Annotated in this window: 58 protein-coding genes (1 of these 58 running past the window's edge); 19 read left to right on the forward strand and 39 right to left on the reverse strand. The window is 31.8% G+C overall.

What is annotated here, in order from left to right; genetic code table 11:
* Window positions 1-440: 440 nt before the first annotated feature.
* Window positions 441-1445, forward strand: coding sequence for a porin (locus DPIF8902391_RS09280; RefSeq protein WP_172505640.1), 1005 nt, complete (start codon window positions 441-443; stop codon window positions 1443-1445).
* 85 nt (window positions 1446-1530) lie between these two features.
* Here DPIF8902391_RS09280 and ettA read toward each other — a convergent pair whose 3' ends face one another.
* The 6 genes from ettA to DPIF8902391_RS09310 form a co-directional block, all read right to left on the reverse strand.
* On the reverse strand, window positions 1531-3222 hold the full coding sequence (ettA, locus tag DPIF8902391_RS09285) for an energy-dependent translational throttle protein EttA (protein WP_058885374.1): 1692 nt from the start codon (window positions 3220-3222) through the stop codon (window positions 1531-1533).
* 21 nt (window positions 3223-3243) lie between these two features.
* Window positions 3244-3420 (reverse strand): CAL67264 family membrane protein, encoded by a 177-nt coding sequence (locus DPIF8902391_RS09290; RefSeq protein WP_232113419.1) that lies wholly within the window; start codon window positions 3418-3420, stop codon window positions 3244-3246.
* Window positions 3421-3765: 345 nt separating this feature from the next.
* Window positions 3766-4752, reverse strand: coding sequence for a UDP-3-O-(3-hydroxymyristoyl)glucosamine N-acyltransferase (gene lpxD, locus DPIF8902391_RS09295; RefSeq protein ID WP_172505641.1), 987 nt, complete (start codon window positions 4750-4752; stop codon window positions 3766-3768).
* A 111-nt stretch (window positions 4753-4863) separates the two neighbouring features.
* Window positions 4864-6888 carry an NADPH-dependent 2,4-dienoyl-CoA reductase gene (locus DPIF8902391_RS09300; protein ID WP_172505642.1) on the reverse strand — a complete coding sequence of 675 codons (2025 nt, stop codon included), beginning with the start codon at window positions 6886-6888 and terminating at the stop codon, window positions 4864-4866.
* 230 nt (window positions 6889-7118) lie between these two features.
* A complete protein-coding gene (locus tag DPIF8902391_RS09305; protein ID WP_172505643.1) occupies window positions 7119-7556 on the reverse strand; it encodes a MarR family winged helix-turn-helix transcriptional regulator in 438 nt (145 codons plus the stop codon).
* Between the two features lie 82 nt (window positions 7557-7638).
* Window positions 7639-8046: an OsmC family protein gene (locus DPIF8902391_RS09310; RefSeq protein ID WP_058885379.1), complete on the reverse strand. Its 408-nt coding sequence runs from the start codon at window positions 8044-8046 to the stop codon at window positions 7639-7641.
* A gap of 165 nt (window positions 8047-8211) precedes the next feature.
* Here DPIF8902391_RS09310 and DPIF8902391_RS09315 point away from each other — a divergent pair, with 165 nt between their 5' ends.
* The 4 genes from DPIF8902391_RS09315 (at window position 8212) to DPIF8902391_RS09330 (ending at window position 13484) form a co-directional block, all read left to right on the forward strand.
* Window positions 8212-8727 carry a GNAT family N-acetyltransferase gene (locus DPIF8902391_RS09315; protein ID WP_172505644.1) on the forward strand — a complete coding sequence of 172 codons (516 nt, stop codon included), beginning with the start codon at window positions 8212-8214 and terminating at the stop codon, window positions 8725-8727.
* A 105-nt stretch (window positions 8728-8832) separates the two neighbouring features.
* Window positions 8833-10461 (forward strand): acyl-CoA carboxylase subunit beta, encoded by a 1629-nt coding sequence (locus DPIF8902391_RS09320; protein ID WP_172505645.1) that lies wholly within the window; start codon window positions 8833-8835, stop codon window positions 10459-10461.
* A gap of 237 nt (window positions 10462-10698) precedes the next feature.
* Window positions 10699-12690, forward strand: a complete 1992-nt coding sequence (locus DPIF8902391_RS09325) for a DUF3352 domain-containing protein (RefSeq protein ID WP_172505646.1) — start codon at window positions 10699-10701, stop codon at window positions 12688-12690.
* A gap of 77 nt (window positions 12691-12767) precedes the next feature.
* Window positions 12768-13484 (forward strand): YebC/PmpR family DNA-binding transcriptional regulator, encoded by a 717-nt coding sequence (locus DPIF8902391_RS09330; RefSeq protein ID WP_058885383.1) that lies wholly within the window; start codon window positions 12768-12770, stop codon window positions 13482-13484.
* A 141-nt stretch (window positions 13485-13625) separates the two neighbouring features.
* Here DPIF8902391_RS09330 and DPIF8902391_RS09335 read toward each other — a convergent pair whose 3' ends face one another.
* The 20 genes from DPIF8902391_RS09335 to rpsL form a co-directional block, all read right to left on the reverse strand.
* On the reverse strand, window positions 13626-14141 hold the full coding sequence (locus DPIF8902391_RS09335) for a hypothetical protein (RefSeq protein WP_172505647.1): 516 nt from the start codon (window positions 14139-14141) through the stop codon (window positions 13626-13628).
* A gap of 4 nt (window positions 14142-14145) precedes the next feature.
* A complete protein-coding gene (locus DPIF8902391_RS09340; protein ID WP_172505648.1) occupies window positions 14146-14364 on the reverse strand; it encodes a hypothetical protein in 219 nt (72 codons plus the stop codon).
* Between the two features lie 107 nt (window positions 14365-14471).
* A complete protein-coding gene (rpsN, locus tag DPIF8902391_RS09345) occupies window positions 14472-14741 on the reverse strand; it encodes a 30S ribosomal protein S14 (protein WP_172505649.1) in 270 nt (89 codons plus the stop codon).
* Between the two features lie 3 nt (window positions 14742-14744).
* On the reverse strand, window positions 14745-15296 hold the full coding sequence (gene rplE / locus DPIF8902391_RS09350) for a 50S ribosomal protein L5 (RefSeq protein ID WP_058885425.1): 552 nt from the start codon (window positions 15294-15296) through the stop codon (window positions 14745-14747).
* A 2-nt stretch (window positions 15297-15298) separates the two neighbouring features.
* Window positions 15299-15607, reverse strand: coding sequence for a 50S ribosomal protein L24 (rplX, locus tag DPIF8902391_RS09355; protein WP_058885426.1), 309 nt, complete (start codon window positions 15605-15607; stop codon window positions 15299-15301).
* A 12-nt stretch (window positions 15608-15619) separates the two neighbouring features.
* A complete protein-coding gene (gene rplN, locus DPIF8902391_RS09360; protein ID WP_058885427.1) occupies window positions 15620-15988 on the reverse strand; it encodes a 50S ribosomal protein L14 in 369 nt (122 codons plus the stop codon).
* 1 nt (window position 15989) lies between these two features.
* Entirely contained in the window at window positions 15990-16247 is a 258-nt protein-coding gene (gene rpsQ / locus DPIF8902391_RS09365; protein ID WP_058885428.1) for a 30S ribosomal protein S17, read from the reverse strand.
* Window positions 16248-16265: 18 nt separating this feature from the next.
* On the reverse strand, window positions 16266-16457 hold the full coding sequence (rpmC, locus tag DPIF8902391_RS09370; protein WP_058885429.1) for a 50S ribosomal protein L29: 192 nt from the start codon (window positions 16455-16457) through the stop codon (window positions 16266-16268).
* An 11-nt stretch (window positions 16458-16468) separates the two neighbouring features.
* On the reverse strand, window positions 16469-16900 hold the full coding sequence (rplP, locus tag DPIF8902391_RS09375; protein ID WP_058885430.1) for a 50S ribosomal protein L16: 432 nt from the start codon (window positions 16898-16900) through the stop codon (window positions 16469-16471).
* Between the two features lie 22 nt (window positions 16901-16922).
* Entirely contained in the window at window positions 16923-17648 is a 726-nt protein-coding gene (gene rpsC / locus DPIF8902391_RS09380) for a 30S ribosomal protein S3 (protein WP_058885431.1), read from the reverse strand.
* An 11-nt stretch (window positions 17649-17659) separates the two neighbouring features.
* Complete coding sequence (rplV, locus tag DPIF8902391_RS09385) at window positions 17660-18064, reverse strand: 50S ribosomal protein L22 (RefSeq protein ID WP_058885432.1); 405 nt, start codon at window positions 18062-18064, stop codon at window positions 17660-17662.
* Between the two features lie 9 nt (window positions 18065-18073).
* Window positions 18074-18352 carry a 30S ribosomal protein S19 gene (gene rpsS / locus DPIF8902391_RS09390; RefSeq protein WP_058885433.1) on the reverse strand — a complete coding sequence of 93 codons (279 nt, stop codon included), beginning with the start codon at window positions 18350-18352 and terminating at the stop codon, window positions 18074-18076.
* 3 nt (window positions 18353-18355) lie between these two features.
* Window positions 18356-19180 carry a 50S ribosomal protein L2 gene (gene rplB, locus DPIF8902391_RS09395; protein ID WP_058885434.1) on the reverse strand — a complete coding sequence of 275 codons (825 nt, stop codon included), beginning with the start codon at window positions 19178-19180 and terminating at the stop codon, window positions 18356-18358.
* Window positions 19181-19191: 11 nt separating this feature from the next.
* Window positions 19192-19482, reverse strand: a complete 291-nt coding sequence (rplW, locus tag DPIF8902391_RS09400; protein ID WP_058885435.1) for a 50S ribosomal protein L23 — start codon at window positions 19480-19482, stop codon at window positions 19192-19194.
* A 7-nt stretch (window positions 19483-19489) separates the two neighbouring features.
* Window positions 19490-20119 carry a 50S ribosomal protein L4 gene (gene rplD, locus DPIF8902391_RS09405; RefSeq protein ID WP_058885436.1) on the reverse strand — a complete coding sequence of 210 codons (630 nt, stop codon included), beginning with the start codon at window positions 20117-20119 and terminating at the stop codon, window positions 19490-19492.
* Window positions 20119-20736 carry a 50S ribosomal protein L3 gene (gene rplC, locus DPIF8902391_RS09410; protein ID WP_058885437.1) on the reverse strand — a complete coding sequence of 206 codons (618 nt, stop codon included), beginning with the start codon at window positions 20734-20736 and terminating at the stop codon, window positions 20119-20121. Before rplC ends, rplD begins: the two co-directional genes overlap by 1 nt.
* Window positions 20737-21022: 286 nt before the next feature.
* Window positions 21023-21328 carry a 30S ribosomal protein S10 gene (rpsJ, locus tag DPIF8902391_RS09415; RefSeq protein ID WP_058885438.1) on the reverse strand — a complete coding sequence of 102 codons (306 nt, stop codon included), beginning with the start codon at window positions 21326-21328 and terminating at the stop codon, window positions 21023-21025.
* A 12-nt stretch (window positions 21329-21340) separates the two neighbouring features.
* The gene (gene fusA, locus DPIF8902391_RS09420) at window positions 21341-23458 is read right to left on the reverse strand and encodes an elongation factor G (protein ID WP_058885439.1); all 2118 of its coding nucleotides are present in this window, start codon (window positions 23456-23458) and stop codon (window positions 21341-21343) included.
* A 3-nt stretch (window positions 23459-23461) separates the two neighbouring features.
* Entirely contained in the window at window positions 23462-23938 is a 477-nt protein-coding gene (rpsG, locus tag DPIF8902391_RS09425; protein WP_058885440.1) for a 30S ribosomal protein S7, read from the reverse strand.
* A gap of 31 nt (window positions 23939-23969) precedes the next feature.
* A complete protein-coding gene (gene rpsL, locus DPIF8902391_RS09430; RefSeq protein ID WP_028887479.1) occupies window positions 23970-24344 on the reverse strand; it encodes a 30S ribosomal protein S12 in 375 nt (124 codons plus the stop codon).
* 396 nt (window positions 24345-24740) lie between these two features.
* Here rpsL and DPIF8902391_RS09435 point away from each other — a divergent pair, with 396 nt between their 5' ends.
* From DPIF8902391_RS09435 to rlmB, 3 genes are all read left to right on the forward strand, one after another.
* A complete protein-coding gene (locus tag DPIF8902391_RS09435) occupies window positions 24741-27941 on the forward strand; it encodes a SusC/RagA family TonB-linked outer membrane protein (protein WP_172505650.1) in 3201 nt (1066 codons plus the stop codon).
* 14 nt (window positions 27942-27955) lie between these two features.
* Window positions 27956-29416 carry a SusD/RagB family nutrient-binding outer membrane lipoprotein gene (locus tag DPIF8902391_RS09440; RefSeq protein ID WP_172505651.1) on the forward strand — a complete coding sequence of 487 codons (1461 nt, stop codon included), beginning with the start codon at window positions 27956-27958 and terminating at the stop codon, window positions 29414-29416.
* Between the two features lie 80 nt (window positions 29417-29496).
* A complete protein-coding gene (gene rlmB / locus DPIF8902391_RS09445) occupies window positions 29497-30234 on the forward strand; it encodes a 23S rRNA (guanosine(2251)-2'-O)-methyltransferase RlmB (RefSeq protein WP_058885443.1) in 738 nt (245 codons plus the stop codon).
* A 408-nt stretch (window positions 30235-30642) separates the two neighbouring features.
* On the opposite strand, the gene DPIF8902391_RS09450 is transcribed toward rlmB, so the two are convergent.
* Window positions 30643-31425 (reverse strand): rhomboid family intramembrane serine protease, encoded by a 783-nt coding sequence (locus tag DPIF8902391_RS09450; RefSeq protein ID WP_172505652.1) that lies wholly within the window; start codon window positions 31423-31425, stop codon window positions 30643-30645.
* A gap of 76 nt (window positions 31426-31501) precedes the next feature.
* Here DPIF8902391_RS09450 and DPIF8902391_RS09455 point away from each other — a divergent pair, with 76 nt between their 5' ends.
* On the forward strand, window positions 31502-32773 hold the full coding sequence (locus DPIF8902391_RS09455; RefSeq protein ID WP_172505653.1) for a replication-associated recombination protein A: 1272 nt from the start codon (window positions 31502-31504) through the stop codon (window positions 32771-32773).
* Between the two features lie 58 nt (window positions 32774-32831).
* Here the strand turns inward: DPIF8902391_RS09455 and DPIF8902391_RS09460 are convergent, their stop codons facing one another.
* The 3 genes from DPIF8902391_RS09460 to radC are packed head-to-tail and all read right to left on the reverse strand — an operon-like array spanning window position 32832 to window position 35618.
* Entirely contained in the window at window positions 32832-33545 is a 714-nt protein-coding gene (locus tag DPIF8902391_RS09460) for a hypothetical protein (protein ID WP_172505654.1), read from the reverse strand.
* A 36-nt stretch (window positions 33546-33581) separates the two neighbouring features.
* A complete protein-coding gene (locus DPIF8902391_RS09465) occupies window positions 33582-34886 on the reverse strand; it encodes a polysaccharide deacetylase family protein (RefSeq protein WP_172505655.1) in 1305 nt (434 codons plus the stop codon).
* 45 nt (window positions 34887-34931) lie between these two features.
* A complete protein-coding gene (gene radC / locus DPIF8902391_RS09470) occupies window positions 34932-35618 on the reverse strand; it encodes a RadC family protein (RefSeq protein WP_058885447.1) in 687 nt (228 codons plus the stop codon).
* A gap of 102 nt (window positions 35619-35720) precedes the next feature.
* Here radC and trkA point away from each other — a divergent pair, with 102 nt between their 5' ends.
* From trkA to DPIF8902391_RS09515, 9 genes are all read left to right on the forward strand, one after another.
* Window positions 35721-37067: a Trk system potassium transporter TrkA gene (trkA, locus tag DPIF8902391_RS09475; protein WP_058885448.1), complete on the forward strand. Its 1347-nt coding sequence runs from the start codon at window positions 35721-35723 to the stop codon at window positions 37065-37067.
* Window positions 37067-38566 carry a TrkH family potassium uptake protein gene (locus DPIF8902391_RS09480; protein WP_058885449.1) on the forward strand — a complete coding sequence of 500 codons (1500 nt, stop codon included), beginning with the start codon at window positions 37067-37069 and terminating at the stop codon, window positions 38564-38566. The genes trkA and DPIF8902391_RS09480 overlap by 1 nt, the downstream gene beginning before the upstream one ends.
* A 124-nt stretch (window positions 38567-38690) precedes the next feature.
* Entirely contained in the window at window positions 38691-40850 is a 2160-nt protein-coding gene (locus DPIF8902391_RS09485; protein ID WP_172505656.1) for a T9SS type A sorting domain-containing protein, read from the forward strand.
* A gap of 5 nt (window positions 40851-40855) precedes the next feature.
* Window positions 40856-41014 (forward strand): hypothetical protein, encoded by a 159-nt coding sequence (locus DPIF8902391_RS09490; protein ID WP_172505657.1) that lies wholly within the window; start codon window positions 40856-40858, stop codon window positions 41012-41014.
* 137 nt (window positions 41015-41151) lie between these two features.
* Complete coding sequence (locus DPIF8902391_RS09495; RefSeq protein WP_172505658.1) at window positions 41152-41835, forward strand: TetR/AcrR family transcriptional regulator; 684 nt, start codon at window positions 41152-41154, stop codon at window positions 41833-41835.
* The gene (locus tag DPIF8902391_RS09500; RefSeq protein WP_058885452.1) at window positions 41822-43486 is read left to right on the forward strand and encodes a peptidase domain-containing ABC transporter; all 1665 of its coding nucleotides are present in this window, start codon (window positions 41822-41824) and stop codon (window positions 43484-43486) included. The genes DPIF8902391_RS09495 and DPIF8902391_RS09500 overlap by 14 nt, the downstream gene beginning before the upstream one ends.
* Window positions 43487-43499: 13 nt before the next feature.
* Window positions 43500-44855, forward strand: coding sequence for an HlyD family secretion protein (locus DPIF8902391_RS09505; protein ID WP_172505659.1), 1356 nt, complete (start codon window positions 43500-43502; stop codon window positions 44853-44855).
* A gap of 56 nt (window positions 44856-44911) precedes the next feature.
* Entirely contained in the window at window positions 44912-46261 is a 1350-nt protein-coding gene (locus DPIF8902391_RS09510; protein ID WP_232122794.1) for a TolC family protein, read from the forward strand.
* Window positions 46262-46276: 15 nt separating this feature from the next.
* Window positions 46277-46933 carry an ion channel gene (locus DPIF8902391_RS09515; RefSeq protein ID WP_058885455.1) on the forward strand — a complete coding sequence of 219 codons (657 nt, stop codon included), beginning with the start codon at window positions 46277-46279 and terminating at the stop codon, window positions 46931-46933.
* 37 nt (window positions 46934-46970) lie between these two features.
* Here the strand turns inward: DPIF8902391_RS09515 and DPIF8902391_RS09520 are convergent, their stop codons facing one another.
* The 9 genes from DPIF8902391_RS09520 to DPIF8902391_RS09560 all read right to left on the reverse strand — a co-directional run bounded on the left by DPIF8902391_RS09520 (window position 46971) and on the right by DPIF8902391_RS09560 (window position 56188).
* The gene (locus DPIF8902391_RS09520) at window positions 46971-48056 is read right to left on the reverse strand and encodes an amidohydrolase family protein (protein WP_058885456.1); all 1086 of its coding nucleotides are present in this window, start codon (window positions 48054-48056) and stop codon (window positions 46971-46973) included.
* Window positions 48057-48182: 126 nt separating this feature from the next.
* Window positions 48183-48713 (reverse strand): 3-hydroxyanthranilate 3,4-dioxygenase, encoded by a 531-nt coding sequence (locus tag DPIF8902391_RS09525; RefSeq protein ID WP_172505661.1) that lies wholly within the window; start codon window positions 48711-48713, stop codon window positions 48183-48185.
* Window positions 48714-48864: 151 nt separating this feature from the next.
* The gene (locus tag DPIF8902391_RS09530; protein WP_172505662.1) at window positions 48865-49083 is read right to left on the reverse strand and encodes a DUF6500 family protein; all 219 of its coding nucleotides are present in this window, start codon (window positions 49081-49083) and stop codon (window positions 48865-48867) included.
* 57 nt (window positions 49084-49140) lie between these two features.
* Window positions 49141-49710, reverse strand: a complete 570-nt coding sequence (locus tag DPIF8902391_RS09535; RefSeq protein WP_058885460.1) for a transposase — start codon at window positions 49708-49710, stop codon at window positions 49141-49143.
* An 88-nt stretch (window positions 49711-49798) separates the two neighbouring features.
* Entirely contained in the window at window positions 49799-51202 is a 1404-nt protein-coding gene (locus tag DPIF8902391_RS09540) for an FAD-dependent oxidoreductase (protein ID WP_172505663.1), read from the reverse strand.
* A 91-nt stretch (window positions 51203-51293) separates the two neighbouring features.
* Window positions 51294-52574 carry a kynureninase gene (kynU, locus tag DPIF8902391_RS09545; RefSeq protein ID WP_172505664.1) on the reverse strand — a complete coding sequence of 427 codons (1281 nt, stop codon included), beginning with the start codon at window positions 52572-52574 and terminating at the stop codon, window positions 51294-51296.
* 90 nt (window positions 52575-52664) lie between these two features.
* On the reverse strand, window positions 52665-53288 hold the full coding sequence (locus tag DPIF8902391_RS09550; RefSeq protein ID WP_144430059.1) for a PAS domain-containing protein: 624 nt from the start codon (window positions 53286-53288) through the stop codon (window positions 52665-52667).
* A 101-nt stretch (window positions 53289-53389) separates the two neighbouring features.
* Window positions 53390-55279 carry a phosphoglycerate dehydrogenase gene (gene serA / locus DPIF8902391_RS09555; RefSeq protein ID WP_172505665.1) on the reverse strand — a complete coding sequence of 630 codons (1890 nt, stop codon included), beginning with the start codon at window positions 55277-55279 and terminating at the stop codon, window positions 53390-53392.
* A 96-nt stretch (window positions 55280-55375) separates the two neighbouring features.
* Window positions 55376-56188, reverse strand: coding sequence for a UbiA prenyltransferase family protein (locus DPIF8902391_RS09560; RefSeq protein ID WP_172505666.1), 813 nt, complete (start codon window positions 56186-56188; stop codon window positions 55376-55378).
* A gap of 128 nt (window positions 56189-56316) precedes the next feature.
* Between DPIF8902391_RS09560 and gcvP the strand changes: the two genes are divergently transcribed.
* Window positions 56317-57671, forward strand: partial view of an aminomethyl-transferring glycine dehydrogenase gene (gcvP, locus tag DPIF8902391_RS09565; protein WP_172505667.1) — the 5' portion only. It continues 1501 nt past the right edge of the window; 1355 of the gene's 2856 nt are visible here — the first part of the coding sequence; its start codon is at window positions 56317-56319; its stop codon lies beyond the right edge, outside the window.

Raw genomic sequence — 57671 nt, forward strand, 5'->3', positions numbered from 1 at the left:
TTGAAATTTAAACAGGCTCTTAATGCTGATAAAGTTCTCGATACTATTTTTTTGAAGGAAAAAAATCACTCGAACTGACAGTTTGTTTTCGTTAATCGGGTTTCGTTTTGAATTCTTCAAACAAGAATAAACCTCACAGGTTTTAAAAACCTGTGAGGTTTAAGTTTTACTGCTCGAAATGATAGTGTGAACTTTGCCTAAATTATAGTTGATTTCTCAAATTATCGAAATTAGTACAAATGCCTAGCCCCGATTGAAGCAATTGTTTGAGCTCTTTTTTGTTTTTCTTTTCGAAAAAACAAAAAAAGCGAGTGCGGAAAGCGGGAAATTGCTTCTAAAAAAAATAATTATTGACTTAATAAGGGTAAATATATATAAGGTCTTTCTGTTCATATTGTATATTTGTTTATTACCAAAAAAGTTTATAAAATAAAATATCTATGAAAAAAATGATGATTGCCGCTATGGTATTAGGGGTTTTTGCTGCAAATGCTCAAGAAAAATTAAAAAAAAAAGACTCTCAAAAAGTTACGGTTTATGGTAGTTTTAGACCTTCGGTTACTTATAGAAATGATAGAGCTGCTAATATTAAAAGTGTTGATGTTACTGATTTTTTCTCTCGATTAGGTTTTAAAGCGGAACAGAAAATTGATAAAAACCTAACGGCTTTTGTTCAAGGAGAATGGGATATTGATATTGAAGGTGATGCCGATTTTGGTGATGCTCGTTTAGGGTATGCGGGTTTAAAAGGGAATTGGGGACGCATCGCTATTGGTAAACAATGGTCGCCACATTATAATATTATTGCCGAAGTAACGGATGTTTTTAATCATAGATCGAGCCCTTTTGCTTATGATACGCAAAGTCCTTTTAGAACTAATAATTTGGTTACTTATAAAAATACGTTAGGAAATTTTAAAATTGATGCGGGTGTGCAAATAAATGGTGACTCTGGCTCTACTAATGGCGGTGTTACTGATGATGCCTACGGAAGAAGTTATGTGGATACCGCTATATTTGGTGTAGGATATACTGCTGAAAACTTTTATTTAGGGGCTTCTTTTCTTTCGGATAAAGATAAAACTGCTGTTAAGCGTGATATTTTTGCTTTTGCAGCTTCTACTACGCTTTTTAATAATTTATATACCGCTATTAATTATCAAAATATAAATATTAAAACTCCTGCCGATGTAAAATTGGATGCAAGTACTTTAGACGTTGCCGCTGTATATTCTTTTAATGAAAGTTACAATGCTAAAGCTAGTTATTTTAATTATGATAACGGTACTGTAAATGGTAATGGTTTTAATTTTACTTTTGAAAAAAGATTTAAAAAGAGCGTTCGAACCTATATTGAAGTTTTAAATTATAATGATTCTGATAAGCCTGCGATTACCAATGTTTCGGTAGGGTTGCGTTATGATTTATCGTACGATTTGTTGTAAGATATTACAATTGGTGTTGTATAAACCAAAAAAACTCGAAACTATAACGTTTCGAGTTTTTTTATCTATTAAAATATCAAAAGAATTATCTAATTAATTTTCTGTATTTAATACGTTTTGGCATTAAATCACCACCTAAACGTTTCTTTTTATTTGCTTCGTATTCAGAGAATCCTCCTTCAAAGAAATACACTTCACTGTTTCCTTCAAAAGCTAAAATATGTGTACATATTCTATCTAAAAACCATCTATCGTGAGAAATAACTACGGCACATCCTGCAAAGTTTTCTAAACCTTCTTCTAATGCTCTTAATGTATTTACATCTAAATCATTGGTAGGCTCATCTAATAATAAAACGTTTCCTTCTTCCTTTAAAGTCATTGCTAAGTGTAAACGGTTACGCTCACCTCCTGAAAGTGTAGAAACTTTTTTGTTTTGTTCGCTTCCACCAAAGTTAAAACGACTTAAATATGCACGAGAATTTACTTGCTTCCCTCCCATCATTACTAAATCTTGTCCTTCAGAAAAATTTTCCCAAATAGATTTATCAGGGTCTATATTAGAGTGCGCCTGATCTACATAAGCAATTTTTGCCGTTTCACCTACATTAAAACTTCCTGCATCAGGAGTTTCTTCTCCCATTATCATTTTGAAAATAGTGGTTTTACCTGCACCGTTTGGCCCGATAATTCCAACAATTCCTGCTTGCGGCAAGTTAAACTCTAAATTATCGTATAATAATTTATCTCCAAAAGCTTTTGAAACACCACTAGCTTCAATAACATTGGTTCCTAAACGTGGACCATTTGGAATATAAATTTCTAATTTTTCATCCGTTTGTTTCTGATCTTGGCTCATTAATTTATCATAGTTCTTCAAACGTGCTTTTTGCTTTGTTTGACGACCTTTTGAACCTTGACGAACCCATTCTAATTCTCGTTCTAATGTTTTTTGACGCTTAGAAGCTGTTTTGCTTTCTTGTGCCATTCTTGTAGATTTTTGATCTAACCAAGAAGAGTAGTTTCCTTTCCAAGGAATTCCTTCACCTCTATCTAATTCTAAAATCCATCCTGCAACGTTATCTAAGAAATATCTATCGTGTGTTACAGCGATTACAGTTCCTTTATATTGTGCTAAATGATGCTCTAACCAATGTACAGATTCGGCATCCAAGTGATTGGTAGGCTCATCTAATAATAAAATTTCTGGTTCTTGTAATAATAACCTACATAAAGCAACTCTTCTGCGCTCTCCTCCTGATAAGTTTTTAATTGGCGTATCACCGTCTGGAGTACGTAAAGCATCCATGGCAATTTCTAACTTAGTATCTAATTCCCAAGCATTAGAAGCATCAATTTTATCTTGAAGCTCTGCTTGTTGCGCCATTAACTTGTCCATTTTATCAGCATCAGAATACACTTCTTCTAAACCAAACATATCGTTGATTTTGTTGTATTCTTCTAAGATAGCTACGGTTTCTGCAACACCTTCTTTAACTATTTCAATAACTGTTTTGGTTTCGTCTAATTTTGGTTCTTGTTCTAAGTAACCAACTTTATATCCTGGTGAAAAAGTAACATCACCTTGAAAATTCTTCTCTACTCCAGCAATGATTTTTAATAAGGTAGATTTACCCGATCCGTTTAAACCTAAAATACCGATTTTAGCTCCGTAGAAAAAGCTTAAATAGATATCTTTTAAAACTTGTTTATTGGTACTTTGATAGGTTTTTGAAACCTTATTCATTGAAAATATAACCTTCTTATCGTCTGACATTTTGTTGTAATTTTGATTTAATTAAACTCTTCCTTTTAAGGCGTTAAAAACCCATGCGTTTGCAAAAAAACCTAAGCCTACTGCTGCAAAACCGTATCCTGCTACCTCATCATATCTAAAAGCTCCTAGTAACACTAACAAAAGTCCTATTAAAACCATTATAAGTGTTGCCCATGCTAAGACGTTATTTTTATTCATTGCCATAATTTACTCTTTTTACTCTTTACAAAAAATATGTGGGGCAAATATCGGCTTTTATTTTATTATTTTTGATGACACTTTTGCCTTTTCGCTATAAAATAGCTTATAATACTTCTTTTAGAGCTATAATTATCGCTATTTTTACTACTATTTTAATAATTAACAATATTTTAAATCTTTTTATACGCTTCTTATTTAACTTAAAATTTTAAATTAAATTCTAACTTTACTTCGGATAAACAAAACCCCTAGCCCCGATTGAAGCTTTGTTTGAGCTCCTTTTTTGATTTTTTTCAAAAAAGAGCGAGTGCGGAAAGCGGGAAATAGCTTCAAATAAAAAATTTACTGCCTTCCTAATTTACGAAGAGCCACCCATTGTTTCATCTTTTCTCTAGCATCAGTTGCGGGGTAACCAAGTACGGTTTTACCTGCGGGAACATCGGTAATAACGCCTGATCCTGCGCCTACAGTTGCTCCAGAATGAATAGTTACATGATCTTTTATAGAGGCACTTCCACCAATAATTACGCCATCTCCTAAGGTTACCGACCCTGCTAAACCACTGCTTCCAGCCATAATACAAAACTTCCCTAGCACGCAATTATGCCCTATTTGTACTAAGTTATCAATTTTACAGCCATCGCCTAAAATAGTAGCGCTAAACTTTCCTCTATCGACACATGAATTTGCACCAATTTCTACTTGATTTCCGATAATTACGTTTCCGATATGTGGAATTTTCGTTAAACCTTGTACGCTTGGTCTGTACCCAAAACCATCGGATCCGATGCTTACATTACTATGAAAAATACAGTCATTTCCGATAATACTTCGTTCTCTAACAACCGTTCCCGACCAAATTACCGTATTTTTTCCAATAGTTGTATCGTCAAAAATAGTAACGTTTGGATACAAAATAATGCCTTCGGATAATACCACATTTTTACCGATATAACAATTTACTCCAATTTTACAACCTTCGCCAATTGTAGCAGTTTTATCGATAACTGCCGTTGGATGAATATCAGTTTCAAAATACGGAGACGCTGGCTCAAAAGCTTCTAGTAACATCGCCATAGCTAAATCGGGATTTTTCAATTTTATAAACGCCTTATTTTCTTGTGGTTGCATCTCTAATTTTTCGCAGATGATGGCAGCACTTGCATTGGAATTTTCCCATAATTTTGCAAATTTCTTATTCCCGATAAAAGTAATTTGTCCTTTTTGAGCTTTTTCAATTTGCTGTGGAGCAGTAATTTTTTCAGAACAATTTCCTAGTAATTCTCCTTTTAATAATGAGTTGATTTCTTGTACAGTAAATGACTTCATTTTGTTTTTTTGGGGGTTAATTTGCTAAAAATAGTGTTTAATTCCTTATTAAAGACAAATCAAAAAAAAATCCTACAGTAATGTAGGATTTTAAAAATGCTAGTATTTTTATTAAATCTCCGCCGCCAATCTACTTCCTTGATTTATCGCTCGTTTTGCATCTAATTCTGAAGCAAAATCAGCCCCACCAATTACGTGTATTTTGATGCCTTTTTCTTCTAAAGGTGTTACTAATTCTTTAAACGGAAGTTGCCCTGCACAGATAATTACATTATCGACTTCTAGTATTTTTTGCTCCTCGCCTTGGGTATAATGCAATCCTTTATCGTCAATTTTTGTATATTGAACTTCGTTTATAAACTGTACATTTTTTTTCTTTAAAACCGCGCGGTGAATCCAACCTGTTGTTTTTCCTAAATTCTTACCAAATTTTCCTTTGCTACGTTTAAACATAAAAATTTCTCTTGGCGATGGATAAAATTCAGGCGTAACATTTTCAATTCCTGCACGAGATTTTAGGGTTTTATCAATTCCCCATTCTTTTAGCCACGCATCAATATTTAAGGCAGTACTTTCTCCTTGATGCGCTAAATATTCTGATACATCAAAACCAATTCCACCAGCACCAATAACGGCTACACGCTTTCCTACAGGTTTTTTATGCTTGATAACATCGATATAATTTAATACTTTTTCGTGCTCTATTCCGTTAATTCTTGGCATTCTTGGGGTAATTCCTGTGGCGATAATTACCTCATCAAAATTTCCTTTTGATAAATCATCGGCAGAAACTCGTGTATTTAATTTTACGGTTACTTTGTGTAATTCTAATTGCTTATTAAAATATCGAATAGTTTCGTAAAACTCTTCTTTTCCTGGTATTTGCTTCGCGATATTAAACTGACCACCTGTTTGTTTATCGGCATCAAAAAGTGTTACTTCATGCCCTCTTTGAGCTAAAATTGTGGAAGCAGATAATCCCGCTGGTCCTGCACCGACTACGGCTATTTTTTTCTTGTTTTTCGTTGGATTATAATTAAATTCGGTTTCATGGCAGGCTCTTGGGTTTACCAAACAACTCGCTACTTTTTGTTGAAAAGCATGGTCTAAACACGCCTGATTACAAGCGATACAAGTATTTATTTCATCATCACGTTCTTGTTTTGCTTTATTTACCCACTGCGGATCTGCTAAGAATGGACGTGCCATAGAAATCATATCGGCATGACCTTCGGATAATACTTTTTCCGCCGTTTCGGGCATATTAATTCGGTTTGAAGTTATCAACGGAATTGATAATTCTTCTTTCATTTTTTGAGTAACCCAAGTAAAAGCTGCTCTTGGAACAGAGGTTGCAATGGTTGGAATGCGTGATTCGTGCCAGCCGATTCCTGTATTAATTATGGTGGCGCCTGCTTTTTCTATCTCTTTTCCCAGTTGCACAACTTCTTCCCATGAACTTCCTTGTTCCACTAAATCGAGCATTGATAATCTGTAAATAATAATAAAATTTTGACCTACAGCTTCTCGTATTTTTTGAACCAATTCAATTGCTAAACGGATTCTATTTTCATAAGCACCGCCGTAATTATCGGTTCTTTTATTGGTTCTTTTTACAATAAATTGATTGATTAAATAGCCTTCCGAACCCATTATTTCAATACCATCATAGCCTGCTTCTTGCGATAATTTTGCAGAATTCACAAAATCTCTTAGCGTTCTTCGGATGCCTGATTGCCTTAATTTAAACGGCTTAAATGGATTAATTGGTGCTTGTATTTTTGATGGAGCAACGGTTAACGGATGATATCCGTAACGCCCAGAATGTAAAATTTGCATACAAATTTTACCCCCTTCTTTATGCACGGCATCGGTAATTATTTTATGTTCTCTTGCGTGTTTTTTAGTACTCATTCGGGCTGAAAATGGGGCTGTCCAACCTTGAATATTTGGCGAAATCCCACCAGTAACAATAAGCCCAACACCTCCTTTTGCACGCTCAGCATAATAGGTTGCAATTCTTTGTGTGCCGTTTTTCTCTTCCTCTAAACCCGTGTGCATAGAACCCATTATTACACGATTCTTTAATGTTGTAAATCCTAAATCTAATGGTTCAAAAATATGTTTGTATTTCATCTATTGAGCGTTTTTAAAGTTTGAAAAGTGTTATGCGTGCATAATATATTGCAATATACGTTTTTTATCAAAATAAAAAGCTTCAGTCTTTCCTTAAAAGAACCTACTTAAGTTTTTAACTTTAATAATTGTAAAAAATATTGAATAAGATGAAAATTTCTTTTGCTATTCAACATATAAAAAACCCATTTTCCTCATTTTAGAATCACGCATTTCTTGCAGAATTTCGTTCACCTAATCTTGTCTAATAAAACACTTAATTTATCGGCTTCTTCTTCTGTTAAATTATCTAAAAAATTTAATTTTTTTGAGCTATCAATTGTTGTTAACAATTCTAAACCTTTCTTAGATATATTAATATAAACAACTCTCCTATCATGTTCACATCGAAGGCGTTCTATAAATTTCTTATCGCATAACTTATCCATTAAACGAGTTGCATTAGGTGCTCGTTCAATCATTCTATCTTTAATAACTTGTACTTTTATCGGTTTACCTGCACCTCTTAAAATTCGTAAAATATTAAATTGCTGTGGCGATATTCCGTAAGGTTTGAAAAAATCGTTTTCATTACTACTCAACCAATTTGCCGTGTATTTAATATTTACTAATGCTTTTATTTTATTGTTCGGAAATTTAGATTTTATATCTTTAGAAATATCTCCCATTCTTTATTTAATTTTTATTCGTTTGTAAACAAAAATACAAAAACAACTTTACATTCCAAGGAATATAAAAACAATACAACTATTATTGAATACTACTTACTATTTCGGTTGTTCCTTTTACCATTTGTGCAACAGGACATGTTCCTGCAACTTCTAATAATATTTCTTTTTGAGCCTGGGTAACTTGTTTTTCAAAAGATATTTCTTCTAGTAATGATTTTTTTATTCCTTGAGATGTTAGTCTTATTTGCTGTGTAACATTAACTGTAATTTCACCTACATTCCAATTTTTATTTTCGGCATAGGTTCTTAAAGTTATGGAAACACAACCACCAATTGCGGTTAATAAATATTCTACAGGCGTTGGTCCGTTATTATCGCCTCCTTTTTCAATAGGCTGATCGGTAATTACAAAATGATTTCTCATTTTTGCTTCCGCCACATAATTACGGTTTGTTAAAATTACTTTTGATGATGCTTTGGCTGCCATTATTACTTTATATTTTTTTGCTATAAATATAAGAAACTACACTTAACATAAAATCATCTATTTTAAATTCAATAAGAACTAATATATTTACATCAGCGCTTATATAAACTATTAACACTATTTTTCTTCTAACTTGTTTATCAAACAAATTAAACCGCTATAAATATGAATCTTAAAAAAACAACTTCTCTTGAAATCATCTCTTTTAAACCAGTCTACGCTACTGATTTTTATAATTTAAACATCGAATGGATTTCTTCTTTTTTTGAAGTAGAAGCTTACGACAAAGAGGTTTTAAGCAATCCCAATAAATACATTATTAACAAAGGCGGGCATATTTTTTTCGCAAAACTAGACGATAAAATTATTGGAACCGTTGCTTTAATGCCGATAAAAAACGAAAAAGAAGCATCAGAAAATAATAAACCAACTGTTTTTGAACTTACCAAAATGGCGGTTTCACCTCAATATAGAGGCTTTAAAACAGGGCAGAAATTAATGCAAAAATGTATTGATTTTGCAAAAGATCAACAATTTAGTAAGCTTGTTTTATATTCTAATCGAAAACTTGAAAATGCTATTTATATTTATAAAAAATATGGTTTTTTAGAAATTCCTGTAGAAAAAAACTGTCCTTACGAGCGTTCTGACATTAAAATGTCGTTAAAAATAAACGACTAAAAAGAAGAAGTTAATGCGATACCTGCTGTAATGACACGGCTAACTTTCTTGTATTTTAATCGGTTTTTCTTACTTTAGCAGTTGCAAATAAATAACCGATTATCTATGGATATTAACTTCAATAAAAACGAAGATTACAATAAACTTTTAGTTTCTGATTTACGCAAACGTTTTGCCAAAGTTAAATTAGGCGGTGGTCAAAAACGACTAGATAAACAACACGAAAAAGGAAAATTAACAGCCCGTGAACGTGTAGATTACCTTTTAGATGACAAAAAAAAATCTATAGAAATTGGCACCTTTGCAGGCGATAAAATGTATCAAGAACACGGCGGATGCCCATCAGGAGGTGTTATTGTAAAAATGGGATATGTTAGCGGAAAACAATGTATTGTTGTTGCCAACGATGCTACTGTAAAAGCTGGTGCTTGGTTTCCAATTACAGGAAAAAAGAATTTAAGAGCGCAAGAATTATCTATAGAAAATAAATTACCAATTATTTATTTGGTAGATTCTGCTGGTGTTTATTTGCCTTTACAGGATGAAATTTTTCCTGATAAAGAACATTTTGGGCGTATTTTTAGAAATAACGCGATGATGAGTAGCATGGGCATTACACAAATTTCTGCAATTATGGGTAGTTGTGTTGCAGGTGGTGCTTATTTGCCAATTATGAGCGATGAAGCTTTAATTGTTGATAAAACAGCGAGTATTTTTTTAGCAGGAAGCTACTTAGTAAAAGCTGCAATTGGTGAAACTATTGATAATGAAACTTTAGGTGGCGCAACCACACATTGTGAAATATCAGGTGTTACCGATTATAAATCGAAAGATGATAAAGATGCTTTAGACACTATTAAAAAATTAATGGACAAAATTGGCGATGCTGACAAAGCTGGTTTTAATAGAAAAGAAGCAGCCCCTCCAAAAGAAAATGAAGATGATATTTTTGGAATTCTTCCAAAGGAAAGAAATGCACAATATGATATGTTAGAAATTATCAAACGTTTGGTTGATAATTCTGAGTTTGATCAATATAAAGAAGGCTACGGAAAAACAATTTTAACAGGTTATGCACGCATGGACGGTTGGGCTGTTGGTATTGTTGCTAATCAACGAAAATTAGTGAAAAATGCCAAAGGTGAAATGCAATTTGGAGGTGTTATTTACAACGATTCGGCAGATAAAGCAACTCGCTTTATAGCCAATTGCAATCAGAAAAAAATTCCATTGGTTTTTTTACAAGATGTTACTGGTTTTATGGTCGGTTCAAAATCGGAACACGGTGGAATTATAAAAGATGGTGCTAAAATGGTAAATGCGGTTAGTAATTCGGTTGTTCCAAAATTTACGATTATTATTGGTAATTCGTACGGTGCAGGAAATTACGCCATGTGCGGAAAAGCCTACGACCCTCGATTAATTGCTGCTTGGCCAAGTGCTGAACTTGCCGTTATGAGTGGAAATTCTGCTGCTAAAGTTTTATTACAGATAGAAAAAGCATCTTTATTAAAAAAAGGCGAAGAAATTACACCTGAAAAAGAAGCTGAATTATTTGATAAAATAAAATCACGTTACGACGAGCAAGTTTCACCCTATTATGCCGCAGCAAGAATTTGGACAGATGGAGTTATTAATCCGTTAGATACCAGAACTTGGATTTCTATGGGGATTGAAGCTGCAAATAACGCTCCTATTGAAAAGAAATTTAACTTAGGAATTATTCAGGTTTAATTATTTGATTTTAAATAAAGATTTATAACATCAAAATAAGATGACAAGGGGTTAAAACCCCTTGTTAAAAAAAATACTTTCTTTAATTTTTAAACACGCTTATTCAATCTTACCTCAATAGCAACAGACCTCACAGGTTTTTAAAACCTGTGAGGTCTAAGTTTAAAACTAAATAATTTATGTATTTTATTATTAAACAGGCTTTAAAAAAATTTAAAATTTAAACAGGTTCTAATTATGAAAAAAAAGATTTTATGGACTGCTTTAATCGCTTTTTTGAGCTTTTTAGCTTATCAAAGCTACCTTTTTACTTTTGATAATCAAGATAATATAAAACCTATTTATTTAATACCTAATGATGCTGTTTTTATTTTAGACACCGAAAGACCTATTGATACTTGGGACGAAATTAGTGCTAGCCCTATTTGGAAACACTTTCAAAAAAACACGTATTTTAAGGAAGTTAGTAAAAGCATAAACACGCTTGATAACACAATTAAAGAACAAAAAAGTATTGTCAGTTTTATTGGTGAACGAGATGTTTTAATTTCTGCACACGTTTATAAACCAAAAAAATATGATTTTTTATATGTTGTTAATGTAGGGAAATTATCAAAACTGAATTTTTTAAAAAATACCATTACAGGTTTAGCTAGTAATGATTTTGAAATTACCAACCGAATATATCAAAAGCAAGAAATAACTGAAATTTACGATAAAAAAGCAAGAGAAACCTTATATCTTTCGTTTATAAAAAATCAATTAATTGCTTCTTACACTCATGTTTTAGTGGAAAAATCTATCAATCAATATCAAAAACCTGTTATTGGTAGAGATGTTGATTTTATCGAAATTACCAAAGAAACCCCTGATGATGGTTTCTTTAAGTTGTTTTTTCAATATAAATATTTAGATAAGTACCTTTCTTGTTTTGCTGATAAGACCAATAAAAACGATGAGAATATTATTGAAAATATTCAAAAATCACTGTACTATTCTGGGTTTGATGTTTCTTTAATTGAAGGAACTATTATTCAGGCAGATGGTTACACAAACGTAAAAGAAAATTCTGAAAGCTATTTAACAGCTATTCAAAAATCAGGAAAAGGGAAAAGAACTGTTGCTAGTATTGCACCTAAAAATACGGCGCTATACCTGAGTTTTGCTTTTGATAGTTTTGAACTATTTCATGAAAATTTTGAAAATCTTAGAAAGGAAAAACCAAAAGAATTTGAAGTTTATTCTAAACAAATTGCTGAAATTGAAAATCAATTAGATATCAACATCAAAAAAAATGTATATAGTTGGATTGGAAACGAAGTCGCTTTAATTCATTTTAATTCATCGCTTTCAAGAAATAAAAAAGATATTGCTGCGGTGTTTAAAACTACAAATATTGATGATGCTACCGAAAATTTAGAATTTATTCTATCTCAAATAAAAGAAAAAACACCCTTACAGTTTAAACAAATCACCTATAAAAACCACCACATTAATTTTTTAGATTTAAACGGTTTTTTCAAAATAATTGTAGGTAATATGTTTCAAAAAATGGAAAAACCATATTTTACCATTATTGATGATTTTGTAGTTTTTAGTACAAGCCCTAACACATTAAAAGAAATTATAAATAATTATCAGCATAAATATACCTTAGCTTCATCAAAAGAGTTTGAAGAATTTAATTATTTATTTAATACAAAATCAACTATTTTCACTTACGCTAATACACCGTATTTATATACTGATTTAGTTAGTTTAGCCGATAGAAAAACACAAATTCAACTAAAGAAAAACAAAAATAATGTTATTTGTTTTAATCAATTTGGTTTGCAATTAACATCTGAAGGAAGTATTTTTAAAAGTTCTATTACCACTACTTTTAATAATCCGAAATTAGTTTTAGAAAAAATTACTTTAGATAAAAAATTAAAAAAAGAAAAAGCTTTAAAATTAGCATCTAAAAAAAATACAGAAAATAATATATTTAATTTTAAAGAAATACATCCGTCAGATTTAAGCGCTTCAACATACAAAGAATATTACAAGAACGGTAACTTGTGGTTTGAAGTAGCTTTAAAAGATGGTTTATTAGACGGAAAGTTTCGAATGTACTATCAAAATGGAAAATTAAAACTAAAAGGAAGCTACAAAAATGGCAAGAAATCAAGTACTTGGCGTGCTTATGATGCTCAAGAAAATAAGCTACTTATCAAAAAAGGATTTTAATTGTAAATAATTACTGCAATAACTACATTTGTCATTGCGTAAAAATAATTTTAGCGTAAAAATAATAATTTAATAAAATGGGAAGAGCATTCGAACTTAGAAAAGGACGTAAGATGAAGCGTTGGTCTGCAATGGCTAAAACATTTACCAGAATTGGTAAAGATATTGTAATGGCAATTAAAGACGGTGGGCCAAACCCCGAAGCAAACTCACGTTTAAGGGCGGTAATGCAAAATGCAAAGGCTGCAAACATGCCTAAAGAGAATGTAGAGCGCGCCATTAAAAAAGCGGTAGACAAAGATACAAGCGACTATAAAGAAGCGTTATTTGAAGGCTATGCTCCACACGGAATTGCCGTTGTGGTAGAAACAGCAACCGACAATAATAATAGAACTGTTGCTAATGTACGTTCTGTATTTAATAAATGTAACGGAAACTTAGGAACTTCAGGTTCTGTTCTTTTTATGTTTGACCGTGTTTGTAATTTTACAGTAAAAAAAGAAGATATTACTGTTGATTTAGAAGAGTTAGAGTTAGAACTTATTGACTTTGAAGTTGAAGAAGTTTTTAATGATGACGAAGGAATTATTATCTACGCACCATTTGAACAATTTGGGGCTATTCAATCTTATTTTGAAGATAATAATGTAGAAATTTTATCATCAGGTTTTGAAAGAATTCCTGCTTCTACCATGAAGCTTTCTGAAGAACAGCAAGCAGATGTAGAGAAGTTATTAGAAAAATTAGAAGATGACGATGATGTTCAAAATGTTTATCATAGCATGATGATGTAGAACATTTAAAACCTTTTTTTTAGTATTAAAAAAGCGAAATTATCTAATTAAATTAGATGATTTTGCTTTTTTATATTGATGTATTTAACAAAAAAATAGGTTACTTTTGATAACCTATTTTACATAGTTTAAAAGTTTTATTTATCTTCTATAAATTATAGTATCTTTTTTTATATCAAACCATTCTAAACCAATCGTAAAATTATCAAAATTTTTCAATTGTTGCATAAATACTTGTTCTCTTCCATCTGAAAGGCGTAATTTATACGTATATTCATTTGAAATCGCTTTAATTTTATCATAATCTACTTGCCATCTTCCATCTTCAAATGAAGGGGCTTCAACAAAACCATCGTAAGACAATGCTTTCTTATCTCCTGTTTTACTATCTATTTGTATCCTATCTGAAGGAGCGGTTTTTATAGACCATATAATACTTTTAACATCTACAGAATCTGTTGCTATAAATTTATTGTTTTTAACGGCTCCAATATAAAACTGATATCCTGTATATTCTATTTCTGTAAAATTATAAAACTCGATTGCAATACCATTTTTGGGTCCAAGATCGATATCATCTAAATTAGTTCCACAACTAAGAAAAAAAGAGCATACAATTAAAAATAATATTTTTGTTTGTCTAGTAAGTGTTCTCATAATTTTATTGTTTTAATCCTTCTCTTTTAGCTAATAAACCATCTTTATTTTTAATATCAATAATAGGTACATTTAACCTATTTACAACAGGTAGTCCTTTATAAGTTGATAATGATTTACTCTTTTTCACTGATTCAGTAACATCTAAAACAGCTTTTTCTTCTGAACAATTAAAAAAAAGGAACGAAGCGAATAATAAAACGAAGTAATGAGTTCTTCGCATAATTATATAACAATTTATTAATTAGCAATTTAACAAGGGTAGTTATTAAGCAAAAAAAAAGGTTATACTACAAGAGTATAACCTTTTTATAAAATAAACTGATATTTCTACCAACTTGCTTTTTTAACACCTGGAATTAATCCATTGTTAGCCATTTCACGGAAAGTAACACGTGAAACACCGAACTGACGCATATATCCTTTTGGACGACCTGTTAGTTTACAACGATTGTGCATTCTAATTGGTGATGCATTTTTTGGTAATTTTTGTAATGCTTCGTAGTCTCCAGCTTCTTTTAAAGCTTTTCTCTTTTCAGCATACTTTGCTACCGTTTTAGCTCTTTTACGCTCACGCGCTTTCATTGATTCTTTAGCCATCTTCTAGTTCTTTTTAAATGGTAAACCTAATTCAGTTAATAAAGATTTAGCTTCTTTATCAGTGTTTGCAGATGTTACAAAAGTAATATCCATTCCACTAATCTTTTTTACTTGATCAATATTAATTTCAGGGTAGATGATTTGTTCAGTAATACCTAAATTGTAATTACCTCTACCATCAAAACCGTTCGCTTTAATTCCGTTAAAGTCTCTTACACGTGGTAAAGAAGCGGTAACTAATCTATCTAAAAATTCGTACATTTTAACTCCTCTTAACGTAACTTTCGCACCAATTGGCATCCCTTTACGTAATTTGAAGTTTGCAACATCTTTCTTAGAGATCGTTGAAACTGCTTTTTGACCTGTAATTGTAGTTAACTCGTCAATAGCGTATTCTATTAATTTCTTATCTGCTATAGCAGCACCAACACCTTTATTTACAACAATCTTTTGTAATTTAGGTACTTGCATTACATTACTATAACCGAATTCTTCAGTAAGAGCTTTTATAACTCTGCTCTTGTACTCCTCTTTTAATCTTGGTACGTAACTCATTGTTATATTGCTTTATCTGATTTTTTTGAAAATCTAATTTTCTTACCTTCTTCTACTTTATAACCAACTTTTACCGCTTCACCGTTTTCGATTAATGCTAAGTTAGATATGTGTAAAGAAGCTTCCTTTTTTACAATTCCTCCTTGAGGATTAGCAGCAGATGGCTTGGTATGTTTCGATACCATGTTCACACCTTCTACCAATACTCTATCTTTATCTCTAAGGATTTGTAAAACTTTACCTTCCGATCCTTTGTGATCTCCTGCTAATACTTTAACAGTATCACCTGATTTTATTTTGAACTTTTTCATCTTACTGTCGATTTAAAGCACTTCAGGTGCTAATGATACTATCTTCATAAATTGCTTATCACGTAATTCACGGGCAACAGGACCAAATACACGTGTTCCTCTCATTTCCTCAGTAGGATTTAAAAGTACACAAGCATTATCATCAAATCTGATATATGATCCGTCCTTACGTCTAATTTCTTTTTTAGTACGAACAACAACAGCACGAGATACTTGACCTTTCTTTACACTTCCGTTTGGAGTTGTAGACTTGATTGTAACAACAATCTTATCACCAACACTAGCGTAACGCTTTCTTGTTCCTCCTAATACTCTAATCACTAAAACTTCTTTTGCTCCAGTGTTATCTGCGACTCTTAATCTTGATTCTGTCTGTAACATATTATTTAGCTCTATCTAGGATTTCTACTAATCTCCAACGTTTAGATTTACTCATAGGACGTGTTTCCATGATCCTAACAGTATCTCCTTCGTTGCAATCGTTATTCTCGTCATGTGCAACGTACTTTTTCGTCTTTAATACGAACTTACCATACATTGGGTGCTTGGTTCTTTTTACCTCATTAACAACAATAGATTTCTCCATTTTGCTACTAGATACTACACCTATTCTCTCTTTTCTAAGATTTCTTTTCTCCATCTTTAAAACTGACTAGAATTATTGTAATTCTCTTTTAGTTAACTCTGTAGCAATTCTTGCTACAGTTTTTCTTAAGCTTTTAATCTGCATTGGGTTTTCCAATGGAGTTATGGCGTGAGCCATCTTAAGATCCGTATAATTTTTCTTTAACGTCACTAATCTTCCTTGTAGGTCGGTAGTGGTTAATTCTTTAATTGCTGATTGTTTCATTGTATATAGAATTAAGCGTTAAAATCAAAATCTCTTGCAATAACAAATCTCGTTTTAACTGGAAGTTTCTGCGCAGCTAAACGTAAAGCTTCTTTTGCCACATCCATTGGTACTCCACCAATTTCAAACAAAATTCTACCTGGTTTAATTACTGAAACAAAATGATCTGGTGCTCCTTTACCCTTACCCATACGAACCTCTAAAGGTTTCTTTGTAATAGGCTTGTCTGGAAATATTTTAATCCAAAGCTGTCCTTCTCTCTTCATGTGACGAGTTGCCGCAATACGAGCTGCCTCTATTTGGCGAGAGGTAAGTAAATTCTGATCTAATGATTTGATACCAAACGTTCCGTTAGAAAGTTGAGCACCTCTACCAGAGTTACCTTTCATATTTCCTTTCGCCTTCTGTACCTTACGGTATTTTACTCTTTTTGGCTGTAACATTTTTAATTTCTAATTTTAAAAATTATTTTCTTCTGCGAGGTTGTTGACGTTTTCCATTACCACCACCTTTATTAGCACCACCTTTTTGCTTAGATAATCCTGCTAATGGAGATAACTCACGTTTTCCATATACCTCACCTTTCATGATCCATACCTTAATACCTAATCTTCCGTATTGTGTATGTGCCTCAACAAGTGCATAATCAATGTCTGCTCTGAAAGTAGAAAGAGGAATTCTTCCTTCTTTATAATGCTCAGAACGTGCCATTTCTGCTCCATTTAAACGACCAGAAATTTGGATTTTAATCCCTTCTGAATTCATTCTCATTGCAGCTGTAATAGCCATTTTTGTAGCACGCTTGTAAGAAATTCTATTTTCAATTTGACGAGCAACACTAGCTGCTACTAATTTAGCATCTAATTCTGGACGCTTAATTTCAAAAATGTTAATTTGAACTTCTTTTCCTGTAATTTTCTTAAGCTCTTCTTTTAACTTGTCTACCTCTTGTCCACCTTTTCCGATAATAATACCAGGTCTAGCAGTAGTGATAGTAACGGTTACAAGTTTAAGTGTACGCTCAATAATTACTCTTGATACACTTGCTTTAAATAAACGAGCGTTAATATACTCTCTTATTTTATAGTCTTCAGCTAATTTATCTCCGTAGTCATTTCCACCATACCAGTTAGATTCCCATCCTCTGATAATTCCTAAACGATTTCCTATTGGATTTGTTTTTTGTCCCATTTCTACTTTGATTAATTGCTTTTAATTTTAGTACCTAACTCTAAAGTAACGTGATTAGAACGCTTACGAATTCTATGAGCACGACCTTGTGGAGCTGGTCTTAATCTCTTTAACATACCTGCGCTATCTACACAAATAGTTTTCACAAATAGTCCAGCATCTTCGATACTAGCATCTTCATTTTTAGCTTGCCAGTTTGCAATTGCAGACAATAACAATTTCTCTAAATTAGTAGCTGCTTCTTTTGAACTAAATTTTAAAATTTGTAGAGCTTTTTCAACCTCTACTCCTCTTACTAGATCTGCGACTAAGCGCATTTTTCTTGGTGATGTAGGACAATTAGTTATTTTAGCGAAAGCTTTAGACTTTCTTGCTTCTTTTAACTGTGTTGCCATGTTATGTTTACGACTTCCCATAATTTCCTACTATTTTTTTCCTTTATTTTTTGCACCAGCGTGCCCTCTAAAAGAACGTGTTGGTGAAAATTCGCCTAATTTATGACCTACCATGTTTTCAGTAACGTAAACTGGTACAAACTGACGTCCATTATGAACAGCAATTGTTTGCCCTACGAAATCTGGAGTAATCATACTTGCTCTTGACCAAGTTTTGATAACTGAAGTACTCTCAGCTTCAACGTTAGCTAACACTTTTTTCTCTAATTTATAGTGAACGAAAGGTCCTTTTTTTAATGATCTTGCCATGGTTTATTTCTTTCTACGTTCTATAATATACTTATTACTAGCTTTAGTTTTAGATCGAGTCTTAAATCCTTTAGCTGGAATACCGTTTCTTGATCTTGGATGCCCTCCTGAAGAACGTCCTTCACCACCACCCATTGGGTGATCAACTGGATTCATACGTACAGCATTAACTCTTGGTCTTCTACCTAACCATCTAGATCTACCAGCTTTACCAGAAACTAGTAATTGGTGATCTGAATTAGATACAACCCCGATAGTAGCCATACAAGTTAACAAGATTAATCTTGTTTCACCTGAAGGTAACTTAACTGTTGCATACTTACCATCTCTTGCCATTAATTGAGCAAAAGAACCTGCTGAACGAGCCATAACAGCTCCTTGACCTGGGTGTAACTCAATACAAGAAATTGTAGTTCCTAAAGGAATTTCACTTAAGTATAAAGCATTTCCTACTTCTGGAGCTAATCCTTTACCTGAAACGATTACCTGACCTACTTTTAAACCGTTTTGTGCAATTACATAACGCTTTTCACCATCAGCATAACTAAGTAAAGCAATAAATGCAGTACGATTTGGATCGTACTCTATAGTTTTTACTGTTGCAGGAATACCGTGCTTATCTTTTTTGAAATCGATAATACGGTATTTTTGTTTATGACCACCACCAATATTACGTGTTGTCATTCTACCCTGGTTGTTTCGACCTCCAGATCGTTTTTTCGGAGCTAATAAAGATTTCTCCGGCTTATCAGTCGTAATGGTGTCGAACCCATTTACAACTCTAAAACGCTGACCTGGTGTTACTGGTTTTAATTTTCTAACTGACATGTTGTCTTTTCTTAAAGATTGTTATAAAAATCAATAGCATGTCCTTCAGCTAACTGAATGATTGCTTTTTTGTATCCACTTGTTATCCCTGTTACTAAACCTTTTTTGGTATGTTTAGTATTTCTTTTAATAGGATAATTCATAGTTTTCACAGACTTAATTGCTACACCATAAGTTGCTTCAACAGCACTTCTGATTTCCAATTTATTAGCCTTACTGTTTACCACAAATGCATAACGATTATTAACTTCGCTATCTTTTGTTGCTTTTTCCGTAATAATAGGTTTTATTAAAATACTCATATCTTTCCTATTTACTTAAATTAGATTGAATTCCTTCTAAAGAGCTTTCAGAAATAATTACTTTATTAGCGTTTAAAACACTGTAAGTATTTACTCCTGTAGCATTTACAACTTTAGTTCCTTTTAAGTTACGAGATGATAAATAAACATTATTACTCTCTTCTCCTAAAACAAATAAAGACTTTGTAGCCTCTAATTCTAAAGCTTTTAAAACATTGATAAACTCTTTAGTTTTTGGAGACTCAAAATTGAAATCTTCAACAACAACTAAATTACTATCTTTTGCTTGAATACTTAAAGCTGACTTACGTGCTAAACGCTTTAAGTTTTTATTTAACTTGAAAGAATAACTTCTTGGTCTAGGACCGAACATACGTCCACCACCTCTGAAAACTCCAGATTTGATTGAACCAGCACGTGCAGTACCTGTTCCTTTTTGTTTTTTAATCTTTCTTGTACTACCTGCTATCTCAGCTCTTTCTTTAGCTTTATGAGTTCCTTGTCTTTGGTTAGCCAAGTACTGCTTTACATCTAAATAAATTGCATGATCATTTGGCTCTATTCCGAATACCTCGTTAGAAAGTTCAACTTTTCTACCAGTATCTTTTCCTGTAATATCTAAAACTGCTACTTTCATTATTTTTCGATAGTTACAAAAGTATTTTTGTGGCCAGGAATTGCTCCCTTAACTACGATAAGATTCTTATCAGCAACCACTTTTAATACTTTTAAATTTTGAACTTTTACTTTGTCTCCACCCATACGACCTGCCATTCGCATTCCTTTGAATACTCTTGCAGGATATGATGCAGCACCAATAGAACCAGGAGCTCTTAAACGGTTATGCTGACCGTGAGTTGCTTGACCAACACCGGCAAAACCATGACGCTTAACAACACCTTGAAAACCCTTACCTTTAGAAACTCCAGAAACATCTACGAATTCTCCTTCAGTAAAGTAATCAACGCTAATTGAATCACCTAATTTATACTCTCCATCAAAACCTTGAAATTCAATGACTTTTTTCTTAGCAGATGTACCAGCTTTTGTAAAGTGTCCATCTAAAGCTTTATTAGAGCTTTTTGCTTTTTTGTCATCGAAACCTAGTTGTAACGCACTATAGCCGTCAACCTCTTCGGTTCTGACTTGGGTAACCACGCATGGCCCTGCTTCGATTACTGTACAAGGAATGTTCTTCCCGTTTTCGTCGAATAAGCTGGTCATACCTACTTTTCTACCTATTAACCCAGACATATTTGTTAATTTTAAGACGATAGATTTAATTTATCCAGCGCGTCTATTAATAATAATTATTTGAAACAAATGTTTCATTTTTCCTTTAAATTTCACGTAAAAAAAAAGAGCTGAAAAAACACCTTCGCTCTGAATTTGTTTTTACCGTTTTTCCTTTGCGAAACCCTCAGGACATGTGATATTCTAAATAAATTAGAACATTTACACCACGGAACCTAAATTCCGGTATGCAAAAGTATAAAAAACTTTCGGTTTAAAAAAATTAAACCGAAAGTTAGTAATATACTTAAACTTTAATCTCAACTTCAACACCACTTGGTAACTCAAGTTTCATTAAAGCATCAATAGTCTTAGACGAAGAACTATAGATGTCTAATAATCTTTTGTAAGCAGATAATTGAAATTGCTCTCTAGATTTTTTATTTACGTGTGGTGAACGTAATACAGTAAAAATCTTTTTATTTGTTGGTAAAGGAATAGGACCGTTTACTACAGCTCCAGTTGCCTTTACAGTCTTTACGATTTTCTCAGCAGATTTATCTACTAAGTTATAATCGTAAGATTTTAATTTAATTCTAATTTTTTGGCTCATCTTAATATCTTATTAACCTTTAGCTTTTGCAATTACATCCTCAGAAACATTTGATGGAGTTTCTGCGTAATGAGAGAATTCCATAGTAGAAGTTGCTCTACCTGAAGACATAGTTCTTAAAGCAGTAACATAACCGAACATTTCAGATAATGGCACTAATGCTTTTACAACTTTAGCTCCAGCACGATCACTCATGTCGTTAACCTGCCCTCTTCTTCTATTTAAATCTCCTACAATATCTCCCATGTTTTCTTCAGGAGTTAATACTTCGACCTTCATTAATGGCTCCATAATTCTGGCTTTAGCAGCTTTAGCAGCAGCTTTATACCCCATTTTTGCAGCTAACTCAAAAGACAATGCATCAGAATCCACAGGGTGAAAAGATCCATCTCTTAAAGTTACTTTCATTGAATCCATTTCGTATCCTGCTAAAGGACCATTCTTCATTGCTTCTTTGAATCCTTTCTCTACAGAAGGAACAAATTCCTTAGGAACGTTTCCACCTTTAATCACTGATTCAAATTGTAATCCTTGAACACCTTCATCTGCTGGTTCCATAGTAAATACAATATCAGCAAACTTACCACGACCACCTGATTGTTTCTTATAAACCTCTCTGTGTTCTGCGGAAGCTGTAATAGCCTCTTTGTATTCTACTTGTGGCTGACCTTCGTTAACTTCCACCTTGAATTCACGTTTTAAACGATCAACAATAATATCTAAGTGTAACTCACCCATTCCAGAAATAATAGTCTGTCCTGAAGCTTCATCAGTTCTAACTGTAAATGTAGGATCTTCTTCTGCTAACTTAGCTAAAGACATTCCTAATTTATCAACATCTGCTTTAGTTTTAGGCTCAACCGCGATACCAATTACGGGGTCAGGGAAGTCCATTGATTCTAAAACAATAGGATGCTTTTCATCAGATAAAGTATCTCCTGTTTTAATAGATTTAAAACCTACAGCAGCACCAATATCTCCAGCCTCAATATAATCAATAGCGTTTTGCTTGTTAGCATGCATTTGATAGATACGAGAAATACGTTCTTTTTTACCTGAACGATTATTTAAAACATAAGAACCAGCGTCTAAACGCCCAGAATAAGCTCTAAAAAATGCTAAACGACCTACGAAAGGATCGGTTGCAATTTTAAATGCTAAAGCAGCAAAAGGCTCCTTTACATCTGGCTTTCTTCTTTCTTCTTCGTTTGTATCAGGATTTGTTCCAACAACAGCTTCCTTATCCATTGGAGAAGGTAAATAACGACAAACAGCATCTAATAAGAACTGAACACCTTTATTTTTAAATGCTGATCCACAAATCATAGGAATGATAGCCATATCCATTACAGCAGCACGAAGTGCAGCATGCACTTCCTCTTCAGTAATTGAATCTTCATCTTCCATAAATTTCTCTAAAAGATTTTCATCGTAGCTTGCAACCTCTTCAATTAGTTTCCCTCTTAATTCAGCAGCTTCTTCTTTTAAATCTTCTGGAATATCAACGATATCAAATGTAGCTCCTTGTGTTGCATCATGCCACACAATAGCACGATTCTTCACTAAATCTACGATACCTTTAAACTCATCTTCATCACCAATGTTCATCACAATTGGCACTGCGTTTGACTTTAACATATCCTTTACTTGCTGACAAACAGCCATAAAGTTAGATCCTTGACGGTCCATTTTGTTAACAAATCCAATACGAGGTACTTTATAGTTATCAGCAAGTCTCCAGTTAGTTTCTGATTGAGGCTCAACACCATCAACAGCACTAAACAAGAAAACTAATCCATCAAGAACTCTTAACGAACGATTTACCTCTACTGTAAAATCAACGTGACCAGGAGTATCAATAATATTAAAGTGATACCCTTTAGTTTCATCGGTAGCTTCACCGTTATTCAATGGAAACTTCCACTCACAAGTGGTAGCAGCAGAAGTAATTGTAATACCTCTTTCTTGCTCTTGCTCCATCCAATCCATAGTTGCGGCACCATCATGTACTTCACCTATTTTATGACTCACACCCGTATAATACAATACACGTTCTGTAGTAGTAGTTTTACCTGCATCAATATGAGCAGCAATACCAATATTTCTAGTAAATTTTAAATTTCTAGCCATTTCTTAGAATCTAAAGTGTGAGAATGCTTTGTTTGCTTCAGCCATTTTATGCGTATCAGTACGCTTTTTAACAGCAGCTCCTTCTTCTTTAGCCGCAGCCAAAATCTCAGCAGCTAAACGCTGTGCCATTGTCTTCTCATTACGCTTACGCGTATAAGTAATCATCCATTTAATCGCCATAGATACTTTACGGTCTGGACGAATTTGCATAGGTATCTGGAATGTTGCTCCTCCAACACGACGAGAACGAACCTCTACATGTGGCATAACATTAGATAAACCATCTTTCCAAATCTCTAACGCTGACTTTTCCTCGTCAGTCTTCTTTTCATTTACGATATCTATTGCATCATAAAACACTTTAAAAGCCACAGACTTTTTACCATCCCACATTAAGTTATTCACAAAACGTGTTACCAATTGGTCATTAAACCTTGGATCTGGTAAAAGAACTCTTTTTTTCGCTTTTCTTTTTCTCATGTCTCTACATTAAAAAAGTTAATTAATAATTTTACTTCTTTGGGCGTTTTGCTCCGTATTTAGACCTACGTTGAGTTCTACCCTCAACTCCTGCAGTATCTAATGCACCACGTACTACGTGATACTTAACACCTGGCAAATCTTTTACCCTTCCACCTCTAACTAATACTATCGAGTGCTCTTGCAAGTTGTGTCCTTCACCTGGAATATACGCGTTAATTTCGTTACCATTTGTTAATCTTACCCTTGCTACCTTTCTCATCGCTGAGTTAGGTTTCTTAGGTGTAGTGGTATACACACGCGTACAAACTCCACGTCTTTGAGGACAAGCTTGTAAAGCAGCCGATTTACTCTTCTTAGTTATTTTGGTTCTTCCTTTACGAACTAATTGTTGAATAGTTGGCATACTATTTACTTGTTTTTAATTTGTACTTAAATTACTCTATTTCATAAGAGTGTGCAAACTTACGGTTTTTTTTCTAAAGATTCAAATATCAGGGAGTTGTTTTTATTCACTCTATATAATTTTCTCAAAACATTTAAAAATTAATAAAAACAAAATTACCCTTATACTTAATTAATTTTAACAGTATTATTAAGAATAACAACTCGAAAATAAAAACTAAAAAAATACTTAAAGCGAAGTACTAAGTGACTTTTCTCTCGCAAAAAGACTAGTACAAAGGTAAGCTGCTCTTAAATAATGTATTACGCGTAACATACAACAAATAAAAATAAAAAAACAGGTATTTTTTTAACTAAATTTTAGCATATTTACACCATTAATTCAAATATTTACATAATGAAAACAAAGTTTAATGGAATTTTAACGCTACTATTAGCGTTAATTGTGCAATTTTCTTTCGCACAAGACAGAACTATTTCAGGTATCGTATCAGATGAGTCTGGACCACTACCTGGGGTAACAGTACTAAAAAAAGGTACCACTCAAGGTACAGAAACTGATTTTGATGGTAAATATACTATCAAGTCTAAAACTGGAGAAATTTTAGTTTTCAATTTTGTTGGTATGAAAACCACTCAAAAAACCGTTGGAACTTCTAATCAAATTAATATTGTTATGGAAAATGACAATGTACTTGATGAAGTTGTGGTTACTGCCTTAGGAATTAAAAGGGAAAAGAAAAGTTTAGGGTATGCTTCTCAAGAAATTAAAAGTGATGCTATCAATGGCGGAACAACAAAAACAGGTAATATTGCTTCACAATTATCAGGTAAAGTTGCTGGTTTAAATGTTACCACTACTAATAATTTTGGAGGTTCTTCGAATATGGTTATTAGAGGTGTAAAATCATTAGGCGGAGGTAGCCCTCTTATTGTAATTGATGGTTCACCAATTAACAATAGCTCTACATTTGCTGGCGGTAATGATTACGGTAATGCGTTGTCTGACATCAATCAAGATGATATTGCTTCTATGAATATCTTAAAAGGTGCTGCTGCTTCTGCACTATATGGAGAAAGAGGTATTAATGGTGTTATTGTAATTACTACTAAAAACGGTAAGAGTGGTGATGATAATTCTTGGGGAATAAAATTTAGCTCAGGTATTACTGTAGGAACTATTGATAAAGCTACATTTCCTGAATATCAAAATACTTACGGAGGTGGTTATGGTCAAGGTTTTGACCATGGAAATGATTACACTAATTATGATTCAGATGGTTCAGGTGGTCCAAAATATGATGGATCATTAAAATATCATTGGGATGCTTTTGATACAACATCTCCAAATTTCGGAAAAAAGAGAGCTTATGTAGCTGCTAAAAATGGTCCTTCATCTTTATTTAAGACTTCTTTTACAAAGACCAATAGTATCTCTATACAAAAAGGAGATCAAAGTAAAAACATGACTTTTACTTATGAAAACTTTGATTCTGATTGGATTTTACCAAATTCTGAATTAGAAAAAAATAATTTTTCTTTGAAAGTTAATTATGATTTAACACCAAAATTACACACCTCTTTTTATAGCTCTCTTACATTACAAGATACTCAAGGAAGAAATACCACAGGATATAGTGATAACTTAATGTCTATGTTTAGACAATGGTGGAATGTAGATGTAGATGTACTTGAACAAAAAGATTCTTACTTTAGAAACAAAGCTATTGCTTCTGCAGATAATAGATATGGTAATATTTCTTGGAATAGAAAATCACCTACAAATAGCAAGCCTGCATACTGGAACAACCCTTATTTTCAACTATATGAAAATGCTGGTTCAGATAATAGATATAGATCATTTAGTTATGGTAGAATAACTTATGATATTAACGACAACTTAGGTGTTACAGGTAAGGTTGCTTATGATAAAAGTATGCTAAATATTGAAAAAAGAATAGCAGCTGGATCTATTGCTATGGATTTTGGAGCTTCAGGAAATACTGTTCCTTCAGGATACTCAAGACAAGATATTGCAAGATCAGAAACTAACTTAGATTTAATGCTTAACTATAATTATGAATTAGTTGAAGATATCAAAGTTAGTGGAGTTTTAGGAGCTAATTTAAGAAAAAACGATTACAATAGCATTTATGCTTCTACTGAAGGAGGTTTAGTTGTTCCTGGTATTTATTCGTTAGCAAACACCGTTAAATCACCTTTAGCTGCAACAGAAAATCAATATAACACAGAAACTAATAGTGCTTACCTTACAGCTTCTTTTGATTTTTACAAGAAATTTTACTTAGACGCAACATGGAGGCTTGATAAATCTTCAACATTGCCAGCAGTAAATAACACCTATAACTACCCATCTGTTACAGGAGCCTTAATTGTCTCTGAATTTTATAAGCCTGAATGGTTAAGCTTTTGGAAAGTAAGAGCAAATTATGCTGAAGTTGGTTCTACTGCAGACCCATATGAATTACAAAATTCTTATGCTTCGGCTGGTTTATTAAACGGAGTTGGTTTATATGACACTAATTATACTAAAAAAAATAGTAATTTAAAACCACAACGTTCAAAAGAATATGAATTTGGTACAGAAATGATGTTCTTAAATAAAAGAATAACACTTGATTTTGCTTACTACAACACAAAAACATTTGATCAAATTATTAGTTTACCTGTTTCTACAGCAACAGGGTATTCTAAAAAAGTTGTAAACGCAGGACAAATAAATAATAGTGGTTTTGAAGCTCAATTAGGTTTAGTTGCTGTAAAAAATGATAATTTCACCTGGAATATTGACTTAAACTGGTCTAAAAATAAGAATAAAGTAATTTCATTATCTGGGGATAGTGAAAACTATCAATTAGCAAGTTATAATGGAGGTGTTTCTTTAAATGCTTTTAAAGGAAAGCCTTGGGGTACCTTAATTGGCCCTGGATACGTAGAAGATAAAAATGGAAATAAAGTTTTAGAAACTTATCAAAATAAAGAAAAAACTAAAACATATGCTAGATATAAAAGAGTTGGTAATAAGAATTTAGGAAATGTTACTCCTGATTGGATTGGAGGTATGAGAAACTCTTTTACATACAAAAATTTTGGCTTTAGCTTCTTGATCGATGTAAGGAAAGGCGGTAAAGTTTTCTCTACTGATATGTATTATGGTTTAGGAACTGGGTTGTATAAAGAAACTGTTGGTAATAACGTAAGACAAACTGGAGTTGTTTTACCAGGAGTCTTTGAAGATGGTACAAAAAATACATTTATTGCAAGAGACCCTCAAGCCTATGGAGCTGTTGATGGCTGGAAAGTTAACCCATCAGAAGCTTTTGTTTACGACGGAGGTTTTGTTAAATTGAGAGAAGCAGCGATAAGTTATTCGTTACCAAAATCAGCTTTAAAAAATTCATTTATAAACGACGCTAAAATTTCTTTAGTAGGTCGAAATTTATGGATTATTTCTAAAGATTTACCATACGCAGATCCTGAAGCAATGGTAGGAGGAGGAACTAGATCTTATGGTCACTCTATTGGTAGTACACCAACGACTAGAGATATTGGTCTTAACCTAACATTTAAATTCTAAAAAAGATATAAAAAATGAAAAATTTAAAAAATATATTAACTATAGGAACAATTTCGTTATTAACGCTTGCTTCCTGTACTAAAGATCTCGAATCTTTAAATATAGACCCTAAACATCCTACTTCATTACCGTCAAGTAATTTATTAGCTACTTCGTTATCAGGAACAGCAACACAAATATACACGCCAAGTGTTAATTACAATAATTATAGATTTTTTGTACAGCACATAACAGAAGCGCAGTACACTGACGAGAGTAATTATGATTTATTAACAAGAAATCAACCCCGTAGAAACTACGATGGGTTTATGACAAGAGGTATTAATAATATTAAGTTAGCTAAAGAATCTTTAGCTAATGAAACCAATAGCGCTGCAGTCCAAAAGAATAAATTGGCCACTTTAGAGATACAAGAAATTTTTGTTTGGGAAACTTTAGTTGACACCTATGGTGATTTACCTTATACAGAAGCTTTAAATGATGTTATTTTATCTCCAAAGTATGATGATGCGTTTACAATTTACAAAGATTTAATCAGTAGAATTGACAAAGCGGTAAACATGATAAATGTTTCTGAAGTAGGATATGATAAATCTGATTTTATTTATAATGGTAACATGAATAAATGGAAAAAATTTGCAAATTCTATTAAATTAAGATTAGGAATTAATTTAGCCGATTTCGATTCAGGATTATCTAAAACAACCGTTGAAGACGCTGTTAAATCAGGAGTTATTTCAAACGATTCAGAGTCTTATACTATGATTTTTGATGGAGGAACTTTTTCAAACCCTGTCTTTGAAGCTTTTGTAAATTCCGGAAGAGATGACTTTATGCCCTCTAAAGGAATTATTGATTTTATGAATGAAAAAAATGATCCAAGAAGAGCTGTTTGGTTTTCAACGGTAAATGTAATAGACTCTACTGTAACCCCTCCTGTTAAAAAGGATATTTATAAAGGTGGTGTTATTGGTGATAAGAACACTTTTTCAGATCATTCTCATTATACAAATGTTTTAACAAATGCAAGTGCTCCTGCTAAACTTTTAAGTTTCACTGAAGTTCAGTTAATTTTAACGGAAGCAGCATCAAGAGGTTATAATGTTGGAGGAACAGCAGAAGAATTATACAAGAAAGCAATTAAAGCTTCTATGGATGAGTACGATGTTTCTGCCGCAGACGCAACAACTTATTTAAATGCAAATCCTTACGATGCCTCTAAATGGAAAGAAATTATCGCAGAGCAAGCATGGGTTAGTTTATTTGATAGAGCTTTTGCTACCTGGAATTTTACCAGAAGGTTAGATTTAAATAAATTTATTACACCGACTAAAAACGAACTAAAAACAATAGTTCCTTTTAGAATGCCTTATTCTGACAAAGAATATCAATTAAACAAAACAAATGTTAAAGCGGCAGCTACTGCTATTGGAGGAGATAAAGCTGAAACAAAACTTTTTTGGGATAAATATTAATTTTTATCTTCAATAAATACTAAAAACCACCTTTAACGAGGTGGTTTTTTTATACAATAATTTTCAACTATCTTTGCAGCATGGAAGAAAACACTACTATTTTTGGTATTAGAGCAATTATTGAAGCAATTGAAAGCGAAGCTTCAATTAACAAAGTATATTTACAAAAAGGACTTCGTGGAGAATTATTTTTTGAATTAGATAAATTATTAAGAAAAAACAAAGTATCAATCAGTGTTGTTCCTACTGAAAAATTAGATAGATTATCGAAACACAGTAATCATCAAGGGGCTGTTGCTAGAATTTCACCTGTTGATTTTCATGATTTAGAAACCTTAATAGAAACTACTTTAGAGTCTGATAAAATGCCTTTATTTTTATTATTAGATCAAGTATCTGATGTTAGAAATTTTGGTGCAATTATTAGAACTGCTGAGTGTACTGGAGTAAACGGAATTATTATCCAAAAAAGTGGTAGTGCTCCTATAAATGCTGAAACGATTAAAACATCGGCAGGTGCAGCTTTCAAAATTCCTATTTGTAAAGTTGACCACATTAAAGATGCTATGTTTCAATTACAGGCTGAAAACATAAAATTAGTAGCGGCTACCGAAAAAACTGAAGATTCTGTTTTTGATGTTGATTTTAATCAGCCAGTTGCAATTATAATGGGTTCTGAACATAAAGGAGTTAGTAATTCTGTATTAAAAATGGCAGATTATAAAGCAAAATTACCATTACTTGGTGAAATTGAGTCTTTAAATGTTTCTGTTGCTTGTGGGGTTTTTCTTTATGAAACTATCCGTCAAAGACAATAAATACTACAAAATTATAAAAATTAAAATCCTGCTTTTTGCAGGATTTTTTTATGCTTTGTTTTTAAGTACCTGTTTAAATTTCAGATAATATACAAATTCAGTTTCGCATCCTAATTTTTCGCAATTTTGTCAATTCGAGTGATTTTAATGACTAGAAGGAGTTAAAATTGTATCGAGAATTTTATTTTGATTGATTTTGATGCTAAAAAGTTCTCGATACCATTTTTTTGAAGGAAAAAACCACTCGAACTGACTTCATTCTTAAATGAAATTTTATAAAAAAGATAATCTATTTTTAAAATAAAGCAACCAAGCCTAGCCCCGATTGAAGCATTTGTTTGAGCTCTTTTTTTGATTTTTCTTCAAAAAAAAGCGAGTGCGGAAAGCGGGAAATTGCTTCTAAAAAAACTACTTTGAAATAATATAATTGATTTTTAAATCGTTCGGTACATCAATTTTAGCTACTTTATTTTTAGCTTCAATTTCTTTATTTTCTTGACCACTTCCCTGCTCTTCTTTTTTATCTTCTGAAACAAGCTCTTCTTCGATAACTGGCGGAACATAATTTCCTTGCTCATCAAATAGTTCATCAAAAGCTGTTTTAGAAAACACAAATTTTTCTTTTATTACACCTTTTTTTCGGTAAAAAATAGCCAATAAAATTCCTGTAATAAACCCTGATAAATGTCCTTCCCACGAAACACCGTCTTTAATTGGTAACACATACCAAATCATGCTTCCGTATAAAAAAATCATAATTAACGAAACCGCTACAAGTCGATATTGTTTTTTAATAATTCCGCTGAAAAAAACAAAACTAAAAAGTAAATAAACAATGCCACTTGCGCCAATATGATAGGATTCACGAGCAATTACCCAGGTTAAAAACCCTGTAAATAATCCGCCAAAAATCAATATTTTTAAGGCAACACTTCTGTAGAAATAAAACAAACTTGCACAAAGAACAAATAAAGGCACCGAATTATTAAACAAATGTCCTGTGTCGCCATGGATAAATGGTGACATTAAAATTCCTTTTAAACCTGTTATTTCTCTTGGTAAAATACCAAATTTATTAAAATTGAAGCCAAAAGTAATTTCTATCCAATATATAAACCATATTGAAATCACAAAAATAAATGGTATTAAAAAAATACGGTTCGAATATTTTAATTGAGTAGCTGTTTTCATAGGTATTGAAATATCAAAAACAAATCCAACTAAAAATTTCGGAACATCTGTCAGAAATCTTTGCTATTTTTACAAAATGAATCAACCTTTGGCAGAAAGAATACGTCCGCAGAATTTATCCGATTATATAAGTCAACAACATTTGGTGGGCGAAAACGGAATTTTAACCAATCATATTAAACAAGGAATAATTCCTTCGTTAATTCTTTGGGGACCTCCTGGTATTGGAAAAACAACACTTGCTAATATTATTGCCAACGAATCTGGGCGACCTTTTTATACTTTGAGCGCCATTAGCGCAGGTGTAAAAGATGTGCGTGAAATTATTGAAAAAGCGAAGAAAAGTGGCGGATTGTTTAGTCAAAAAAATCCTATTTTATTTATTGATGAAATTCATCGCTTTAGCAAATCGCAACAAGATTCTTTACTTGGCGCTGTTGAAAAAGGTTGGGTAACCTTAATTGGTGCAACTACCGAAAACCCAAGTTTTGAAGTAATACCCGCACTACTCTCTCGCTGTCAGGTGTATATTTTAAATTCTTTTGATAAAAATGATTTAATCGCGCTTTTACACAGAGCGATGAAAAAAGATACATTTATTGCTGATAAAAAAATTACCTTAAAAGAAACTGATGCTTTATTGCAAGTTTCGGGTGGTGATGCTCGGAAACTTTTAAATATTTTTGAATTATTAGTGGCTGCTGAAAATGAAATTGAAATTACCAACGAACTTGTTTTATCTAAAATTCAAAAAAATACAGTGCGCTATGATAAAACAGGCGAACAACATTATGATATAGTGTCGGCTTTTATAAAATCGATACGAGGAAGCGACCCAAATGCCGCAGTTTATTGGCTGGCTAGAATGATTGAAGGTGGCGAAGATGTGAAATTTATTGCCCGAAGAATGCTAATTGCAGCTTCTGAAGATATTGGAAATGCCAATCCAACAGCATTTATTATGGCAAATAATACCTTTCAAGCGGTTTCTGTAATTGGCTATCCTGAATCGCGTATTATTTTAAGTCAATGTGCTATTTATTTGGCAAATTCGCCAAAAAGTAATGCTTCTTATATGGCGATTGGTGAAGCTCAAAATTTAGTAAAAACAACAGGCGATTTACCTATTCCGCTACATTTAAGGAATGCTCCAACCAAATTAATGAAAGATTTGAATTACGGAAAAGACTATGCCTATTCACATAATTATTCAGGAAATTTCGTGAGTCAAGAGTTTTTACCCGAACAAATTAAAAACACCAAATTGTACGAACCAGGCAATAATGCTCGAGAAAATCAATTTAGAGAATTGCTAAAACAACGTTGGAAAGATAAATATAAGTATTAAAAAAAGAGTGTATTTTTATAATACACTCTTTTTTTTTAGATAAAATAGCACGTAATATTTAAAACTTTACTTGATATTTTTCTGTTTTTTTAATGCCTTTTTTATAATATTCGGCAGTCCAAATATCATTGTTTTTATGAATGATTCCGTTTTTATCTTTAATAGCAAAAACATCTTTAACACTCGTTTTTAATATTTTAAAAATAATTTCCTGGGTTGTATCTACTAATTGAAAACCATTTTTTGTTGGTTGAGCATATAGGTTAATAACAGTACTTTCTACTGTTTTGTTAGCTAGTAATTCACTTTGATTATCAATATTCTGAATAATATTTTGAGTGCTATTTGGCGTATATTTATACTTTAAAGCCTTGATTGATTTAAAAGCATTTCTAATTGCTTCATGATATGATTTTTTGTAATTTTTAATTTTACTTCTCCCTTCTTTTGATGAAAAAACATCTTTATTGCCACAATCTTTAAGAGTAATACTATTTTTTGTTGTAAACAAACTAGATGCATCAGTAAGCACTGCTGTTAATGCTAAACACCTGTTTTCGGCTAGGTCATCAGGTAAAACCTCATCGGCTAAAAAGACCGTAAAACCGTGTTTTTTAAATAAAAATTTAGTTAATGAACTGGTTTGATATTGATCGACTGTTTTAAGAAAATCAAACTTATTAGGTACCATAATGTATTTGTAATTATTTACATTTTTTTGAGCTTGTATTGATGTGCTTATCAGCAATAATAGTATGATTATTTTATTCATATTTAATACTTATTTATTTTAATTAATTTATTATTTTTAATTTTTGGCTATTTTTAACATGGAAGCATAAGTACGCTTCCACCCCTTCCATTGTTCATAATTACTTAAACTTTCGTTATGAAAAGTAGTCACAAAAACACCATTTACAGCGGTTACTTCATTTTTTAAATCTCTTATTTTACCTAACGATTGCTTGGGTGTTAACTTCATATAATCTTTTAAAGTTACATCAATTAAAGCAAAAGAAAATACCTTTAAGGGTGTTTGAATTTCAAAGGCTAAATCATAAAAATAAAATGGCGTACAAGTACTTGCCCTAAAACCTGCATGACTTACATAACCCATCGAATAATCTTCTGTTATTTCTAAATCAATTAAGTTTTGATAGGTTTCAGGCAATGACAAGCGTAAATAATGCTGACGAGAACGCTTTATTGGCATATTTATAATGTTTTCTAAGCGTTCTTTTTCTTTTTTTAACAAAGCGTTATTTGTCATGGTATGATATGACGGATGTAAGCCTACCCTTGCATAATCTACGATGTCTTTTATCAATAGTTTAAAAGGAGTTTTTGAGGCAGATACATTGGTATTAAACGTGCTATAATCGCCTATTAAAAAGAAAAAAATAGTTCTAATTTTATGTGTTTTTTTTAACTCTAACAGTACTTTAAAAGTATTAAAAGGATCCTTTTTAAAATTAAATAAGACAGCCATTCTGTCCCAAATATTAATAATTTTAAACTGCCAAGCATCTTTTAAAAAACCACCAAGTGTTCTTATAAAACCTTTGTGTTTGTAAATAAAGGAATTATCAACGTCAATCGTAGAAATATACTGGTATTTTCTTGTTGGATACGCATACTCAGGGTATTTAACCTTTAAAGCATCTAAAAATTTATATGCCCAAATATCAACAAGCGGCTTTTCTAAAAAACCATATTTAAAAGCAATACTTTGAGTGGCTGAAAAACGAGCATGGTTATCTTTTATATGCGGTAAGTACTCTTCATATCTAGAAATTAAATAAAAAGTTGCTGCAAAAATATCAAAAGGAATTTCAGACTGATCATCGGTCGCAAAAAAACAAGGAACTGCATCCCATTTTTTAATATTTATATCTACATCTTGTATTCCTTGCTGTGTTAACAAGGCAGTACTTTTTATAAAAAACTCTTTTCCTAAAGCTACCTTTGTATAGGTGATTTTAGGATTGTTATACGCCACAAATTCTTCTACTTTACTTGTAAACTGAATTGGTATGTGTAAAATATGTGTAAAAATATGCTTAAAAACATACCGAATTCGAGGGGTTATTTTAGGAGTATATATAAGTATCATAATTGTTTTGAAGGGCTTAAAAACACAAATAACAATACAAAAGCACTATAGCATTTCTTGATCTGCAAAGCTAAAATACGTTTTTTCGGTAATTATTAAATGATCTAGTAGTTTTATATCTAAAGTAACACCCGCTTGTTTAATTTTAGCAGTTAATTGAATGTCTGAATTGCTAGGTTTTAGTTTTCCTGACGGATGATTATGTGCCACAATAATACCAACCGCAGAAACTTTTAATGCCTTTTGATATAGTAATCTTACATCGACTAAAGTTGCGGTAAAACCTCCTTTACTTAGTTGATGTTTTGCGACTACTTTATTTGAATTATTTAAGTATAAAACCCAAAACTCTTCATGTCCTAAATCGCCAATTAATGGTTGCAATATGGTAGCGGCATCTAATGAACTGGTTATTTTAGAAATCCGATTGCTTTCTATAAACTGCCTACGTTTGCCTATTTCTAAAGCCGTAATTATTGAAATAGCCTTTGCTTCTCCTATGCCTTTAAAGCTCATTAATTCTTCCAATGATAATTTAGCCAAGGCGTTTAAATCATTATTGACCGAGGCTACTATTTTTTGAGACAACCCAACGGCACTTTGTTCTCTGTTACCTGAACCTATTATAATGGCGATTAATTCAGCACTTGACAAAGCGGCTTTTCCTTTTAACATTAATTTTTCACGAGGTCTGTCATCTAATGCCCACAATTTGATTGATTTTTTTTTCATATGGCAGCTATCATCTCTAAATTAGTTATAAATATAATCCATTTTTTTGCACAAGCCAAACAAGCACAGTATCTTTGTTGCCTACTTTTTATTATCAAACTCATGAAGATTATTATAGCTGGGGCTGGAGACGTTGGTTTTCATTTAGCCAAACTCCTTTCTTACGAATCTCAAGATACTTACGTTATTGATTCTGACGGCGAAAAGCTTGATTACATCAACAACCATTTAGATGTTATCACCAAAAAAGGCGACGCTACTTCTATTCAGTTATTAAAAGAACTTGGCATTGCTGATGCTGATTTATTACTAGCGGTTACCGAAAGTCAGAACACCAATTTTACCATATCGGTTATTGGAAAAGCCTTGGGTGTAAAAAAAACAATTGCCAGAATTAACAATCCTGAATTTTTAAATAACGACAGTATTGACTTTAAAGATTTTGGCGTAGATTTTATGATTTCTCCTGAAGCTTTAGCTGCCGAAGAAATAAAAGTACTGTTAAATCAATCTTCTTTTAACGATACCGTTACTTTTGAAAACGGCGTATTTAATATTATGGGAACAACCCTTGGCTATAAATCGCCTATATTAAATTTAACCGTTAAAGAAGCTAAAGAAAAATTTAGTTTAGTTGATTTTATTACCATCGCTATAAAACGAGAAGGCACCGCACAAACCATTATTCCTCGTGGTGATACTACCTATAAAATGAACGATCAAGTTTATTTTTCGGTACCAAGTTATAGCATTGATAAATTACATCCTATTATTGGTAAAGAGCAAATAGCCATTAAAAATGTGATGATTCTTGGCGGTAGTAATATCGGAAGAAAAACATCTAAAAGTCTTTGTAGCGCTAACTTTAAAGTAAAACTTATTGAGCGTAAACGAGAAAAAGCCTTACACCTTGCCGAAGAATTGATAGACACCTTAGTTATTCATGGAGACGGTAGAGATTTAGAGCTTTTAGAAGATGAAAACATTCGAGAAATGGATGCTTTTATTGCGGTAACTGGCGATTCTGAAACCAACATTATGTCTTGTTTGGTCGCAAAATCGAAAGGAGTTAAAAAAACCGTTGCCTTGGTTGAAAATATGGATTATATCAATATTTCACAAACCATTGGTATTGATACCCTTATTAATAAAAAATTAATTGCGGCAAGTAATATTTTCCGTCACATACGTAAAGGTGAAATTTTAGCCTTAGCAAACTTACATAATATTGATGCCGAAGTTTTTGAATTTGAAGTTCAAAAAAATGCCAAAGTAACTCTAAAACCAATTAAAGAACTACGTTTTCCTAGAGAAGCCGTTTTTGGTGGTGTTATTAGAGATGGAAAACCTCATATGTCTTTTGGTGATTTTCAATTACAAAGTGGCGATAAAGCCATCGTTTTTTGTTTGCCCGAAGCAATATCAATTGTAGAAGAATTATTCAACTAATGGAAAATTTCAATCTAAAATTAATTTATCGATTTTTAGGGATAACAGCCGTTCTTAATGGCTTATTCATGTGGCTTTCATTACCGTTTAGTTTTTATTATGACGAGCCTTCTAAGTGGGGAATTTTAAACGCCGGACTAATTACAATAGCTACCGGTTTAGTTCTCTTTTTTTTTAACAAACCTGTTACTAAAAAAATCAAGAAAAAAGAAGGCTACCTTATTGTTACTTTAGGCTGGCTTATTTTAACAATTACCGGAATGCTTCCTTATTTATTATCGGGCAGTATTCCTAGTGTTACCAACGCATTGTTTGAAACTATTTCAGGCTATTCAACGACAGGTTCATCTATTTTAACAGATATAGAATCGATGCCTAAAGGAATCCTGTTTTGGCGTAGCGCTACGCATTGGATTGGCGGAATGGGAATTATTGTGCTTACCATTGCCATATTACCTTTACTAGGAATTGGCGGTATGCAGTTATTTATGGCAGAAGCTCCAGGGCCATCAGCCGATAAATTACACCCTCGTATTACCGATACCGCAAAACGTTTATGGTTAATTTACGTATTGCTTACATTTGTAGAATTTTTACTTTTAAAAGTTGCGGGTATGGGCTGGTTTGATGCCTTAAATCATGCAATGGCAACCATTAGTACTGGTGGTTTTTCAACTAAAAATGCTAGTGTTGCTCATTGGAATGGCTCGCCATTTATACAATATATTATCATCTTTTTTATGTTTTTAGCAGGTATCAATTTTGTACTTACCTACTTTGCTTTAAAAGGAAAGGTGCGAAAAGTTATTCAAAGTGAAGAATTTAAGTATTATTTCTTTGGTGTTTTAGGGATTTCTAGTGTTATCGCTGTCATGATTATTTTTAATCAAGACCCTTCATTACAAACCTCTATTGAGCATCCGATGGTATATGGTAATGTTGAAAGTGCCATACGACATTCGTTATTTTCAGTACTATCAGTAATAACAACTACAGGTTTTGTTACGGCTGATTTTACGATGTGGAATTATTTTGTAACGGCAATTTTCTTTTCATTATTTTTCTTAGGAGGATCGGCAGGTTCTACCTCTGGTGGGGTTAAAATTGTACGACATATTATCTTATTAAAAAGTAGTTTTTTAGAGTTTAAGAAAAGTTTACACCCTAATGCAATAATCCCTGTTCGTTATGACGGAAAAGCCGTTAAACAAACCATTGTATTTAACATCTTATCGTTCTTTGTATTGTATATGTTCATTTTTATTATGGGAACTATCATACTTGCTTTCTTCGGATTAGACTTTTATTCAGCCTTAGCCGCCTGTGCTTCCTCTTTAGGAAATATTGGTCCTGGTTTAGGTAGTGTAAGCCCTGTTGATAATTTTAATCATTTATCTACCGGAGCAAAATTATTTTGTTCTTTTTTAATGCTTATCGGGCGTTTAGAACTTTTTACGGTATTAATTTTATTCACCCCTTTCTTTTGGCGTAAAAATTAACACAAGTACCTCAAATACAAATTACTACAAAAAATATCGTTATAATAACATTTAAAAAACAACTACAAAACACTCGTAAATAAACAATAAATTACCTTCGTTTCATTAATCAATTTATGATACTATGAAACATAAGTACTTTTTTAAATTACTGATAGGAATTCTTTTTTTATCAGCAATAAAAATAAACGCACAAACAACAGGTGATATTATTTTTACAGGTTTTAATGCCGATGGCGATAAAGATTTTTCTATTGCTATACTAGCCCCTATTCCTGCAAACTCTACGCTTTATATTTCTGATAAAGAAACCGATGGGCTTGGAGGCTTTACCACTGGAGAAGGAAGTTTAACCTGGCTTACAGGTAGCAATGTAATTCCGGCGGGAAGCGTTGTCACTTTTACAGATATTGACAATGCTACTAACCCTAATTTTGGAGCATCAATAGGTAGTATTACAAGGATTGGAGGTTTTAACTTAACCACCACCACAAAAGACGCTCTTTTTATTTATATTGGGACTGATGTTAATACTCCAACAACCTTTATTACTGCACTTCAAATAGGAAACGATACCACTCAGCTTGGAACTTATAATGCTGATGGTATTAGCCTAAAAGGAACAGGTTTAAAAAAAGGCGTTTCTATTATTACTTTTGATGCTTCTGCAACCCCTGATGGTGCTGTTTATAAAGGAGATAAAACAGGTCAAAATTCTTTTGCTGATTATTATTCTTTAATTGCTGATGTTGAAAATAACTGGACAAATGTTGTAAATGGAGATGGTGAATTATTACTGCCTTTTTCTTCGGATACATTCTCTATTATCAATGCTACTTGGAACGGAAATACCGACAATAATTGGACAACAGCCACCAACTGGAATTCAGGAAATATTCCTACAAATACGAGTGATGTTTTAATTCCTAACGGGCTTAATAAGTACCCTACAATAACAAATGCGACAACGGTAAAAGGAATTACAATCCAAAATGGCGCTTCTTTAATTGCAAATTCAAATGTTACAGGAACAGTTATTTACCAAAGAGCTTTAACTGCTAATTGGCATTTGGTTAGCTCACCTGTTACAGGCGAAACCACCGATAATTTAATTACAAATCACATTTTTGCTCAAGGAACTGCTGGCGGTCGAATAGGAATTGCGCCTTACAAAAACGATGGAACTGCCTGGGATTATCAAACAAAATCATCCGAAGAAAATATTGAAAAAGGAGCTGGTTTTTCTGTAAAGCTAGCTACCGCTGGAAATTTAAAATTTAGAGGAGAAATTAATCATTTAACCGTAAACACCCCTGTTACAAAAAATGAAAATGGCTATAATTTAGTTGGAAATCCCTACACTTCGTACTTAAATAGCAACACTTTTTTAACTCAAAACAACAGTATTCTAACCTCTCAAACTATTTGGATTTGGAACGGTACTAATTATGAAACAAAAGTTGCTGCCGATGCGTTTATTTTAGCACCTGCACAAGGTTTTTTTATGGAAGCTAACGCTGCCGGAAACATCTCTTTTAACAGTACTAATCAGCAACATCAAACAACCGATACTTTTAAAAGAAGCAGCCGAACAGAAATACATCTAAGCGCTACCGATAATACGACGAATAAAAAAAGCAAGACCAAATTATACTATATAAAAGGTACTACAACAGGTTTTGATAATGGTTACGACGGAGCGCAATTTAAAGGATTTGTAAGTGATTTTTCAATAACAACACAGTTAGTTTCTCAAAATAAAGGTGAAAATTATGCCATTCAATCTTTGCCTATCAATACCATGGAAAATACCGTTATTCCAATACATTTAAAAGCAAATACGGGTAATGAAATTATGTTTTCGGCAAACTCAATGAATTTACCAACTAATATGAATGTTTATTTAGAAGATAAAATCAATGGGGTTTTTACGAATTTATCAGAAGAAAATTATACGGTTGTTCTAAACAATAATACTTCACAATTTTATCTTCACACAAGCGATAAAAACCCAAAAATTAACACTGTTCAAAAAAGTTTAAATAAAGAAATACAAAATGTAGCTATTTATGCGTCAGCAAATAATACACTAACAATAAAAGGATTAACATCAAAAAATGCTACCATAAAAATCTATTCTATTTTAGGAGAAAAAATTATCAGCAAGCAATTTAAAACAGCAGCTATAAACGTAATTCAACTACCTAAAACATCAAAAGGAATTTATATTATTGAGTTAAATTCTAATTTAGGTAAAATTACTAAAAAAATTATCTTAAACTAAAAATCATGAAAAAAACAACCGAAAATATTTCTAGAAAAGAGGCGTTAGAAAAAATAAAAAACTATGGTAAGTATGCTAGCTTAACCGCTTTAGGAACTTATTTAATATTAAATCCTCAAAAAGCGCAGGCAGCTAGCTTAGCTCCTCCTGGCAATAAATTTTAAAATAACCTATTTTACCTCAAAAAACCCTCGAAATTTCGAGGGTTTCTTATTTCTAGTAAACAATTAAAGTTATTTTAACACAAAAACACTCTTAATTGATAGTATTACTATTACATTTGCAGATATACTATTTATTTATGAAAAATTTTCTATCAAATATTAAAATTGAAATTCCTGTAGGCATCTATATTAAAGATCCTGAAACTTCTTCTCTCGGAAAAAAAATCATTGAAAATAGCATTATTTTAATTGAAGATATCGGTTTTGAAAGCTTCAATTTTAAAAAATTAGGTAAATTAATCGGCTCTAATGAAAGTTCTATTTACAGGTATTTTGAAAGCAAACACAAACTACTTATTTATGTAACATCTTGGTATTGGGGCTGGGTGCAATATCAATTAGTTATAGAAACGTATAGCATTTATAATGCCGAAGAAAAATTAATAAAAGCGATTCAAATACTTACAAAAACAACTGAACAAGACAGTAATTTCTCGCATATTAATGAGGTTTTATTAAACTCAATTGTAATTAATGAAAACTCTAAATCATATTCAACAAAAGAAGTAGATACCGAAAATAAAGAAGGTTTTTTTAAATTATATAAGGAAGTTGTAAAGCGTTTAGCTGATATAATAACCAATTATAATAACAACTATAAACACCCGCTTACACTAGCAAGTACGGTTATTGAAGGTGCATTGCATCAACAATTTATTAAGCAACATTTTAAGTCGCTAACAAATTGCGATACTGCGACTTCTCCAACTTCATTTTTTATCGATTTAACTCTTAATACGCTTTCAAATGGCAGAAAATAACCCATTAACACCTTGGAAACGGTTTTTAGGACTTTTAAAATTAGAAAAAAAAGATATTTTACAAATATCTTATTATGCCATATTTGAAGGAATTGTAGCATTATCACTTCCTTTAGGAATACAGGCAATTATCAATTTATTACAAGGTGCACAGATTTCGGCATCGTGGGTAGTTCTTGTAATATTAGTTACTGGTGGTGTGGCTTTTAGTGGCGTATTAAAACTCATGCAAATTAGAATTATTGAAACCATACAACAACGTATTTTTACAAGAGCCTCTTTAGAGCTTAGCTATCGTTTTCCTAAAATAAAAATGAGCGAATTACGAAATTATTACCCACCGGAATTAGCCAATCGTTTTTTTGATACACTTACGATTCAAAAAGGGATTTCAAAAATTTTAATTGATGTTCCTTCGGCATTTTTACAGATAATTTTTGCACTATTATTATTATCTTTTTACCATACATTTTTTATTTTATTTGGTCTTTTACTACTCTTATTAATTTATATTGTATTTAAATACACGGCAAAAATTGGCTTAGAAACAAGTTTAAAAGAATCTAAAAACAAGTATAAAGTAGCGCACTGGTTACAAGAAATCGCTAGAACAATTATCAGTTTTAAAATAGCCGGAAAAACAAAATTAGCTTTAAATAAAAGCGATGATTTAGTGAGTGATTATTTAAAATCAAGAGACAGTCATTTTAAAATATTAATCATTCAATATATTCAAATGATTAGTTTTAAAGTAATTGTTACCGCTGGTTTGTTATTGATGGGTGGTTTTTTAGTGTTAAATCAACAAATGAATATCGGACAATTTGTTGCCGCAGAAATAATTATTTTACTGATAATAAGCTCTGTGGAAAAATTAATTTTAGGCTTAGAATCCTTTTATGATGTGCTTACTTCTATCGAAAAATTAGGGCAAATTATTGATAAACCTATCGAAAATCAACAAGGAAGTACTGTGAGCGACAGCAAACCTTTCAAAATTGAAATACAAAATATTTCCTACACCATTTTTAAAGAAGAAAGACTTATTTTAAAAGATATTTCGTTCCATATCGAACCCAATGACAGAATATTAATTCAAGGAGAAAGTGGCGCAGGAAAATCAAGCTTAATACAGCTTATTGCAGGAATTACAACCCCTACTTCTGGAAATATTTTTGTGAATGATTTATCTATAAAAAGCCTACAAATTAATAATTATAGAGCGTATTTAGGAATGTCATTATCCGAAGAAAATCCGTTTGAAGGAAGCATTCGAGAAAATGTAACTTTTGGAAATACCACAATTACAGATGATGAAATTTATACTGTTTTTGAAATTGTTGGCTTAACCGATTTTTTAAAATATCAAGAAAACGGCTTAGAAACACAACTAAAACCAGAAGGAAAACATATTGGTTATACCATTTCTAAAAAAATTATTCTAGCAAGAGCGATTATCAAAAAACCAAAACTTTTAATTTTAGAAGATCCTTTAGACCAATTTGAAAAGAAAGAAGCCAAAAAAATCATCGATTTTATTACAAGCCCTTCCCAAAAATGGAGCTTAATTATTGTAAGCAGTAACGATAAATGGGACGAAAAATGCACTAAAAAAATTACGCTTCATAAAGGTAAAATTATTAACAAATAAAGCAACAGAAGTAATGTTACATATTTCAAATAATAGTATTTCTAATCAAATTGATTTGAGTAATTTTAAATCAGGAAAAAAAATATTTAAAAAAGAACATCATAAATTATTCAGAAAATTTTTACTTTTCTTTTTATTGATGCTAATCATAACGCTATTTTTACCTTGGACTCAAAATGTTTCTAGCACAGGTAATGTAACAACTTTAAAACCGAATCAACGACCGCAAACTTTACAATCTCAAATTCCTGGAAGAATTGAACAGTGGTTTGTGCAAGAAGGTGATTTTGTAAAAAAAGGCGATACTATTTTAAGAATATCCGAAGTAAAAAGCAATTATTTTGATGCAAAACTTGCCCAAAGAACAGGAAATCAATTAAATTCTAAAAATCTTTCTGGTAAATCGTATGTCAATAAAATAAGTGCTTTAAAAAGGCAAATTTTAGCCATAAAAAATAATCAAAAATTAAAATCGGAACAAGCAAAAAACAAATTACAACAAGCTTACTTAAAAGTTAAAACTGATAGTATTGATTTAGAAACCGTTATTTTAAAGCAAAAAATAGCAAAAATTCAATATGATAGAACTTTTACCCTACAACAAGAGGGTTTAAAAGCGACTAAAGATGTGGAAGAAAAAAGCGCAAAACTTCAAGAGTTTTCAGCCAAAGTTATTTCTCAAAAAAATAAATTATTAGCTTCCAAAAATAATAGTATCAATGCACAGTTAGCTATTTCGGGTGTTATAGCTAGTTATACGGATAAATTATCGAAGGCACAAAGTAGTTTATATACTGCTGAATCTGGCGCTTACGAAACAGAAGTTCAAGTTTCTAAACTACAAACAAATTTAGCCAATTATAACAAAAGAACTTCTTTATTATACATTACCGCTCCGCTTGATGGCTACATAAATAAGGCAATAAAATCAGGAATTGGAGAAACTTTTAAACAAGGTGAACCACTGATAAACATCATGCCTTCACAGTACGATTTGGCAGTAGAAATGTATATAAAACCTATCGATTTACCACTAATACATATTAACGAAAAAGTACGTGTTCAGTTTGATGGTTGGCCTGCAATTGTTTTTAGTGGATGGCCTAATATGTCATCAGGAACTTATGAAGCAAAAATTATTGCAATCGAAAATTTTATTAGCAGTAACGGCAAATACAGAGCCTTAATTGTTCCTGACAATAATGAACATCCGTGGCCAAAAGCCATTAGAGTTGGCTCGGGAGCAAAAACAATTGCGCTGTTAGAAAATGTACCTATTTGGTATGAATTATGGCGACAAATTAATAGTTTTCCACCTAATTTTTATCAGCCAAAAAACCAAAAACCAACTACTAAGAAGAAAAAATAATGAAAAATATACCCTTTTTATATCTATTTATAAGTGTTGTTTGTTTTTCTCAAAAGATGCCTAATAACACACTTTCTTTAGAAGAAAGTTTAGGATATATAAAAAAGTACCATCCTATTATAAAGCAGGCAAAACTTATTGTTAATACAAATCAAGCAACATTATTAAAAGCCAGAGGTGCTTTCGACCCTAAAATTGAAGTTGATTACAGTAACAAAAACTTTAAAAATACCGAGTATTATAAAACGTTGGTTTCCTCTTTTAAAATTCCTACTTGGTATGGAATTGAGCTAAAAGCTAGTTATGAAAATAATTCAGGAAAATATTTAAACCCTCAATATAAAACGCCTAAAAACGGCTTATACAATGTAGGGATATCTGTTCCGTTAGCTAAAAATTTATTTATCAATAAAAGAATGGCTACGTTAAAAAAAGCCAAAATATATACCAAACAAAGTAGGTTAGAACAGCAATTAGCAGTTAATACTATTTTGTTTGATGCTATTTCTGCATACTTAAATTGGACACAATATTATCAACAATATAGTGTGTTTAAAAATTATTATGCCAATGCAATTATAAGACACAAAAATGTTATTAAAAATTTTAAAGCAGGCGATAAAGCAGCGGTAGATACTTTAGAAACAAGTATCAACTTAGAAAACAGAAAATTAGATTTAGAAAAAGCACGCATTAAACAGTTAAAATCAAAAGTAGCTTTTTCGAATTATTTGTGGATTAATAATAATATTCCGATGGAATTAAAAAACAACATGATTCCTGATATTGCAACATTTTCTAAGATTGATAAATTATTAAAAACAGTCGAAATTAATTTAGATGAAAATAATATAGAACAACATCCGAAGTTAAAATTATTAGCCTTAAAAAAGAATAATTTACAAATAAATAAGCGATTAAAAATAAATAATTTATTACCTAAAGTAGATTTTCAGTATAATTTATTATCATCAAAAGTACATAATTTTGATGATTTTAGTACTTTTAACGTTTCAAATTACAAAAACTCGTTGCAAGTTAGTCTGCCCTTATTTTTAAGAAAATCAAGAGGAGATTTAAAAATTGCTAAACTAAAATTACAAGATTTAGATTTTGAAATTTCAGCAACAAAAATAATTTTGCAAAATAAGATTAAAGCGACCAAACAAGAAATTGTATCGTATCAAAAACAACACAATATCTTAAAAAACTTGGTAAATAATTATAAAACAATCGTTAAAAGCGAGGAACGAAAATTTTCGTTAGGTGAAAGCTCCTTATTTTTAATCAATTACAGAGAAGTTAAACTGATTGAAACGAATTTAAAAGCAATCAAAAATGAATATGAATACGCTAAAACAAAAAGTAAGCTACTTAAATTATTAGGGAAATTAACGAATATCTAAAAGATACTTATTTAAATGTTAAACGAATTATACAAGTTCCGATTTAAAATATTTTTATTTTCACAATTAACACTTTTATTTGGAGCCCTTGTTTTTCCTATCCAAATTTATGATACTAAAATATCGCCTGTACTGCATCTTTTCAATTTAAGTACAGGCTTATTTTTACTTCATAAAAAGAAAAAAACCTTTTGGCTAGTACTTCTTTTACTCTTACTAGCCACCCTATCTTTTAGTTTAGATATATTTGACAAAGCAGGAAAACACTTTGTTGATATCTTAAGAATTAGCTCTTATTTTATCTTTCATATTGTTGTAACTAGAGAATTAATTATTCAAGTCTGGAATACTAAAAACATCGATCAAAAAACAATTTTAGGTCTAATTAGTGGTTTTATATCGCTTGGTTTTATCGGTTTTTTTATCTGTTTACTTGTTGAAATTTTTTATCCAGGTTCTTTTAGCTTCCCCGAAAATGGTATTTCAACCATTCAAAACTTAATGTATTTTAGCTATATAACACTGCTAACCATTGGCTATGGCGAAATTTTACCTCAAACCGTTTTAGCTCAAAAAGCCGTGGTATTTATCGGTTTAATAGGACAAATATATTTAGTCGTTTTAATGGGAATTGTTATTGGTAAATATATCAACCAAGAAAAAACATCCTAAAATACTTTACTAAACACCCCTAAAAATACTTCAAAAATTAGCCTAAAATCTTTGTAATTAAATCTTGTTTTGCTTTTTGATCATCACCAAATAACCAGCGCAAGGTATTATCTTCCCAAATTTCATGATATTGTTTTTGATTGATAATATCTCTATCAATAGCCAAATCTAACAATTTTCCTGGATAAGAAGACTGCGCATCACTTTCCATTTCTCCTAACGGATACGGGTCATCTAAGCCCATAATAATTTGATTAGAACCCTGTCGGTCAATCATTAGTTTTAACGAATCGGTATCATGTACCAAAGTATCAAAGAAAATATTTGGATGCCCAACTGCCTTTCTAGGATGCGTTTTTCCTTCAAATAAATCAGGACGACCATCAAAACCTTGAATACGTCTTCCTAAATTCATTTGTGCCAATTGTCCGCCGTGTGCAAAACAAGTTCTGATATTTTTAAAACGCTCCTGCATGCCGTTTAAGGTATAAAAATGATAGGCATCACCACATTGTGCCAACATCCAAATTAAATGAAAACGCCAATTGGTATTTTCTAATTTTATCATTTTATCGCCATCATACGGATGAATTTCAATGGCTAATTTATACTTATCAGCAAGCTCAAAAATACGGTCATTTTCTTTATCAAAAACACAACGCCACTGCCCTATCGAATCCATAAAATGCGTTGGTAAACACAATACTTTTAAGCCTAATTCTTCCACACAACGCTCCATTTCATACAAAGCACCGTAAATAAAACCAGGGTGAACTACAAAACCACAGGTGAATTTATCAGGATGATCATGCTGTACTTTTGCGTTAAAATCATTCTGAAAACGCAAGGCTTTTTTCATTTCTTCCAAACGCAATCCGTTACCATATAATTGCGATAAATTTAAAACTACGGCATGATCTAACTTATTTTTTTCCATCCAAAGCAACTTTTCATCTAAGAAAAAACTAGAATCCGTTACCGGGCGTTTCCAACCTTTTTGTAACATATGTTTACGCTCATCATCTACCCAAAAAATTTCTTTTTCCTTCATAAACTGAGGAATTTGCTCAGGATAAGGCAATAAATGTGAATGTCCGTTTATTCGTAGTTTACGTTTTTGCATCTTTTATATAAATAATTTTTTGTGATGATTTTGATGTTTTTTTGTCAATTCGAATAATTTTAAAGACTAAAAGAAATTAAAATTGTATCGAGAATTTAATAGGATATATTTCATATAAAAAAATAATTATTTCTTAATTTTATTAGGCGCTCCCATTACCGTTTTACAACTATTACAGGTACATTTTTTGGTATCAGAATAATAATTATCAAAAATAATAGGCATATCGGTTTCAATATTTTTCAAGGCAAATTCTTCTCTGTATAGCTGATTTCCGCAATTTTCGCAATACCATTCTAATGCATCTAACATTCCTTCCGACCTTGGATATTCAATCACCAAACCAACCGTATTTTCGGTACGTTGAGGCGAATGCGGCACTTTAGCAGGCAATAAATAAATATCACCTTCATTAATTTCAACATCGATCATTTTACCATTTTGGTCGATAATTTTCAAAATCATATCCCCTTCTACCTGATAAAAAAACTCAGGTGTTTCGTTGTAATGATAATCCTTTCTATTGTTAGGGCCACCGACCACCATTACAATATAATCGCCATTATCCCACACCTGTTTATTCCCAACGGGTGGCTTTAATAAATGACGATTTTCATCAATCCACTTTTTAAAATTTAAAGGCTGTACTAAATTCATATTTCTATATTTTGGGCGTTCCCTAAAGGTCGGGCTTTCCGCTATATCTTTTTATAAAAGAAAAATTTTATAAAAAGGATGCCGCTGCAATCCCTAACGCAAATTTCGTTTTTATTTATAATTTTGAATACACCAACAATCAGAAAAACAACTAATTATTGTTTTGAACCATTGCTTTAATTTTGATAGCTTTTTCAAAATGATTTAATTGATGCGTTTGAATCCACCAAGTAGCCACATCCATTAACAACTTCGGATTATCATTTTTATTTTGAAAAAACGCATAAAAAGACAAACCTACATTTGCACCTTTTTTAGCAATTTTATCATCACAAATAGCTGTGATTTTTTGTTTTATTTCTTTATTCATATATTTTCCTAGTAACAGACCTCACAGGTTTTAAAAACCTGTGAGGTCTAAATTTAATTATTCTAAAACTAATACTGATAATTTTTCGTCAAACTCTAACTTCTTATGAATTAAATGATTTATAAAATTATCTCTATCTCCAAATAATAAATAAATCGCTTCTCTTTTCAATAACGTGTTTTTATCTGAAATCAAACTTAAATAAGAAGAGTTTCTATACAAATTTATATCTGTTACAAATCCATGATAAATTGGATTCAAATTTATATAAACAATTAATTTCTTTAAATATATTTCATCTGCTATTTTTATTCTTTTAAATCTATCTCGAAATAAACTACCACTTCTATCATATCTTTTATTGATTGATTTTGAATAAGAATTAAAAAAATTAGAAAATGCTTTAGAAACCAACTTCTCATCTGTTGATTCTTTTATCTGAACTAATAAATGAAAATGATTTTTTAATAAACAATAAGAGAATACGTCAGCAATAGAGCATATATGTGTTTTTATTAATTTCAAAAAATAAGAATAATTTTCATCTTCAATAAAAATATTTTCTCCATTATTACCTTGATTAAAAATATGATAATAATTTCCACTTTCTAATGATTCGTATTTCATATATTTTTTATTATTAACGTATCAATTCATACAATATTCAAAATCAGACCTCACAGGTTTTAAAAACCTGTGAGGTCTAAACCCGTTATTACAATCCTGCTATTTCATCTTCTCGCAAAATTTCATTGGTTTCTTTTACTACTTTTTGAAGAATTTCTTTTAGATATTTTAAATCCGTTGTATGTTTAAAATCAGAATCAGCTACCAAATTTAACAATGCTTTATCTTGCGCACGTCCTTTTTTCATTGCTTGAGCATACGGAATATCATCTTTAAAAGTAACCATCGAATATTTCGAAAAATATTCCTCAGGAAATTCCTTTTCCAACGCCATTTCCAATATTCTTTTCTCTTTAAATAACGGATTCGCTACATGATTTTTCATTTCCTGAAAATTATCGATTGCTAAATCAGCGATAGCATCAGTATTTTCTTTTCTTGCTTTTTCGTAGGTTTTAAACACCGTTTCCCAATCGCCTAAATTTTCATTTAAAACAGCATCAAAAATGGTAATATCTTCAAAAGAAGCATTCATTCCTTGCCCGTAAAAGGGTACAATTGCGTGCGCTGCATCTCCTAATAAAATAGTTTTATTTTTGTAATGCCAAGGCGAACATTTTACCGTTCCCAAAGCTCCTGTCGGATTATTTAAAAATTCCTCTTTAATATTCGGAATTAATTTTAATGCATCTGGAAATTGTGTTTCAAAAAAATCGGTTATTTTTTCTTCGGATGTTAAATTATTGAAATTGTATTTTCCTTCATCATAACTTAAAAACAGCGTGACTGTAAAACTGCCATCCACATTTGGCAATGCAATTAACATATACGCACCACGAGGCCAAATATGTAAATGTTCGTTACTTATTTGATGATTTCCTATTTTATTCGCAGGAATTTCTAACTCTTTATATCCGTGAGATAAGTAATTTTGCGAATAACTAAACAAGAATTTTCGTTCTAAATAATAACTTTTACGTAAAACAGAACCCGCACCATCAGTACCAAAAATTACATCCGAATTTATAGAGAATTCTTCTTTTGTATGATAATCTTTAAAATGCGCTATGGTATTTTCTATATCTACAGAAGTACATTTTTTATTAAAATGAATAGTTACATTTTCGTGTTTTTCGGCTTCTGTTAATAAGATCGCATTTAAATCTCCTCGTGAAATTGAATTGATACACTCGTTATCTCTACCCGAATAATTTGATGAAAATGTGTTTCCTTCAATATCATGAATCAATCTTCCGTACATCGGAATACAAATTTCACGAGCTTTTTCGGCAACACCTGCTAAACGCAAGGCTTTAAAACCTCGGTCGGATAATGCTAAATTTATAGAACGACCTGCTGAAATATCAACAGTTCTTAAATCAGGTCTGCTTTCATATACGGCGACTTTGTATCCTCTTTGTGCCAATCGTAAAGCTAATAAACTTCCGCATAAACCTGCACCTATTATTAATATATTGTCTTTTTTATTCATTTTTATGCTTCTTTTTATTTTCCGCTTCGTCATTCTGAATTTATTTCAGAACCGCATCCATATCCAGTGTTATTTCTTCAATATTTTTTAATTATTTTGATAACAATCCTTTTAAAATACTTACCATTTTATAAACATCTTCAAAAGAATTATACATTGGCGTTGGTGCGCAACGGATAACATCTGGCTCACGCCAATCGGTAATAATATTATTTTCGGTTAGTTTTTTGTGCAAATTTTTATCTGCATTTTTTACTTGAATCGATAATTGACACCCTCTTTCTTTTGGATTTGAAGGCGTAATAATTTTAATATCCTCAGAATTTAACTCTTCAATTAAATTATTGATTAAAAACTCAAAATATCCTGTTAATTTTTCTGATTTTTCTCGTAAAGCCTCCATTCCTACTTCAGCAAACATATCTAAAGAGGCTTTGATGGCTGCCATCGATAATATTGGAGGATTCGATAATTGCCACCCTTCCGCACCCGCCATTACATCAAAAGGTTGACGCATATTAAAGCGGGTTTCTTTATTATGATTCCACCAACCTGCAAAACGAGGTAACTCTTTATTAGTGGCGTGTTTTTCGTGGACAAATAATCCGCCTAAACTTCCAGGTCCTGAATTTAAGTATTTATAGGTACACCAAGCGGCAAAATCTACGCCTGAATCGTGTAATTCAGGAGAAATATTTCCTGCGCCGTGTGCTAAATCAATTCCAACAAAACACTCTTTTGAATGTCCTATTTCAGCAATTCGCTTTAAATCTAAATATTGTCCTGTGTAATAATTTACACCGCCAATTAATAATAGTGCTATTTCATCGCCTTGTTCAGCAATAATTGTTTCTAAATCTTCGATATTTAATAATTCTTCGCCTTTTCTTGGTTTCCATTCAATTAAACCATCTTCGGCATCAAAACCATGAAAATTTAATTGCGATTGTACGGCATATCTATCCGAAGGAAAAGCGTCAGATTCTATTACAATTTTATATTTCTTTTTCGTAGGCTGATAAAAAGAAACCATCAACAAATGTAAGTTTGTAGTTAAGGTATTCATAACTACAACTTCTAAAGGTTTTGCTCCCACTATTTTTGCCATGTTTTCCGTTAAAAACTCATGATAAGGCAACCAAGGAGTTTCCCCTTCAAAATGACCTTCTACGCCATATTTTGCCCAATCATCTAATTCATTTTGAATATATTTTTGAGTTTGTTTTGGCTGTAATCCGAGGGAATTTCCTGTAAAATATAACCAATCCTTACCGTTTTTATCTTTGGGAATATGAAATTGATTGCGTAAGTATGCTAATTTATCTTCTTTATCTTGTTGTTCTGCGTAGTGTAAAGTATTTTGATAATTCATCTAATAGAAAAAAAGGATTGTTTTCAAATATAAAACAATCCTTTTTCATTTATTAAATACCCTATATTTATTTTTGATTTAACGTACATTTTAAAACGGTCTTTCTTCAGCAAAAAAGAACCAATTAAAAAATGCCCCTACTTTTTTGTCTTTTTTAGACTTTGACATATTCATTCCAGACGAAACTAAGCCCTCTATATAACTATCGTACTCTAATTCTTTGGTATCTAAAAAACCATTTAAAAATTTCCGAGAAGCTTCCATTCCCTTTACATCTTCAATATCTTTAAGTTTTTTATATAAAGAAATTACCTCATCAATTGCTTTTTGAGGAGCTAATCTTCGAATTGCTTTGTAACTTAATACCTGTTCTTTTTCATCTTTTTTAACCGTAAAGTCAGTAACTACCCAATAATATTTACCTGATTTCGCTAAGTTTTTAACTACGGCAATCATGTTTTTACCTTGTTCTAAACGCTCCCACATCATTTTAAAAATAATCCTAGGCATCTCTGGATGTCGAATAATATTATGCCTTGCCCCTACTAATTCACGTTCTTCATACCCTGATGAAGCAACAAAATCTTCATTACAATATTCAATAACACCTTTTTTATCAGTAATACTAATCAGAATTGTATCTTGCTCTAATAGTACTTTTTTATCAATAGGTATTGGCGAAGATATTTGTGATTTTCTTGATACTTCTTTCATTTTAAAATTATTTTTGATGACAAATATAAAAATGGACAAACATAAATTACATGATAAATATCATAAAAAACAACTAAACAACTGTTTATCAGGCTTACATATTAATATAATATTCTAAATTTTATAGTTCCGTCTATTTCTTGCAATTTTTCGATAACTTTTTTATCATATATTTTATTTACATCGGTAATTACATAGCCTACTTTTTCATCTGTCGATAAATACTGTCCTGTAATATTCAAATCGTATTTTGCCAAAACTTTATTGATTTTAGCCATTACACCGGGTACATTTTTATGAATATGCAAAAATCGATGTGCATTATTTTGCCTTGGCAAGCGGATATTGGGGAAATTTACCGCATCTACCGTATTTCCTGAATTCATGTACGCCATTATTTTACTTGGCACAAAATCGGCAATATCTTTTTGAGCCTCCTCAGTGCTTCCGCCAACATGAGGCGTTAAAATTACGTTTGGCAACCCTTTTAATTCGGTGTAAAAATCACCATTTTTCCGAGGTTCTTCAGGATATACATCAACAGCCGCTCCTGCTATTTTACCCGATTTTAAACCTGCCACCAAGGCTTTAATATCAACCACAAAACCTCTCGATAAATTTACAAAATGAACGCCATCTTTCATTTGAGCAATTTCTTTTTCACCGATATAATTTTTGTTTGCCGCATTGTCATCAACATGTAAGGTAATTACATCAGCAATATTTAATAACTCTTTTAAAGTACTTATTCTGCTCGCATTTCCTAGTGCTAATTTATCTTCAACATCATAATAATACACATCCATACCCATTGCTTCGGCTAAAACAGACAATTGTTTACCAATATTTCCGTAGCCGACAATCCCTAGTTTTTTACCTCGGATTTCTCTCGAACCTTGGGCAGTCTTATTCCACTGACCATTATGAAGTTCGGTACTTCGCTGAAAAACACTACGCATTAACATAATAATTTCGCCAATTGCCAATTCGACCACCGAACGGGTATTACTATAAGGAGCGTTAAAAACGACCACACCGTTTTCTTTACAGGCTTCTAAATTTATTTGTTTTGTTCCGATGCAAAATGCCGAAACCACCATTAATTTATCTGCCGATTCGATTACCTTTTTAGTAACCTGCGTTTTTGAGCGAATCCCTAAAACATGAACATCTTTTAATTTATCAATTAATTCTTCTTCGGATAAACTTTTTGACACCGTTTCTACGGAAAATCCATCGGCTGTTAAGTTGGTAAACGCATCATTGTGGACATTTTCTAATAATAAAATTTTAATTCTATTCTTTGGATATGATATATTTCTTGGCAAATCGTTTAGGTATAAAAATTCGTCTAAATTAGGCGTAATATGATCGGCATTTGCGATGGTTTTTGCTCTTTGTACATTTTCGGTATAAGCAAAAAAAGTATCGGCAACTCCTGCTTTTTTGGTTACCGCATCGCTATAACCGTCACCGATTACTTGAATTTCACCAGCTAAATTTAAGTTTTTTAAGCAGTCAATTTTTCCGTTGTGTTGCGATAACAAATTTTGAGTATCAAAACCTATTATTGCATCATTTTTATCAAACTCGAAAGTATTGGCAAAAACTCTTTCAGCAGGAATATTATATTCGGCAACAATCGGAATTATAAATTCCTTAAAACCTGCGGATATTACATAAATATCATCAGAAAACTCTTTAAAAAAATCTTTATTATCAGCAATTGAACGAGATACTTTTTGCTCTAATTCTTTTATCAATAAAGGTAAATCAGCTTTTGTAGCGTTTAATAAGTCAATCCGTTTTTTTAAAGATTCGGTAAACGATATTTCGCCGTCAATTCCTTGATTGGTTATTGTTATAATTTGATCAATAATAGCCTCTTTCTTCGGATTTCCTAGCAGACTGATTTCTGCTAAAACATCTAAAGCTTCTACCTTTGTGAGCGTACTATCAAAATCGAAAACAAAACTTCTTTTTGGTGTCATCGCATTTTATTTAAGGGTTCTTATCCAAAAATACAAAGGATATTAAACAAGTAATGTACTATTTTAAAAAGATTTTATTTTTTTATCCATAGCATATCAAGTTATTAGCAATAAAAGCCACCAAATAATAGGAACTGACTCTACAAAAAATGAGCTATAATAAGTTGATTGTTTTTCTGAACAACGCATTAATAAAACCAAAAGAATCATAAAAACCACCAAAAAAACCTGTTTAAAATTAGTATTTGACGTTATTATAAATTCTAAAAACAAACAAAGTGTTACTAAAACATAGCCTACTTTTTTGGTTTGCTGAACCCCTATTTTTTTAGGAATGGTTTGCAAAGAAATAGCGTCATACTTTACATCTCTTATATCAAAAGGCAAAATTAAAACCACCACAAACAAAAAACGCTGCAATCCTATTAAATAAAGAGAACCCGAAAAACTAGCGCGCGTATCAAAAAAAGGTAAAAAAACCGTTATTCCCGCCCAAACTAACGCAACAATTATGATTTTTAAATAGCCGATACTTCGTAAGTTTTTTTTAAAGCCACTAAAAAAAGGAACGGCATATAAAAGTGTTAACAATCCGAAGGGACTAAAAAAGAGCACTGTTTGTAAACTTAATTTAGTAAGATAAAAACACATCATTAAAAAGCAAAACAACGAAAAAATTTGAATAATTTTTAAATGCCTTGTCAAACTTTTATGATACAATTTAGCAACTCCTGCATATTTTACAAAGTTATAACCCGTAATTGTAGCGTAAAAAATAAAAAATAACAACGATTTATTGTATTCCAATCTAAAATATAGCCCCGTAATGCAAACAAAAGAACAGACCGCTAAGGCTACGTGAATACTAGCATTTATATAAAAATTAAATAGTTTTTTTAGCAAATTCATTACACAAAAATAGTTTTTATGTTTAGAACCATTACATTTAGTTAATAAAATATCAGTTTTAAGCCAAAAACATACTATAAAAATTACACTTTTTTGTTATTTTTGATGGACTAAAAAAACAACACAGAATGAACACAAATTCATTTCAACTAAGACATATTGGTCCTAATTCAAAAGGACAAGAAAAAATGCTAGAAACGATTAAATCTGATAGCATAGACCAATTAATTTTTGAAACAATTCCTGATGATATTCGCCTTAAAAACGAATTAGATTTAGCTCCTGCAATGAGTGAGTATGAATATTTGAATCATATTACTGAATTAGGTGCAAAAAACAAGGTTTTTAAAAGTTACATCGGATTAGGATACAACGAGGCAATTGTGCCTAGCGTTATTCAGCGTAATATTTTAGAAAACCCAAGCTGGTACACCGCTTATACGCCATATCAAGCAGAAATTGCACAAGGACGTTTAGAAGCATTGTTAAATTTCCAAACCATGGTTTGCGATTTAACAGGTATGGAACTTGCAAACGCATCTTTATTAGACGAATCAACTGCTGCTGCTGAGGCAATGGCGTTATTATTTGATGTACGTGAGCGTGCTCAGAAAAAAGCGGGTGTAACCAAGTTTTTTGTTTCTGAAGATATTTTACCACAAACATTATCGGTTTTACAAACACGTTCAACGCCTATCGGAATTGAATTAGTTGTAGGAAATCATGAAGAATTTGATTTTTCTGAAGATTTTTTCGGAGCTATTGTTCAATACCCAGGAAAACATGGGCAGGTTTGCGATTATACTGAATTTGTTGCCAACTGTAACGAAAAAAATATAAAAGTAGCTGTTGCTGCCGATATTTTATCATTAGTAAAATTAAAAGCACCTGCTGAATTTGGTGCTGCCGTAGTAGTAGGAACCACACAACGTTTTGGAATTCCATTAGGTTACGGAGGTCCTCATGCTGGTTATTTTGCTACCAAAGAAGCTTACAAACGTAGTCTTCCTGGTCGTGTAATTGGTGTTACTAAAGATGTTAACGGTGGTCGTGCATTGCGTATGGCCTTACAAACTCGTGAGCAACATATTAAGCGTGAAAAAGCGACTTCTAATATTTGTACTGCACAGGTTTTATTAGCTGTTATGGCAGGAATGTATGCCGTTTACCATGGTAAAGATGGTTTACAATATATTGCTGACAGAACTCATGCTGCAGCAAATACTTTAGCAACTGCTCTAGAAACACTAGGTTTCAAACAAAAAAATAGCGCCTATTTTGATACTATTTTAATTGAAGTTGAAGCTGAAAAATTACGCACTGTTGCACAAGCAAACGGAATCAACTTTAATTATATTGATAACAACCACGTTTCTATTTCAGTAAATGAAACCGTTAGTTTAAAAGAAATTAATGCCATTGTTGATTGTTTTGAACAAGCATTTAACCTACAAAATAGTACTGTTACACAATTAACAACAAC

Origin of the sequence: Tenacibaculum finnmarkense genomovar ulcerans, assembly GCF_900239495.1 — a bacterium.
GTDB classification, from domain to species: domain Bacteria; phylum Bacteroidota; class Bacteroidia; order Flavobacteriales; family Flavobacteriaceae; genus Polaribacter; species Polaribacter ulcerans.

Bases quoted from the DNA above. Each gene is read 5' to 3' on its own strand.
- rpsQ (WP_058885428.1), bottom strand. From the start codon at position 16,247: ATGGAGAAAAGAAATCTTAGAAAAGAGAGAATAGGTGTAGTATCTAGT.
- DPIF8902391_RS09480 (WP_058885449.1), top strand. From the start codon at position 37,067: ATGGAAAATTTCAATCTAAAATTAATTTATCGATTTTTAGGGATAACA.
- DPIF8902391_RS09510 (WP_232122794.1), top strand. From the start codon at position 44,912: ATGCCTAATAACACACTTTCTTTAGAAGAAAGTTTAGGATATATAAAA.
- DPIF8902391_RS09335 (WP_172505647.1), bottom strand. From the start codon at position 14,141: ATGAGAACACTTACTAGACAAACAAAAATATTATTTTTAATTGTATGC.
- DPIF8902391_RS09435 (WP_172505650.1), top strand. From the start codon at position 24,741: ATGAAAACAAAGTTTAATGGAATTTTAACGCTACTATTAGCGTTAATT.
- DPIF8902391_RS09450 (WP_172505652.1), bottom strand. From the start codon at position 31,425: ATGAAAACAGCTACTCAATTAAAATATTCGAACCGTATTTTTTTAATA.
- rplV (WP_058885432.1), bottom strand. From the start codon at position 18,064: ATGGGAAGTCGTAAACATAACATGGCAACACAGTTAAAAGAAGCAAGA.
- DPIF8902391_RS09490 (WP_172505657.1), top strand. From the start codon at position 40,856: ATGAAAAAAACAACCGAAAATATTTCTAGAAAAGAGGCGTTAGAAAAA.
- serA (WP_172505665.1), bottom strand. From the start codon at position 55,279: ATGACACCAAAAAGAAGTTTTGTTTTCGATTTTGATAGTACGCTCACA.
- DPIF8902391_RS09315 (WP_172505644.1), top strand. From the start codon at position 8,212: ATGAATCTTAAAAAAACAACTTCTCTTGAAATCATCTCTTTTAAACCA.
- rpsN (WP_172505649.1), bottom strand. From the start codon at position 14,741: ATGGCTAAAGAATCAATGAAAGCGCGTGAGCGTAAAAGAGCTAAAACG.
- DPIF8902391_RS09495 (WP_172505658.1), top strand. From the start codon at position 41,152: ATGAAAAATTTTCTATCAAATATTAAAATTGAAATTCCTGTAGGCATC.
- radC (WP_058885447.1), bottom strand. From the start codon at position 35,618: ATGAAAAAAAAATCAATCAAATTGTGGGCATTAGATGACAGACCTCGT.
- DPIF8902391_RS09515 (WP_058885455.1), top strand. From the start codon at position 46,277: ATGTTAAACGAATTATACAAGTTCCGATTTAAAATATTTTTATTTTCA.
- DPIF8902391_RS09320 (WP_172505645.1), top strand. From the start codon at position 8,833: ATGGATATTAACTTCAATAAAAACGAAGATTACAATAAACTTTTAGTT.
- DPIF8902391_RS09505 (WP_172505659.1), top strand. From the start codon at position 43,500: ATGTTACATATTTCAAATAATAGTATTTCTAATCAAATTGATTTGAGT.
- DPIF8902391_RS09535 (WP_058885460.1), bottom strand. From the start codon at position 49,710: ATGAAATACGAATCATTAGAAAGTGGAAATTATTATCATATTTTTAAT.
- rpsJ (WP_058885438.1), bottom strand. From the start codon at position 21,328: ATGAGCCAAAAAATTAGAATTAAATTAAAATCTTACGATTATAACTTA.
- DPIF8902391_RS09280 (WP_172505640.1), top strand. From the start codon at position 441: ATGAAAAAAATGATGATTGCCGCTATGGTATTAGGGGTTTTTGCTGCA.
- rplC (WP_058885437.1), bottom strand. From the start codon at position 20,736: ATGTCTGGGTTAATAGGTAGAAAAGTAGGTATGACCAGCTTATTCGAC.
- DPIF8902391_RS09530 (WP_172505662.1), bottom strand. From the start codon at position 49,083: ATGAATAAAGAAATAAAACAAAAAATCACAGCTATTTGTGATGATAAA.
- lpxD (WP_172505641.1), bottom strand. From the start codon at position 4,752: ATGAAGTCATTTACTGTACAAGAAATCAACTCATTATTAAAAGGAGAA.
- ettA (WP_058885374.1), bottom strand. From the start codon at position 3,222: ATGTCAGACGATAAGAAGGTTATATTTTCAATGAATAAGGTTTCAAAA.
- rpsS (WP_058885433.1), bottom strand. From the start codon at position 18,352: ATGGCAAGATCATTAAAAAAAGGACCTTTCGTTCACTATAAATTAGAG.
- rpsG (WP_058885440.1), bottom strand. From the start codon at position 23,938: ATGAGAAAAAGAAAAGCGAAAAAAAGAGTTCTTTTACCAGATCCAAGG.
- rplD (WP_058885436.1), bottom strand. From the start codon at position 20,119: ATGAAAGTAGCAGTTTTAGATATTACAGGAAAAGATACTGGTAGAAAA.
- rplN (WP_058885427.1), bottom strand. From the start codon at position 15,988: ATGTTACAGACAGAATCAAGATTAAGAGTCGCAGATAACACTGGAGCA.
- DPIF8902391_RS09325 (WP_172505646.1), top strand. From the start codon at position 10,699: ATGAAAAAAAAGATTTTATGGACTGCTTTAATCGCTTTTTTGAGCTTT.
- DPIF8902391_RS09485 (WP_172505656.1), top strand. From the start codon at position 38,691: ATGAAACATAAGTACTTTTTTAAATTACTGATAGGAATTCTTTTTTTA.
- rpmC (WP_058885429.1), bottom strand. From the start codon at position 16,457: ATGAAACAATCAGCAATTAAAGAATTAACCACTACCGACCTACAAGGA.
- rplE (WP_058885425.1), bottom strand. From the start codon at position 15,296: ATGAGTTACGTACCAAGATTAAAAGAGGAGTACAAGAGCAGAGTTATA.
- DPIF8902391_RS09560 (WP_172505666.1), bottom strand. From the start codon at position 56,188: ATGAATTTGCTAAAAAAACTATTTAATTTTTATATAAATGCTAGTATT.
- rplW (WP_058885435.1), bottom strand. From the start codon at position 19,482: ATGAGTATTTTAATAAAACCTATTATTACGGAAAAAGCAACAAAAGAT.
- DPIF8902391_RS09305 (WP_172505643.1), bottom strand. From the start codon at position 7,556: ATGGGAGATATTTCTAAAGATATAAAATCTAAATTTCCGAACAATAAA.
- DPIF8902391_RS09300 (WP_172505642.1), bottom strand. From the start codon at position 6,888: ATGAAATACAAACATATTTTTGAACCATTAGATTTAGGATTTACAACA.
- DPIF8902391_RS09340 (WP_172505648.1), bottom strand. From the start codon at position 14,364: ATGCGAAGAACTCATTACTTCGTTTTATTATTCGCTTCGTTCCTTTTT.
- DPIF8902391_RS09500 (WP_058885452.1), top strand. From the start codon at position 41,822: ATGGCAGAAAATAACCCATTAACACCTTGGAAACGGTTTTTAGGACTT.
- DPIF8902391_RS09330 (WP_058885383.1), top strand. From the start codon at position 12,768: ATGGGAAGAGCATTCGAACTTAGAAAAGGACGTAAGATGAAGCGTTGG.
- rplB (WP_058885434.1), bottom strand. From the start codon at position 19,180: ATGTCAGTTAGAAAATTAAAACCAGTAACACCAGGTCAGCGTTTTAGA.
- trkA (WP_058885448.1), top strand. From the start codon at position 35,721: ATGAAGATTATTATAGCTGGGGCTGGAGACGTTGGTTTTCATTTAGCC.
- DPIF8902391_RS09290 (WP_232113419.1), bottom strand. From the start codon at position 3,420: ATGAATAAAAATAACGTCTTAGCATGGGCAACACTTATAATGGTTTTA.
- DPIF8902391_RS09465 (WP_172505655.1), bottom strand. From the start codon at position 34,886: ATGATACTTATATATACTCCTAAAATAACCCCTCGAATTCGGTATGTT.
- DPIF8902391_RS09460 (WP_172505654.1), bottom strand. From the start codon at position 33,545: ATGAATAAAATAATCATACTATTATTGCTGATAAGCACATCAATACAA.
- rplP (WP_058885430.1), bottom strand. From the start codon at position 16,900: ATGTTACAGCCAAAAAGAGTAAAATACCGTAAGGTACAGAAGGCGAAA.
- rlmB (WP_058885443.1), top strand. From the start codon at position 29,497: ATGGAAGAAAACACTACTATTTTTGGTATTAGAGCAATTATTGAAGCA.
- DPIF8902391_RS09540 (WP_172505663.1), bottom strand. From the start codon at position 51,202: ATGAATAAAAAAGACAATATATTAATAATAGGTGCAGGTTTATGCGGA.
- rplX (WP_058885426.1), bottom strand. From the start codon at position 15,607: ATGAAAAAGTTCAAAATAAAATCAGGTGATACTGTTAAAGTATTAGCA.
- DPIF8902391_RS09550 (WP_144430059.1), bottom strand. From the start codon at position 53,288: ATGAAAGAAGTATCAAGAAAATCACAAATATCTTCGCCAATACCTATT.
- fusA (WP_058885439.1), bottom strand. From the start codon at position 23,458: ATGGCTAGAAATTTAAAATTTACTAGAAATATTGGTATTGCTGCTCAT.
- kynU (WP_172505664.1), bottom strand. From the start codon at position 52,574: ATGAATTATCAAAATACTTTACACTACGCAGAACAACAAGATAAAGAA.
- rpsL (WP_028887479.1), bottom strand. From the start codon at position 24,344: ATGCCAACTATTCAACAATTAGTTCGTAAAGGAAGAACCAAAATAACT.
- DPIF8902391_RS09455 (WP_172505653.1), top strand. From the start codon at position 31,502: ATGAATCAACCTTTGGCAGAAAGAATACGTCCGCAGAATTTATCCGAT.
- DPIF8902391_RS09525 (WP_172505661.1), bottom strand. From the start codon at position 48,713: ATGAATTTAGTACAGCCTTTAAATTTTAAAAAGTGGATTGATGAAAAT.
- DPIF8902391_RS09310 (WP_058885379.1), bottom strand. From the start codon at position 8,046: ATGGCAGCCAAAGCATCATCAAAAGTAATTTTAACAAACCGTAATTAT.
- DPIF8902391_RS09440 (WP_172505651.1), top strand. From the start codon at position 27,956: ATGAAAAATTTAAAAAATATATTAACTATAGGAACAATTTCGTTATTA.
- rpsC (WP_058885431.1), bottom strand. From the start codon at position 17,648: ATGGGACAAAAAACAAATCCAATAGGAAATCGTTTAGGAATTATCAGA.
- DPIF8902391_RS09520 (WP_058885456.1), bottom strand. From the start codon at position 48,056: ATGCAAAAACGTAAACTACGAATAAACGGACATTCACATTTATTGCCT.